Source organism: Actinocrinis sp. (genome assembly GCF_035605935.1).
Taxonomy (GTDB): Bacteria; Actinomycetota; Actinomycetes; order Streptomycetales; family Catenulisporaceae; genus Actinocrinis.
In genome coordinates, this window is record NZ_DATNGK010000050.1 from 1 (window position 1) to 42,743 (window position 42,743).

At 69.7% G+C, this 42,743-nt stretch carries 39 protein-coding genes and 1 pseudogene; 30 read left to right on the top strand and 10 right to left on the bottom strand.

What is annotated here, in order from left to right; translation table 11 throughout:
- The 10 genes from VN779_RS03650 to VN779_RS03695 all read left to right on the top strand — a co-directional run.
- Positions 1–684, top strand: a 684-nt coding sequence (locus VN779_RS03650) for a sugar phosphate isomerase/epimerase (RefSeq protein ID WP_325720122.1), incomplete at its 5' end; no start/stop codon positions are given.
- A gap of 60 nt (positions 685–744) precedes the next feature.
- Positions 745–1,578 carry a pyrroline-5-carboxylate reductase gene (gene proC / locus VN779_RS03655; RefSeq protein WP_325720124.1) on the top strand — a complete coding sequence of 278 codons (834 nt, stop codon included), beginning with the start codon at positions 745–747 and terminating at the stop codon, positions 1,576–1,578.
- 226 nt (positions 1,579–1,804) lie between these two features.
- Positions 1,805–3,205 carry an efflux RND transporter periplasmic adaptor subunit gene (locus VN779_RS03660; protein WP_325720126.1) on the top strand — a complete coding sequence of 467 codons (1,401 nt, stop codon included), beginning with the start codon at positions 1,805–1,807 and terminating at the stop codon, positions 3,203–3,205.
- The gene (locus VN779_RS03665) at positions 3,198–4,097 is read left to right on the top strand and encodes an ABC transporter ATP-binding protein (protein WP_414639568.1); all 900 of its coding nucleotides are present in this window, start codon (positions 3,198–3,200) and stop codon (positions 4,095–4,097) included. The genes VN779_RS03660 and VN779_RS03665 overlap by 8 nt, the downstream gene beginning before the upstream one ends.
- Positions 4,094–5,278, top strand: a complete 1,185-nt coding sequence (locus tag VN779_RS03670; protein ID WP_325720130.1) for an ABC transporter permease — start codon at positions 4,094–4,096, stop codon at positions 5,276–5,278. The genes VN779_RS03665 and VN779_RS03670 overlap by 4 nt, the downstream gene beginning before the upstream one ends.
- A gap of 85 nt (positions 5,279–5,363) precedes the next feature.
- On the top strand, positions 5,364–6,203 hold the full coding sequence (locus tag VN779_RS03675; RefSeq protein WP_325720132.1) for a phosphatase: 840 nt from the start codon (positions 5,364–5,366) through the stop codon (positions 6,201–6,203).
- Positions 6,204–6,482: 279 nt separating this feature from the next.
- Positions 6,483–6,746, top strand: a complete 264-nt coding sequence (locus tag VN779_RS03680) for a helix-turn-helix domain-containing protein (RefSeq protein ID WP_325720134.1) — start codon at positions 6,483–6,485, stop codon at positions 6,744–6,746.
- 216 nt (positions 6,747–6,962) lie between these two features.
- Positions 6,963–7,061, top strand: coding sequence for a 30S ribosomal protein bS22 (locus VN779_RS03685; protein ID WP_018654693.1), 99 nt, complete (start codon positions 6,963–6,965; stop codon positions 7,059–7,061).
- A gap of 209 nt (positions 7,062–7,270) precedes the next feature.
- Complete coding sequence (locus tag VN779_RS03690; RefSeq protein ID WP_325720136.1) at positions 7,271–8,434, top strand: NAD-dependent epimerase/dehydratase family protein; 1,164 nt, start codon at positions 7,271–7,273, stop codon at positions 8,432–8,434.
- Entirely contained in the window at positions 8,431–9,354 is a 924-nt protein-coding gene (locus tag VN779_RS03695) for a lysophospholipid acyltransferase family protein (protein ID WP_325720138.1), read from the top strand. The genes VN779_RS03690 and VN779_RS03695 overlap by 4 nt, the downstream gene beginning before the upstream one ends.
- Positions 9,355–9,459: 105 nt before the next feature.
- Here VN779_RS03695 and VN779_RS03700 read toward each other — a convergent pair whose 3' ends face one another.
- From VN779_RS03700 to VN779_RS03710, 3 genes are all read right to left on the bottom strand, one after another.
- A complete protein-coding gene (locus VN779_RS03700) occupies positions 9,460–10,710 on the bottom strand; it encodes a DUF5667 domain-containing protein (RefSeq protein ID WP_325720139.1) in 1,251 nt (416 codons plus the stop codon).
- A 323-nt stretch (positions 10,711–11,033) separates the two neighbouring features.
- A complete protein-coding gene (locus VN779_RS03705) occupies positions 11,034–11,864 on the bottom strand; it encodes an ECF subfamily RNA polymerase sigma factor, BldN family (RefSeq protein ID WP_414639569.1) in 831 nt (276 codons plus the stop codon).
- Between the two features lie 449 nt (positions 11,865–12,313).
- Positions 12,314–13,204 carry an HAD-IB family hydrolase gene (locus tag VN779_RS03710; RefSeq protein ID WP_325720143.1) on the bottom strand — a complete coding sequence of 297 codons (891 nt, stop codon included), beginning with the start codon at positions 13,202–13,204 and terminating at the stop codon, positions 12,314–12,316.
- Between the two features lie 87 nt (positions 13,205–13,291).
- Here VN779_RS03710 and VN779_RS03715 point away from each other — a divergent pair, with 87 nt between their 5' ends.
- From VN779_RS03715 to hemB, 6 genes are all read left to right on the top strand, one after another.
- Complete coding sequence (locus VN779_RS03715; RefSeq protein ID WP_325720144.1) at positions 13,292–13,537, top strand: glutaredoxin family protein; 246 nt, start codon at positions 13,292–13,294, stop codon at positions 13,535–13,537.
- A gap of 346 nt (positions 13,538–13,883) precedes the next feature.
- Positions 13,884–14,768 (top strand): redox-sensing transcriptional repressor Rex, encoded by an 885-nt coding sequence (locus VN779_RS03720; protein ID WP_325720146.1) that lies wholly within the window; start codon positions 13,884–13,886, stop codon positions 14,766–14,768.
- Entirely contained in the window at positions 14,765–16,117 is a 1,353-nt protein-coding gene (locus VN779_RS03725; RefSeq protein WP_325720147.1) for a glutamyl-tRNA reductase, read from the top strand. Before VN779_RS03720 ends, VN779_RS03725 begins: the two co-directional genes overlap by 4 nt.
- Entirely contained in the window at positions 16,114–17,055 is a 942-nt protein-coding gene (hemC, locus tag VN779_RS03730) for a hydroxymethylbilane synthase (protein WP_325720148.1), read from the top strand. Before VN779_RS03725 ends, hemC begins: the two co-directional genes overlap by 4 nt.
- Positions 17,056–17,216: 161 nt before the next feature.
- Positions 17,217–18,986 carry a uroporphyrinogen-III synthase gene (locus VN779_RS03735; protein ID WP_414639570.1) on the top strand — a complete coding sequence of 590 codons (1,770 nt, stop codon included), beginning with the start codon at positions 17,217–17,219 and terminating at the stop codon, positions 18,984–18,986.
- A gap of 146 nt (positions 18,987–19,132) precedes the next feature.
- Positions 19,133–20,116 (top strand): porphobilinogen synthase, encoded by a 984-nt coding sequence (hemB, locus tag VN779_RS03740; protein WP_325720151.1) that lies wholly within the window; start codon positions 19,133–19,135, stop codon positions 20,114–20,116.
- On the opposite strand, the gene VN779_RS03745 is transcribed toward hemB, so the two are convergent.
- Complete coding sequence (locus VN779_RS03745) at positions 20,070–20,768, bottom strand: ABC transporter ATP-binding protein (RefSeq protein ID WP_325720153.1); 699 nt, start codon at positions 20,766–20,768, stop codon at positions 20,070–20,072. The genes hemB and VN779_RS03745 overlap by 47 nt on opposite strands.
- 113 nt (positions 20,769–20,881) lie before the next feature.
- Here VN779_RS03745 and VN779_RS03750 point away from each other — a divergent pair, with 113 nt between their 5' ends.
- Positions 20,882–22,087, top strand: coding sequence for a type II CAAX prenyl endopeptidase Rce1 family protein (locus tag VN779_RS03750; protein WP_325720154.1), 1,206 nt, complete (start codon positions 20,882–20,884; stop codon positions 22,085–22,087).
- Positions 22,088–22,132: 45 nt separating this feature from the next.
- Here VN779_RS03750 and VN779_RS03755 read toward each other — a convergent pair whose 3' ends face one another.
- Together VN779_RS03755 and VN779_RS03760 are read right to left on the bottom strand one after the other, a co-directional pair.
- Positions 22,133–22,774, bottom strand: a complete 642-nt coding sequence (locus VN779_RS03755) for a TetR family transcriptional regulator (protein ID WP_325720155.1) — start codon at positions 22,772–22,774, stop codon at positions 22,133–22,135.
- A 102-nt stretch (positions 22,775–22,876) separates the two neighbouring features.
- Positions 22,877–25,258 (bottom strand): FdhF/YdeP family oxidoreductase, encoded by a 2,382-nt coding sequence (locus VN779_RS03760; protein WP_325720156.1) that lies wholly within the window; start codon positions 25,256–25,258, stop codon positions 22,877–22,879.
- 181 nt (positions 25,259–25,439) lie between these two features.
- Between VN779_RS03760 and VN779_RS03765 the strand changes: the two genes are divergently transcribed.
- From VN779_RS03765 to VN779_RS03815, 11 genes and pseudogenes are all read left to right on the top strand, one after another.
- A complete protein-coding gene (locus tag VN779_RS03765; RefSeq protein WP_325720157.1) occupies positions 25,440–26,150 on the top strand; it encodes a hypothetical protein in 711 nt (236 codons plus the stop codon).
- A gap of 129 nt (positions 26,151–26,279) precedes the next feature.
- Positions 26,280–26,858, top strand: coding sequence for a hypothetical protein (locus VN779_RS03770; protein ID WP_325720158.1), 579 nt, complete (start codon positions 26,280–26,282; stop codon positions 26,856–26,858).
- Positions 26,855–27,520 carry a hypothetical protein gene (locus VN779_RS03775; protein ID WP_325720160.1) on the top strand — a complete coding sequence of 222 codons (666 nt, stop codon included), beginning with the start codon at positions 26,855–26,857 and terminating at the stop codon, positions 27,518–27,520. Before VN779_RS03770 ends, VN779_RS03775 begins: the two co-directional genes overlap by 4 nt.
- A gap of 2 nt (positions 27,521–27,522) precedes the next feature.
- Complete coding sequence (locus VN779_RS03780) at positions 27,523–27,837, top strand: hypothetical protein (RefSeq protein WP_325720162.1); 315 nt, start codon at positions 27,523–27,525, stop codon at positions 27,835–27,837.
- A 151-nt stretch (positions 27,838–27,988) separates the two neighbouring features.
- Positions 27,989–29,446, top strand: coding sequence for an efflux RND transporter periplasmic adaptor subunit (locus tag VN779_RS03785; protein ID WP_325720164.1), 1,458 nt, complete (start codon positions 27,989–27,991; stop codon positions 29,444–29,446).
- Complete coding sequence (locus VN779_RS03790) at positions 29,443–30,318, top strand: ABC transporter ATP-binding protein (RefSeq protein WP_325720166.1); 876 nt, start codon at positions 29,443–29,445, stop codon at positions 30,316–30,318. Before VN779_RS03785 ends, VN779_RS03790 begins: the two co-directional genes overlap by 4 nt.
- Positions 30,318–31,547 (top strand): ABC transporter permease, encoded by a 1,230-nt coding sequence (locus VN779_RS03795; RefSeq protein ID WP_325720168.1) that lies wholly within the window; start codon positions 30,318–30,320, stop codon positions 31,545–31,547. Before VN779_RS03790 ends, VN779_RS03795 begins: the two co-directional genes overlap by 1 nt.
- A complete protein-coding gene (locus tag VN779_RS03800) occupies positions 31,540–32,277 on the top strand; it encodes a hypothetical protein (RefSeq protein WP_325720170.1) in 738 nt (245 codons plus the stop codon). Before VN779_RS03795 ends, VN779_RS03800 begins: the two co-directional genes overlap by 8 nt.
- A gap of 2 nt (positions 32,278–32,279) precedes the next feature.
- Entirely contained in the window at positions 32,280–32,927 is a 648-nt protein-coding gene (locus tag VN779_RS03805) for a hypothetical protein (RefSeq protein ID WP_325720172.1), read from the top strand.
- 225 nt (positions 32,928–33,152) lie between these two features.
- A complete protein-coding gene (locus VN779_RS03810) occupies positions 33,153–33,854 on the top strand; it encodes a response regulator transcription factor (RefSeq protein WP_325720174.1) in 702 nt (233 codons plus the stop codon).
- A pseudogene (locus tag VN779_RS03815) lies at positions 33,851–35,254 on the top strand (sensor histidine kinase); the annotation flags it as partial. The gene VN779_RS03810 and the pseudogene VN779_RS03815, both read left to right, overlap by 4 nt.
- On the opposite strand, the gene VN779_RS03820 reads toward VN779_RS03815, so the two are convergent.
- Positions 35,207–37,618 (bottom strand): MMPL family transporter, encoded by a 2,412-nt coding sequence (locus VN779_RS03820; RefSeq protein ID WP_325720176.1) that lies wholly within the window; start codon positions 37,616–37,618, stop codon positions 35,207–35,209. The pseudogene VN779_RS03815 and the gene VN779_RS03820 sit on opposite strands and share 48 nt — an antisense overlap.
- Before the next feature lie 213 nt (positions 37,619–37,831).
- Between VN779_RS03820 and VN779_RS03825 the strand changes: the two genes are divergently transcribed.
- Positions 37,832–39,160: a sensor histidine kinase gene (locus tag VN779_RS03825; RefSeq protein ID WP_325720178.1), complete on the top strand. Its 1,329-nt coding sequence runs from the start codon at positions 37,832–37,834 to the stop codon at positions 39,158–39,160.
- Positions 39,124–39,768, top strand: coding sequence for a response regulator transcription factor (locus VN779_RS03830; protein WP_325720180.1), 645 nt, complete (start codon positions 39,124–39,126; stop codon positions 39,766–39,768). Before VN779_RS03825 ends, VN779_RS03830 begins: the two co-directional genes overlap by 37 nt.
- Positions 39,769–39,850: 82 nt before the next feature.
- Here the strand turns inward: VN779_RS03830 and VN779_RS03835 are convergent, their stop codons facing one another.
- The 3 genes from VN779_RS03835 to VN779_RS03845 all read right to left on the bottom strand — a co-directional run.
- Entirely contained in the window at positions 39,851–41,146 is a 1,296-nt protein-coding gene (locus VN779_RS03835; RefSeq protein ID WP_325720182.1) for a serine hydrolase domain-containing protein, read from the bottom strand.
- A gap of 127 nt (positions 41,147–41,273) precedes the next feature.
- The gene (locus VN779_RS03840) at positions 41,274–42,455 is read right to left on the bottom strand and encodes a hypothetical protein (protein WP_325720184.1); all 1,182 of its coding nucleotides are present in this window, start codon (positions 42,453–42,455) and stop codon (positions 41,274–41,276) included.
- Positions 42,456–42,516: 61 nt separating this feature from the next.
- Positions 42,517–42,743: DUF5941 domain-containing protein (locus VN779_RS03845; protein WP_325720186.1), on the bottom strand; the 227-nt coding region annotated here is incomplete at its 5' end.

Here is a 42,743-nt window from a genome sequence, read left to right on the forward strand (position 1 = left end):
CTGCAGCGGGTGTGGGGCGCCGACCCGTGGCTGAAGCTGGTCAAGGCGCGCGAGGCCGCGGACGCGCTGGGCGCGAACACCGTGGTCGTGCACCCGCCCTTCGTCTGGCAGACCAAGTACGCGGCAGAGTTCGTCGCCGGAATCAAGCGGATGCAGGACGAGACGGACGTGCGCTTCGCCGTCGAGAACATGTATCCCTGGCGCACACCACGCAACCGGATCGTGCGCGAGCGCGGCGTCGAGGCGTACGCCCCCGGCTGGGATCCGACCGAGCAGGAGTACCCGCACTTCACCCTGGACCTCTCGCACACTGCGACTTCGCGCATTGACACGATGGCGATGCTGGAGCGGATGGGCAGTCGGCTCGCGCATCTTCACCTGGCCGACGGCAGCGGTTCGAACGCCGACGAGCACCTGGTGCCGGGTCGCGGAAACCAGCCGTGCGCGCAGATCCTCGGGCTGCTCGGCCGCAACGACTTCGACGGGAACGTGGTGCTGGAGGTCAACACCCGCCGGGCGATCGACCAGGACGGCCGGGACGTGGACCTGCACGAGGCCCTGCTGTTCGCCCGCCGGCACCTGGCCGGAGTCGCCGCGGTGCCGGCTGCCGCCGAGATGCCGCAGATCCGGGCGGCGGACGAGGACAGCGCGGCGGAAACCGCCGACCAGCCGGTGAACAAGTGACTCGCGAACAACTGACCGGTGACCAAGGAACCCGACGAGTGAAGGCGCAGGGTGAGTCAGATGGCTGAGACCGTGGAGCGTGGCGGCGGGCAGCGGCGGATCGCCGTGCTCGGCGCGGGCAAGATGGGCGAGGCGCTGGTCTCCGGCGTGCTGCGGGCCGGAAAGCCCGCCGCCGACGTGCTGGTCACCGCGCGCAGGGCCGATCGGGCCGCCGAGCTGGCCGAACGCTACGGCGTGGCCGCGGTCTCCAACGCCGAGGCGGCCAAGCGCGCCGACACGCTCATCCTCACCGTGAAGCCGCAGGACATGGCCGCGCTGCTGGCTGAGCTGGCGCCGCACGTGCCCTCCGACCGGCTGGTCATCTCGGGCGCGGCGGGCATCACCACCGCGTTCGTCGCCGATCAGATCGGCGTGCCGGGGCTGCCGGTAGTGCGCGTGATGACGAACACCCCGGTGCTCGTCGACGAGGCGATGTCGGCGATTTCAGCGGGAGCGCACGCCACCGATGAACACCTGCGTCGTGCCGAGGAGATCTTCCGGCCGGTCGGCAAGACGGTGCGGGTGCCCGAGTCGCAGCAGGACGCGGTCACCGCACTTTCCGGCTCCGGACCGGCCTACTTCTACTATCTGGTCGAGGCCATGATCGATGCCGGCATCCTGCTCGGGCTGCCTCGCGCCACCGCACACGAGCTGATCGTGCAGTCGGCGATCGGTGCCGCGGTCATGCTGCGTGATTCGGGCGAGCACCCGGTGAAGCTGCGCGAGGCGGTGACCTCGCCGGCCGGGACGACCATCTCGGCGATCCGGGAGCTGGAGCGGCACAGCGTGCGCGCGGCGCTGCTGGCCGCGCTGGAAGCGGCACGGGACCGCTCGCGGGAACTCGCCCAAGGCTGAGAACAGCCAGCTCGCTCACCCGGTAGCGCGTCCACGTTTGTACCCATTACCGGCTGATCACGGTTAGGGCACGAGGCTTCCACGTGATCGAATCGCGGCTTAGTCTGAGGCCACCACCGTCCCACCGGACGCGCTGGACGCTCCGGTGGGACGGCGAGAAATCCCCCGCTCTCCCCGAACCCCCCGCCCCCCTCGCGCAACCAACATGCTGCTTACGATGTATCGCGTGAGGAAAATATGGGCCGGGGCGGGACTGCTTCTGACGCTGGCCGTCGTCGCCACCGCCGCGCTCGCGGGTTGCAGCTCGAACACTGATTCGCAGGTCAAGACCGCCGCGGTCGGGTACGCCACGGTCGCCCAGGTGGTCCAGGCGCCCGCGAACATCGTGCCGAAAGCCCAGGTCAACCTCAGCGCGCCGGCGGACGGGACCGTCGCCGATCTGACCGTGCAGGACGGCCAGCGGGTGACGGCCGGTCAGCTGCTCGGCGTCGTCTCCTCCCCGGCCGCTCAGCAGCAGCTCGCGGAGGCGAAGAAGGCGCGGGATCAGGCCTCTTCGGCCGGCGGCTCAGGCATCCAGGCGACCGGCGCGGGCTTCACCCGCGCCGAGAACACCGCGCGCGGCAACGCGGACCGGGCCTTCAACCAGGCCAGGACGGCGGCGAAGCAGATCACCGATCCGGCGCTGCGCAAGGCGTTGCTGGATCAGATCTCCGCGACACAAAGCTCTTACGACGCCGCGATCAGCGCGGTCGGCGCGACGATCAACGAGTTCCAGCAGGGCCTCGCCTCGGCCTCTCAGGTGCTCGCGGCGCTCGGTCAAGCGCAGCAGACCCAGGCGCAGGCGGCGGTTGACGTCGCACAGCGGACCGTGGACGCGCTGAAGATCACCGCGCCGATCTCCGGCGTGGTGACCCTCGGCAACGGTCAGGCCAGCGCCGGCACCGCAGGGCTTGGCTCGCTCAGCCAGCTGCTCGCCGGCGCGGCTTCCGGTTCGGGCGGCTCTGCCGGCTCAGGGGCGGCGGCGCTCGGCTCGGTGGCTGGTAGCGGTTCGGGCTCGGGCGGTTCAGGCTCGGGCGGCTCCGTGATCAGCGCCGGCAGCCCGATCTCCTCCGGCGGGGCGCTGTTCACGATCACCGACGCGTCGAGTCTCTCGGTCACCGCGCAGGTCGACGAGACCGACGTGCTCACCGTGAAACCGGGCGTCAGCGCGCACATCCAGCTCAACGCGGTGCCCGGCGCGGATTATCCGGGCACTGTCACTGCCGTCGACCCGAACTCCACCACCTCGACGCAGGGCGGCGTCACCTACACGGTGCGGATCACCCTCGGCGTCGGCACGCTCTCGGACGGCTCAACGGCTCCGACGCCGCTGCCCGGGATGAGCGCCATCGCGGACCTCGACGTGGTGACCGTTCAGCACGCGCTCTCGGTCCCCTCCGCCGCACTGGTCACAGACGGCAACGTGACGAGCGTGTGGATCATCGACGGTGGCGTCGCGCACAAACACCCGATCCGGCTCGGCGCACAGGGCGACAAGACGGTCCAGGTGCTCAGCGGCCTGAACGCGGGCCAGCGCATCGTGATCGCGGGAGCCGACAAGGTCGCCGACGGTGACCACGTTGGCTGAGCAGGCGAGCGCCCCGGACCTGGCCGGCGGCGAGCGCGCGGGCATCGCGATCGAAGCGCGCGACGTGCGGCGGGTCTACCAGCTCGACGGCATCGAGGTGGCGGCGCTGCGCGGCGTCTCGCTGCGTATCGAAGAGGGCGAATACGTCGCGATCACCGGTCCCTCCGGCTCCGGCAAGTCCACGCTCATGCACCTGCTCGGCTGCCTGGACCGGCCGACCTCGGGCACGCTGCTGATCGGCGGCCGCGACATCGCCAAGCTCGGCGACGCGGATCTGGCGCAGGTGCGCAACGAGGAGATCGGCTTCGTCTTCCAGGCCTTTCAACTGCTGGCCCGTACCTCAGCCCTCGACAACGTGGCGCTGCCGCTGACCTACCGGGGCGTCGGGCGCGGCGAACGGCGACGCCGGGCAACGGCGGCGCTGGAAGCCGTACACCTCGGTCATCGGCTTGGGCACCGGCCGACCCAGCTTTCCGGCGGCGAGCAGCAGCGGGTGGCGATCGCGCGGGCGCTGGTCGGCGAGCCGCGGGTGCTGCTCGCGGACGAGCCGACCGGCAACCTGGACACCACCAACGGCGAGGAGGTCATGGCGATCCTGGAGCGGCTGAACCGGGAGCGCGGGGTCGCAGTCGTTTTGGTTACCCACGAGGCCGAGATCGCGGCGCGAGCCCGCAGGTTGATCCGCATCCGGGACGGCGTGGTCGTCGAGGACAGCGTCGTTGTACCGGACGGCGTGAGCGAGCCGCCGCATCGGGGCGCCAGGCCAGACGCACCGTCGCCTGAATCCTCGCCTGAACCGTCCCCTGAACCGGAGCGCGCGCCAACGCGTAAGCCAGAACTCGACGACACTCTCGTCGACGGTGCCGCGGCGACCGAGGTGAAGCAGGCGTGAATCCGCTGGAATCCCTGCGCGTCGCGGGCGAATCGCTGGCCGCCAACCGGCTGCGCTCGCTGCTGACCATGGTCGGCGTGATCATCGGGGTCGCGGCGGTGGTGGTGCTGGTGGCCATCGGCGGCGGCGCGAAGAACATGGTGGAGAACGAGGTCGAGGGCCTCGGCTCGAACATCATCCTGATCGTGCCGGGCAAGTTCGCCTTCGGGACCGCGCCCTCGGTCTCCCGGCTTCAGTTCTCAGACATCGATCTCGCCTCGCGCATCGTCGGCTCGCCCGATGACGTGACCGCCAGCATCACCTCCGGTGAGCAGATCCGCGCCGGCTCGCTGAATTACTTCGCCACGGTGCAGGGCCTCACCCAGACCGTGCCAGAGGTCTTCAATCGGCCTATCGCAGAGGGCGCATACCTGACCAAGTCCGATGTGGACACCGGCGCCCGGGTCGTCGTCCTCGGCGCCGATGTCGCCTCGGCCCTCTTCCCCGGCGAGGATCCGGTCGGGCGGCCGGTGACCATCGCCGGGGTGCGGTTCCGGGTCGTCGGCGTCGCCGTGCGTCGCGGCTCGGCATTCGGAGTGAGTCAGGACACGCAGGTGGACATCCCGATCACCGCCGCGCAGCGCCTCTTCGGCGTCTCGGCGATCCAGGGCCTCGCGGTGAAAGCCCCGACCCCGGACCGAATCGGGCCGCTGTCCGACGAGCTGATCGCCGCGCTGTCCGCCAAGTACCCCGGCGAGCAGTTCTCCGCGGTGACCCAGGATCAGATCCTCGGCACCATCGGCAAGATCCTCTCCCTGCTCACCCTGGTGCTGGCCGCGATCGCCGGGATCTCGCTGCTGGTCGGCGGGGTCGGGGTGTCGAACATCATGCTGGTCGGAGTCAGGGAGCGCACCCGCGAGATCGGGCTGCGCAAGGCGCTCGGCGCACGGCAGCGCGACGTGATCCTGCAGTTCCTGATCGAGGCGGTCCTGCTGACCGCGGTCGGCGGCACGATCGGCATCCTGTTCGGCGTCGGAGTCTCCGCGGCGATCGGCGCGTTCAGCCCGCTGCCCACGGCGATCGCCTGGTGGTCCCCGGCCGTGGCCTTCGCGGTCTCGGTCGCGGTCGGCGTGATCTTCGGCGTGGTGCCGGCCCGGCGGGCCGGCCGGCTTGACCCCGTAGTCGCGCTGCGCACGGATTGAGCGCGGGATGGACCGACGCGTGCCAAACGATCAAATTGATCCAAATCCGTGCCCTGGCGCCCGGCGGCCCGATACCCTCGGCGATATGAGCGCTCTGGTTCCGGTCGTCGCAGAACAGCTCGACCCGACCCGTGAGGTCCTGGTGGAGCACCTGACGGCGACCGGGATGGCGGGCCGGGTCGCCACGCCGCGCGAGAACAACCTGCTGCACTACCGGCTGCTGGCCGACCGTGATCCGTACTACCTGCTCGGGCTCGATCCGTCCGCGCACTGGACCCGCGATTCCGTGCTCGAGCTGATGGTCCGCAAGGTGGGTGTCAGTTCCCTGCTTAACCACAGGGCCGGCCAGGACACGATCGATCCGGAGCGCACCGCCGACGCGTTGGACCGGTACGCCGCGCGCTTCGGCGTCGCGCTGCGCGACCGGCAGCGGGTGCTGTTCGCCACCGGGCACCCGGGCAACCTCGGACCGCTTTACCAGCGCTTTGCCGCGGCATTACGGACGGCGGGCGGCACCGTCGTCGAGGCGGCGGAAGGGTGGTCCTACGACGCCGCGACGCACCGCGGCCGCAAGCACCTGGAGATCCGTTACGACCTCGGTGTCGCAGTGGTCGAAGACCCTGGTGGGCCGGTGCACAGCCACGCCGCCCGGCCGATCCGGGCCGTACTCGCCGAGTTGGCCGCGCGCCGCGAGCCGCTGCCCGATCTGGTGCTTGCGGACCACGGCTGGTGCGGCGGCGCGGCGCAGGCCGGGGTGGACGCGATCGGGTTCGCGGACTGCAACGACCCGGCCCTATTTGTCGGCGAGGACGAGGGAATCGTGCAGGTCGCGGTGCCGTTGGACGACGGCCTCGACCCGGAGCGGTACGAGTTGCTCGGCGACTACGTGCTCGCCCGAGCGCAGCTCATCGCCGGCAACCAGTAGACGCCAGGTGGGGCGAGCCGGGCGCAGGTGGGCCGCTCACCCGTTCGACAGGGCCATCCTGATCAAGGTCGTGTACCCCATGCAGCCCCCGGCGCAAACCGGCGCAACTTTCACTTTGGCAGCGTAATGACGAAGTAGGGATATCCCCATAATTCGGAATCGCTCTCCCCATTCGCACCAGCGGCAACTACTGTGGGAGACGACACGCACACGCGTATGGACTATCGGACGGAGGGGCTGCCGGTGTCAACGCGCCTGCGCGAAAGGTGGATGACCCAGATGCCCAATGCCCAGTCGTCCGGGCCGGAGTCGGCCGCTGACGCCCAAAAGGCGCCGCAGCTGTTCGGCGACGGGACGGCGTTAGAGGACGTGAGCTTCCTCACGGTGGCCGAGGTCGCCGGGGTGATGCGGGTCTCCAAGATGACCGTCTACCGGATGGTCCACTCCGGAGAGCTGAGCGCGGTACGCGTCGGGCGCTCGTTCCGCGTGCCGGCCAAGGCGGTCCGCGAGTATCTGTCCGGCGCCTACGTAGGCACCGAGTAGCCATTACCGAGTAAGGCACACCGAGCGAACCGCTGTTGAAGGCGGGCTCCGACCGGCGAGCGCGAACCCGACGTCTGACACGATTCGGCGTCGTGCCGCGAGACCGGTTCGAGTCCGCCTTCACCATGACTTTCCCGCGGCGTTATCAGGTGCTCTCCCGGGCGGGTACCCTGGATCCCTGTCATCACAATCGTGAGAAGTGAGCGAGGGTTCCAAGTGGGCTCGGTCATCAAGAAGCGCCGTAAGCGCATGGCCAAGAAGAAGCACCGCAAGCTGCTGAAGAAGACGCGCATTCAGCGTCGCAACAAGAAGTAAGCCGCGGCGGCGCGGGTCATGAGGCGAGCGGCCGCGGTCTTGGTGTCCGCCGGCGGCGGGTACGCCGCCGGTACGACCCTGTCCCGGCCTCCCGGCACGGCGCCACGATCGCGCCGGCAGCCGGATCGCGGTGACGTCCGTTCTGACGTCCGCTGCTGTGACGTCAAGCGCCGCGACAACACCCGTCGGCACACAAGGCGGTGGCGCGGTTGAGCGGTTCCGGGACCATCCTGGTGACGGGCGCGGCCCGGCGGCTCGGCGCGTCCGTGTTGCGCGACCTGTTGCGCCACGGCGTGCCCGGCGACCCGCCGGTGGACCGGATCGTCGCGGTGGACCTGCGTGAGCCGCTGCCAGAGGACCGGGTCGAGGGCGTCGAGACCGTCGCCGCCGACCTGCGCACGCCCGAAATCGCTTCGCTCATCGCCCGGGTGCGCCCGCACACCGTGCTGCACCTGGACGTGCTGGCCGCGCCGGCCCAGGCCGGTGGTCGCACGGCGATGAAGGAACGCAACGTCATCGGCACGATGCAGCTGCTGGCGGCCTGCCAGAAGGCACCGACCGTGCGTCGTGTCGTGGTCAAGTCCTCAGCCGCGGTCTATGGCTGCGCGCCGCGCGACCCCGCGCTGTTCACCGAGGAGACCCAGCCGCATCGACCGCCGCGGGCGGGCTACGGGAAGGACGTCACCGAGGTCGAGGGCTACGTGCGCGGCTTCGCCCGGCGCCGGCCCGACGTCGCGGTCACCATCCTGCGGTTCGCCAACTTCCTCGGCCCGGACGTGCAGACGGCTTTCGTCGATTATCTGTCGCTGCCGGTGCTGCCGACCGTGCTCGGCTTCGACCCGCGGCTCCAGTTCGTGCATATCGACGACGTCGTGCAGGCGATCCGCATCGCCGCCGGAGACACCCACCCGGGCACGTACAACGTCGCCGGTTCGGGTGCGCTGACGCTCTCCCAGATCGCGCGCCGCCTCGGAAAGCCGACCGTGCCGATTCCCGCGTTCGCGACCTCCACCTTCGGCGCGGTGCTCAAGCGGGCCGGCGCCGCCGACTTCACCGGCGACCAACTCAGCCTTCTGACTTATGGCCGGGTGCTCGATACCGAGCGGATGATCGCCAGGCTCGGCCTCAAACCGCAGTACTCGACCGCCGAGACGGTGGCCGCGCACGCCGAGAGCGCCGGTCTGCGCCCCCTGGTCTCCCGGCGCACCGTCGAGGCCGCGGAGCAGCGGCTCAGCGCGCTGCTCGCCGGGCGCGCCGTGCGCCGGGAGAGCCGGCTGCTGCACGAGGATGGGCTCGCGGATTCGGACGGCGGCGGCTACCAGGACGCCGCGGACCGCCGTGACGACGCAGCCGGCTGGAAGGAGGACGGGTGAGCGAGCAGCCGCCGGAGCCGCACGCCACCGGCCGTCCGCCGACCGATCTGGTCGACTCGATCGGCCGGCTGATCGGCGGTTCGGACTGGGAGCGGCGCGCGGCGCGCGGCCTGGCCTTCCTGCGCCGCCGGATCACCGGGGACTACGAGGTCGACGAGTTCGGCTTCGATCCCGACCTCACCGAGAACGTGCTGCTCAGCGCCTTCCGGCCGCTGTACGAGCGCTACTTCCGGGTGGAGACGCGCGGGCTGGATCAGGTGCCGGACAAGGGCGGGGTGCTGATCGTCGCGAACCACTCCGGCACGCTTCCGTTCGACGCGGTCATGACGCAGATCGCGCTGGCCGACCATCATCCGGCGCACCGCCATCTGCGGATGCTGGCCGCCGACGTGGTGTTCACCATGCCGTTCATGGGCGAACTGGCGCGCAAGGCCGGGCACACCCTCGCCTGCAGCCCCGATGCCGAGCGGCTGTTGTGCAGCGGCGAGGTCGTGGGCGTGTGGCCCGAGGGCTTCAAGGGCATCGGCAAGCCCTTCTCGGACCGCTACCGGCTTCAGCGCTTCGGCCGTGGTGGCTTCGTCTCGGCGGCGCTGCGCACCGGCACCCCGATCATCCCCACCGCGATCGTCGGCGCCGAGGAGATCTACCCCAAGATCGGCGATATCAAGCCCTTGGCGCGACTGATGAATCTGCCGTATATCCCGGTCACCCCGACCTTCCCGTGGCTCGGACCGCTGGGTGCGATCCCGCTGCCGTCGAAGTGGTACATCGCGTTCGGCGAGCCGATCGATACCTCGGGCTACGACCCGAGCGCGGCGGATGACCCGATGCTGGTGTTCAACCTGACTGACCAGGTGCGCGAGACGATTCAGGACACGCTGTACCGGCTGCTGCTCCAGCGTCGCTCGGTGTTCTTTTAAGAGCGGGTGTTCTTCTAAGAGCGAGCGGTTTTCTAAGCGAGAGCGGCGTTCTAGGAGAGGGCGGCCTTCTCAGGGCGCTGCTCCGCCAAGAGCAGCGCCCGTAACTCAGTCGGTCGGCGAGGCGGTGGAGCCGGAGCCGCCGAGTCCGAGGTCGATGCCGGGCAGGCCGGGTAGCAGCGGGGGCAGGTTGATGCCCGTCGACGGCAGTATCGGCAGCGGCAGCTGAACTCCTATCGTCGGCGTGGCCGAAGCAGAGGGCTGCGCGCTGGGGCTCGCGCCCGGCTCGTTCGACGCCTCACCGGACGGCAACGCGGAGGGATTTGCGTGCGCGGCGGAGGACTGGCCCGCGTGTGAAGGCGAACCGTGCGCCGCACCAGGTCCCGATCCGGTGCTACCACCAGGTTCAAGACCCGAATTCGGCGTCGGCGCCGCTCCGGCATGCGGCATCGCGGCCGCGGCCTGTTGCAGCTGCTGATAGAGGCTGTCCATCAACGCGACGATCTGCGCCGGGCGCGTCTGCAAGGTCAGCGGCAGCTGCCAGGTCAGGTCCACCACCCGCTGCCGCTCGGTGAGCAGGAAGTCGGACAGCGCGTGCACCGCCTGCTCGTCGCCGTGCTGGCGCACCTGATCCAGCAGCAGCTGCCCTCCATCGCCGATCATCGTCTGCAGATCGGTCAGCGCCTGGTCCAGGTAAGCGGCGGTCGGCGAGCCGGGCACGTCCGCGTCCCGGCGGGAGAGCAGCGCGTCGATCTCGGCCAGCCGGATGTCGGCGAGGTGCAGGTACTGGCCGCCGCGGTCGGTCGGCGAGCCGGACAGCGAAAGCTGGATGTTCTCAAACATCTTCTTCGCGCTGTACAGCGGATCGCCCGGCACCGCGCCCGCGGAGGCGATGGCGATGCCGCCGACCGAGCCGGTCGCGACAGCCACGCCGACGCCCGCGGCCAGCAGCCGCCGCCGCCAGGCCGCCGAGATGCCGGTGTGCGAGGGGCGGGCCGAGGCCGGCCTGCGCAGCCCCGCGTGCCGGCCACCGCGCTGTGTCGGCACCTGCGCCTTGACCGGTGAGGTGGCCAGTTCAGGGGTCAGCCGCACCAGTCGCTCGCGCAGCTGGGCACGGAACGCCTCGTCCATCCCGGGCAGGGCGGCATTGGTCCGCTCGACCCGGTGCGCCACCGCGACCATGGTCGCCAGTTGGGCGGCGGGCGCGGAGCCGGTGCCGTCCGAAGCGGACTGGTGCGCCGATGCCGCGGCGTTCGCGTGGGTGCGCCGCGTCGCCGTGCCGCGTGAGCCGCCAGATCGCGCGCCGCTCAGCGCGAGGTCGAACTCCTCCGCGAGTCGGCGCTCGCCGTGCTGTGCCATTCGCCTGCCACCTCCTCAAGCCTTCCAAGGCGGCCGAGCCGCCGCCGAGGGCCGGCCGCCCGAAGCCGCCGACGCAAGTTTGACTCGCCCCGACTGGGCAAGGTTGTGCCCTGATCGGCTTCCCGGACCCGATCGCGAAGCAATTTCACCCGGACGAGTGGATCGTGCAATTGCTCCTGCACATCCGGTGTTTCCGCGTGTCGGAGCGGTTACCCGGCGCAACGACGGCGAGGTGTGCCGAGTTACGCGAGTGAAGCCCTCCAGGGGGCCCCGCGCGCTGCGCGCCATCGCTCGCCCGCTGGCGGATCCGGTCCTGCTCGCGGTCACCGCAGCGAATCCACCGGTAGCAGCCGGGCCAGGGTGCGGATCGCCCGATATTGCAGGGTTTTGATCGCACCGTCGTTCTTTCCCATGATCTTCGCGGTCTCGGCGACCGACAGACCGTGCAGGAAACGCAGCGTCACGCACTCCTGCTGCTGGGAGTTGAGCTGGCAGACGGCGTCGAGCAACGCCTTGTTGGACAAGTACGCCAGCACGCTGTCCTCGGGGCTCGGCTCGGTCTGGTCCGAGTCGAGCATCTCGCCGGTCGGCACTTCGAGCCGGTAGCGGCTGGACTTGAAGTGGTCAGCCACCAGGTTGCGGGCGATGGTCACCAGCCAGGCGCCGAAGTCGCGGCCCTGCCAGGTGAAGGTGCCGATGCGGCGTAGCGCGCGCAGGAAGGTCTCGCTGGTCAGGTCCTCGGCCAGCGGCTTATTGCTGACGCGGTAATAGATGTAGCGGTAGACGGTGTCCGAGTAGGCGTCGTAAAGCTGCCCGAACGCCTCGCCGTCGCCGTCTTGAGCGAGTTCGACGAGGGCCAGCATGCGCCGCGATTCGGCGTCCTGGCTGCGCTCGTCGTAGCCGTTGTGGTCGGCGCCGCGTTGCCGCGGCGGCCGGCCGCGTGACTGACCGTACTCCCGGGGGGCGCGCTCCGGCGCCGCCGCGGCGTCGGATTCGGGCTGCGGTACGGGCAGTTCTCCGGGCGGCGAAGCAGGGGGCTCGAGCGAACGCGCGGCGGCTCCCGGCCGGTACGGGACCGCCGAGGCCGTCATCGCGGCTACGGCCAACCGCAGGCCGGACAAGCCGACGGCGTCGGCCCTGACGTCTCGATGCACGGGACTCCAGCTGTTCGGGGGCTGCATCAGTCCGGCGCGCGAGGGTGCCGCTTCGGTGCCCTTCGTGCCGGACTGCCTATCCAACGGCCACCCCGCCGCGCCGGACAAGGCAGGCGGTGCGGCGCCGCCGCAGCACCGGTCCGCGTGGGCTGCGGACCGCCGGTCGCGATCGGCTACGCCAATCATGACCGAGCGTGCGTAGGCGATCACCGCTCGTGGGCCGTCCACACATCGTAGGGAAAATCACTCCCCTCGTGTGTGGGTTTGGCACGACCGGCCCGGATCGACCGAGCGCGACACGAGAATACCGCTTCGTGTCCGTGAAGTTACTGCACGTATGCAAGGCGTCGGAAGGTGCACGTCTCAAGCTTGGATGAGCGGCTGATGGCGTGTCATCCGCCACGCAGACGAATCGTCGAAAGACCGTCAGCTGACGGCGGTTCGACGCCTTATCCGGCGATCGTGTCGGGCGCTTCGCGGCGTCGGCCGGCGCGGCGCAGCGCGGCGCCCGCCGCCACGGCGCCTGTCGTCGCACCGACCGCGGCGGAACTCGGCAGCCCGATTCGCATCAGCCGCACCCCGGTGCGGTACTCGATGACCGGCCAGCCCTGCTCCTGCGCGTAGTGCCTCAGCTTGTGATCCGGGTTGACCGCGTGCGGGTACCCGACGGAGGTCAGCATCGGCAGGTCGTTCACCGAGTCCGAATACGCGTGGCAGGACCCCAACGGGTAACCCTCGCGCTCGGCCAGCGCCCGCATCGCCTCGCCCTTCGCCGGACCGTGCAACACATCGCCGCTGATTCGCCCCGAGTAGATGCCGTCCACGGACTCTGCCACGGTCCCCAGCGCGCCGGTGAAGCCGAGCCGCTCGGCGATGATGCTCGCCAGTTCGGTGGGCGCCGCGGTCAGCAGCCACACCGGCTCGCCGCGGTTCAGGTGCGCCTGCGCAAGCGCGCGGGTACCCGGCCAGATCTTGCGCTCGAGGTAGTCGTCGAAGATCCGGTCGCAGATCCCGGTCATCTCGCAGACGGTCCGGCCCGCGGCGAAGGACAGCGCCCGCTGCCGGGTCGACTCCACCTGCCCGGCGCGCTCGCCACGGATCCGGAAGGTCAGCTGGCCCCAGCCGAACTTGGCGATGTCCCGGCCGGTGAGCATCCGGTGTGCGGCCAGACCGCGGGCCAAGTGAAAGAGTGAGGCGCCCTGGATCAGGGTGTTGTCCAGGTCGAAGAAGGCCGCGGTGCGCGGGCCGTGCCTGGTCGGGTCAGACGGATTCGCGTCACTCGCCGCGGGCCGAAGCAGGTCGAATTCGGCGAGCGGTGGTGCGTCGAGGCCGGTTGCCATGCTTGTAGACCATACTCGCAACACGGTAACTCCACGTTCGGCTTTGATGCCTGCTTGGTTACGGCCTTGCGACTACTGTGCGAGGGTATGGAGTCCCAGTCCCCCCGTATCACGTTGATCGGCAAGCCCGGCTGCCACCTGTGTGACGACGCCCGAACCGTGGTCGCCCGCGTCGCCGACGAATTGGGTGTCGGCTGGACCGAACTCGACATCACCCGGGACGAGGCGCTCGCCGAGCAGTACTGGGAGCAGATCCCGGTGACGCTTGTGGACGGCCGCCGGCACGACTTCTGGCGGGTTGACGAGGCGCGGTTGCGCGCCGCATTGCGTTGATGCATCAGCTGCTGCGTTGAAACAAGCCCTGCGATAAAGCAAACTGCGTCCTAGTGCCTGCTGCGCATCGTCCGCCAGTGAGCTGGTATTTCGCCTAGAACCGCGCTAAAGCCGCTGTGACTTCAGTCGCATCGCGCGCTCGTTCGGCGCTGGAGCGGACCCGTCCGACCTGGTCAGTGCCCAGGTCAGCGGACAAATAGAGTGATAGTAGACTTTTCAGGCAATCCGGGTTCCCACTTTGTGCGTGCGTTCACAAGGTCTTACGCTGTCGGCAGGTGCTGAGGCAGACCCACCAAGTGGCGCGCTCCGGCAACAGTCCCACCGCGACAGCGCCTTCAGGAGCACGATGGCCACCTTGCGTACCCAAGGCCCCAGGGGCGAACGCCCCGCGGGCCGCGGCGGCGAAGGTCCCGCCGGCCGCGCCTCGGCCATTCCAGAGGCGACCGTGGCCCGGCTGCCGGTGTATCTGCGCGCGCTCAGGGCGCTGGCCGAGCGCGGCACCGCGACCGCCTCCTCGGAGGAACTCGCGGCCATCGCCGGAGTCAACTCCGCCAAGCTGCGCAAGGACCTCTCCTACCTCGGCTCGTACGGCACTCGCGGCGTCGGCTACGACGTCGAGTACCTCGTCTACCAGATCTCCCGCGAACTGGGCCTCTCCCAGGACTGGCCGGTCGCGATCATCGGCATCGGTAATCTCGGGCACGCCCTGGCCAACTACGGCGGTTTCGTCAGCCGCGGCTTCCGGATCGCCGCGCTGCTCGACGCCGATCCGCGGCTGTCCGGCAACCGGGTCGCCGGCCTGGTGATCCGGCACATCGACGAACTCGACGAGGTGATCGCGGACAACGGCATCTCCATCGCGGTGATCGCGGTGCCGCCCGAGGCCGCGCAGGAAGTCGCGAACCGGCTGGTCGCCGTGGGCGTGACCTCCATCCTGAACTTCGCCCCGGCGGTGGTGACGGTGCCCGAAGGCGTGGTGCTGCGCAAGGTGGACCTGTCCATTGAGCTGCAGATCCTCGCGTTTCACGAGCAGCGCAAGACCGTCAACCAAGCCGCTCCGGGCACGCTTCGTGGCGCGCGCGTGATGCGGCGCCTGCGTGAGGATCCGGTTAATCCCGGCGAGTTCGACGACGATGCGACCGCCCCGGCGGGGTATTCGGATCCGACCGCGGACACCGAGCCGATCCCGCGCTACAGCTACGACGAACTCGACGAAGTGAGGCCGGCATGAGCCTGCTGGTGGTCGGCCTGTCCCACCGCACCGCCCCGATCCCGCTGCTGGAGAAGGCCGCGCTGCCGGCCGAGCGCGTCACGAAGCTGATCGGCGACGCCGTCGGCACGGAGCATGTGACCGAGGCGATAGCCGTCGCCACGTGCAACCGCCTGGAGATCTACGCCGATGTAACCCGCTTCCACGGCGCGCTGGCCGATCTGTCGGATCTGGTCAGCCTGCACACCGGGATCCCGGCTGAGGAACTGACCGAGCACCTCTACGTGCACTACGACAACCGCGCCGTGCAGCACCTGTTCAACGTCGCCTGCGGCCTGGACTCGATGGTGGTCGGCGAGCCGCAGATCCTCGGCCAGTTGCGCAGTGCGCTCGCGACCGGGCAAGCGGAGGGCACGGCCGGACGGGTCATCAATGATCTGACGCAGACAGCGCTGCGGGTCGGCAAGCGTGCGCACAGCGAGACCGGCCTTGACCGCGCCGGCCAGTCGCTGGTCACCGCGGCGCTCGACCTGGCAGTGCCGCTGCTGGAGACCGGCCGTCCCGCGCGGGCGGTGGTCGTCGGGGCCGGCTCGATGTCCTCGCTGGCCGCCACCACGCTCGTCCGGCTCTTCCCAGGCCTCGATCTGACCGTGGTCAACCGCACCCCGGACCGCGCCGGCCGGCTCGCCGAGACGGTGGGCGCTCGGGCGCTCGGCCTTGAGCAGCTGACCGAGAGCCTGTCCGAGGCCGACCTGGTGATCTCCTGCACCGGCGCGGTGGACACGGTGATCGCACCGGCCGATTTCGGGCCGGCTGAGCGATCACGCGTGGTCGTCGACCTCGCCCTGCCGCGCGATGTGGCCCCCGAGGTCGCCGCGCTGCCCGGCGTCACGCTGATCGATCTGGAGCGCATCGCCGATGCCGAGCGTGCGGGCGCCGCGCGGGTCGAAGAAGGCAGCGTCGAGGCGGTACGCCGGATCGTCGCCGAAGAGGTAGTCGCGTACGCCGCGGCCCAGCGCGCCGTGACTGTTGGACCGACCGTCACCGCGCTGCGCGGCATGGCAGCCGACGTCGTCGACGTCGAACTCGCCCGGTTCGACGGCCGGCTGCCCGACCTCGACGCCAAGGCGCGCGCCGAGGTGGCCAACACCGTGCGACGCGTCGTGGACAAGCTGCTGCACGAGCCGACGATCCGGGTCAAGCAGCTGGCTTCGGACCCCGGCGGCACTTCCTACGCAGTGGCGCTGCGCGAGCTGTTCAACCTTGACCCGGCCGCGCCCGCCGCGGTCAGCCGGGCTGAACCGGTACCGGCCGATGAAGCGGGCCGTCCCGGCGAAACAGACCCGGCCAGAGAAGAAGGCATCGCATGACCCGTGAGGCACTGCGGGTGGGAATGCTGCGGCTGGGAACCAGGCGCTCCAAGCTCGCCCTCGCACAATCCGGACTGGTCGCGCGCGCGGTCACCGAGAGCACCGGACGCCAGGTTGAGCTGGTGGAGATCACCACCTACGGCGACGTCTCCAAGGAGGCGCTGACCCAGATCGGCGGCACCGGCGTGTTCGTCAACGCCCTGCGTGACGCCCTCCTGGACAACCGCGTGGACTTCGCCGTGCATTCGCTCAAGGACCTGCCGACCGCCGAGCCGGCCGACCTCGTGCTGGCCGCGGTGCCGGAACGCGAGGACGTGCGCGATGTGCTGGTCGCCCGCGATCAGCTCAAGTTCGCCGACCTGCCAACCGGCGCACGGGTCGGCACCGGGGCGCCGCGCCGCGCCGCTCAGCTGCGGCTGCTGCGTCAGGACCTGGAGATCGTCGCGGTGCGCGGCAATGTGGACACGCGCATCGGCTACGTCACCAAGGGCGAACTCGACGCCGTCGTGCTCGCCTACGCAGGACTAAACCGCCTCGGCCGGATCGGCGAGGCGAGCGACTACTTCGACCCGAACGTGCTGCTGCCGGCCCCCGGACAGGGGGCCCTGGCGGTGGAGTGCCGGGCCGCGGACGGGGAGCTCGTCGGGCAGCTCGCCACGCTGAACCACGAGCCCACCCGGGCCGCGGTCAAGGCCGAGCGGGCGCTGTTGTCCTCGCTCGAAGCGGGGTGTTCCGCGCCGGTGGGTGGCTACGCCATCGCCTCGGCGAGCGAACTGCAACTGACCGGGACCGTGACCGAGGCGGGGACCTCGGGGGTACCCCGATCGATCAGGATGTCCGCCACCGGAAGCCCGCAGGAGGCTGAGCGGCTCGGGCGCGAGCTCGCCGCTCGGATGCTCGCTGAGGGCGCCGCAGGACTGATGGGGAAGCAGCGGTGACTATCACGACCGGGTCGGTAGCAACGCAGGTGTCGCACGGGACCGCGGTGAATGGCGCTGCCGTGCGCGGCAACGGTGCGGTGTTGGATGACGCTGCGCTGAATGACGCTGGCACTGCGTTGAAGCCGACCGCGCTCAATGGCGCCGCACGGGACGCCTCGATCGCGGACGACTCAGCGGCCGATCAAGAGGCTTACACCGCCGAGCCGCAGCGCGCGCGTGCCGCGGCCCGCGCCCGGGTCAGCTTCGTCGGCGCCGGGCCCGGTGACCCCGACCTGCTGACGGTCCGGGCGGCCGCGTTGCTGGCCGACGCGGACGTGCTCGTGGTCGACTCCCGGCTGCGCGCCCGGTTCGAGCCGCGCTGTCACGAGCGGACCCAGGTCATCGAGCTGATGCCCGCCACGCCGGCGGACAACGCGCTCAACGCGGACGGCTTCTCGGTGCCGGCTGCTCAGCCAGCTGACACCGCCGAGTTCGTCGGCGCGCACCCCTTGGTCTGCATCGACGAAATCATCGCCGCGGTGCGCGACGGTAAGTCGGTAGTCCGTCTCCTCGACGGCGATCCCGGCCTCTTCGGCTCCTTCGAAGCCGAGGCCGCCGCCTGTGCGAAGGCCGGCCTGCCGTTCGAGGTGGTGCCCGGGCTCGCCAGGGCGACCGCGGTCCCGGTCTTCGCGGGCATCCCGCTGAGCAAGGGCTCGATCGGCGACGTGCGGATGCTGTCCGCCCCGCACCCCAACGGAAACGCCGACTTCACCGCCTGGTCCGACTGGCACCGGCAGCTCGGCGAAGCCGGCGCGGCCACCTCCACCCTGGTGCTGCTGGGCATCGGCGACCGGATCGACGAGGTCGCCGCGGAACTGCTGGCGGCAGGCCGCCCCGGAAGCACTCCGGTCGCGGTGACCATCGACGGCTCGCTCACTTCCCAGCGCACCGTCACCGGCACGCTTGACCGGATCGCCGCGGCGCTCAAGGCCGAACCGGTCAAGCCCTCCGCGGCTGCCGCCTCCACGGATACCGTGGTGGTCGTGGGTTCGGTGGTGGAGCGTCGCTCCGAACTGTCCTGGTACGAGACCAAGCCGCTGTTCGGCTGGCGGGTGCTGGTTCCGCGCACCAAGGAGCAGGCCGGAGCGCTCAGCGAGCAGCTTCAGTCCTACGGCGCGGTACCGCACGAGGTGCCGACCATCGCCGTGGAGCCGCCGCGCACCCCGCAGCAGATGGAGCGCGCGGTCAAGGGCCTGGTCACCGGGCGGTACGAGTGGGTCGCCTTCACCTCGGCCAACGCGGTCAAGGCGGTGTCCGAGAAGTTCGAGGAGTACGGGCTCGACGCGCGCGCCTTCGCCGGGATCAAGGTCGCGGCGGTCGGCGAGCAGACGGCCAAGGCGCTAAGGGCCTTCGGCGTGGTGCCTGACCTGGTGCCTTCGGGCGACCAATCGGCGGCCGGGCTGCTTGAGGACTTCCCGGCTTACGATCCAGCTTTCGACCCGATCGAGCGGGTCTTCCTGCCGCGGGCCGACATCGCTACCGAGACGCTGGTGGCGGGTCTGGTCGAGCTGGGCTGGGAAGTGGACGACGTGACCGCGTACCGCACGGTGCGCGCCGCGCCGCCGCCCGCCGAGGTGCGCGAGGCGATCAAGGGCGGCGGCTTTGACGCGGTCCTGTTCACCTCCTCCTCCACGGTCAAGAACCTGGTCGGGATCGCGGGCAAGCCGCATGCGTCGACGGTGATCGCGTGCATCGGTCCGCAGACCGCGAAGACCGCCGAGGAGCACGGCCTGCGCGTGGACGTGCTCGCGCCCGCGCCGAGCGCCGCGGTGCTCGCCGAGGCGCTGGCCGCGTTCGGGCAGGCCCGGCGCGAGGCCGCGATCGCGGCCGGTGAGCCGGTGCTGCGGCCCTCGGAGCGGCGTTCCTCGCGGGCCCGGCGGGCGAAGTAGCAAGAGGACGGAAAGGCCGGGCGGCGCGCGGTGAACCGTAGGGCGTCGTCCCGGCGTGATGGGGTCACGTACCCCGAATCGTGCGCAGAGGCGGCGAATCCGGCGGATTTAAAGTCTGGGTTCAGCAAGGCGGATAGGCTGGTTTCATGACAGAGTCCCAGTTCCCGAACGTGCGGCCGCGGCGGCTGCGGCAGACGCCCGCGCTGCGTCGGCTGGTGGCCGAGACCCGGCTGCACCCGGCCGATTTCGTGCTGCCGCTGTTCGTGAAGGAGGGCCTTGACGAGCCGGCGGCGATCGCCTCGATGCCGGGCGTCTACCAGCACACGCTCTCCAGCCTGCGCAAAGCGGCGCATGAGGCAGTGACGGCCGGAGTCGGTGGCCTGATGCTGTTCGCCGTTCCGGAGGAACGCGACGCGATCGGCTCGGCCGCGGTCGATCCGGACGGCATCCTGCAGCGGGCGATTCGCGAGGTGGCCGACGAGGTCGGCGACTCGACCGTGATCATGAGTGACCTGTGCCTCGACGAGTTCACCGACCACGGCCACTGCGGCGTTCTGCGCGCGGACGGGGCGGTCGACAACGACGCGACCCTTGAGATTTATGGCGAGATGGCCATCGCCCAGGCAGCGGCGGGCGCACACCTGCTCGGCGCGAGCGGGATGATGGACGGCCAGGTCGGCTTCGTGCGCCGGGCACTGGATGGCGCCGGATATCAGGACACGGGCATACTGGCTTACGCCGTGAAGTACTCCTCGGCCTTCTTCGGGCCGTTCCGGGACGCGGTGGAGTCGCAGCTTCAGGGCGACCGCAAGACCTATCAGCAGAACCCGGCGAACGCGATCGAGGCCCTGCGCGAGGTGCGGCTGGATCTGGCCGAGGGCGCGGACATGGTGATGGTCAAGCCGGCCGGGTCGTATCTAGACATCGTGCGCCGGGTCGCCGACGTGGTGGATGTACCGGTGGCGGCGTATCAGATCTCCGGCGAGTACGCGACGGTCGAGGCGGCCGCGGCGAACGGCTGGATCGATCGGGACCAGGCCGTGCTGGAGACGCTTACCTCCATCAAGCGCGCCGGGGCGTCGATCATCCTGACCTACTGGGCGCTGGACGCGATCCGTCTGCTCGGCTGAGTAGCCGCAGTTCGAGTACTTCGTCGCTCACCGCGGCGATGAGTTCGGGATCGTGCTCGACGAGGACGAGCGAGAGCCCGTCGCCGCGCAATGCGCGCACGGTCTCGGCAAACTCCGCCACCTGCTGCTCGCTCATGCCGGAGGAAGGCTCGTCGAGCAGCAGGACCCGCGCCCCGGCGGCCAGCGCGCGAGCGATCTCCACGATCCGCGCCACGCCGGTGGGTACGGCGGCGAGTGGTTCATCTGCGAAGTCGACGAGCGCGAAGCGCCGCAGCAGGTCGCGCACGACAACAGTGGGGTCGGCAGAAGGCTGTCCGGCTGAGCGGGACAACTCAGCCGCGACCCGCAGGTTGTCCGCGATATTGAGCGAACTGAACGGCTCAAGCCGCTGGAAGGTGCGCCCAAGCCCGAGCCGTGCCCGTCGATGCATCGGCAGCCGGGTCACGTCCCGCCCGAACAGCCATACCCGACCCGCCGTCGGCCGCAGCGACCCGCAGACCACGTCGAGCAGCGTCGATTTGCCCGCTCCGTTCGGTCCGACGAGCCCGAGCACCCGGCCCTCGTCAACCTCGAAGCTCACGTCGCGCAGTACCGGAACGCCCCGATATCCGGCGGTAATGCCGTCGACCCGCAGCGCAGCGGATGGAACCAAATTCACATCTCCCTTAGCCTGCGTTCACAGGCGAGCGTGATACAAAGCAGACTCTCGCGTATTCGGGGTACTTGTCACCCATCAAGCGGTGACGATCGGAACTTGGAGTGCCGGTGGACCACACTCAGGAACAGGGCAGAGCGTCCGACGCTCAGGCCCAGCCGCCCGAGCTGCGGTCCGCTCTGCCTCAGCCGGTCGATTCCGTCCAGCCGCAGCCCCCGGCGCAGCCGCTCCATCCAGCCCAGCCGCAGCCTCCGCTGCCGCAGGCCGCCCCCGAATCGGCGTCGAACCAGCCTGTCCGCATCTCCGCGCTGCGTGCTTTGACCGAGATCGGCATCGTCTACTTCGTCGCGTTCGGCCTCGGCGTGATCAGCGCGGTCGGCCTGCTCACCAACCCGTCGCTCGGCTCCGACCAGCAGATCCACTCCTGGATCGAGGCCGGCAGCGAGATGATGCAGTACATCATGCAGGCCGCCACCGTGATCTTCGGCGTGGCCTATTTCAGCCTGCGCCGGGGCTTGACCCTCGGCTCGATCTTCGGACACTTCACCAAGCGGAAGCCGCCAGCGCTCTATGCGCCCTATGGGCAGTATCCGACCGCTCAATACCCGGCGCAGCAGTATCAATACCCGTATCCAACGCAGACGCAGCTGTACGCGCCGCCGTACTCCGCCCCCACACCGCCCGGATACCAGAACTACGCGCCATACCCGCAAGTCGGTTACGGACCGACTCGCCCCGCCGAGCGCGGCCGTGGCTGGCAGTTCGCTCGCGCGTTCTTCCTCTCCATGGCCGGCGTGCTCGGCTTCCTGCTGGCCGTGGTGATCTACGTCAACGTCACCGGCAGGTCTACCGGCGCACCGGACCAGGGCCACAGCCTGTGGATGGTCCCGGTCGGCATCGTGGTCGCGCTCTCCGCCGGCTTCGGCGAGGAGGTGCTGATCACCGGCATGGTGGTCACCGCCCTCGAACAAGCCGGCTTCGGCAAGCGAGCCTGGGTGATCTACCTGGTCGCCATCGCGCTGCGGATCCCGTTCCACCTGTACTACGGCTGGGCCTCGCTCGCGGTCATCTGCTTCACCGTCGTCAACATCTGGGTCTACCGGCGCTGGCGGCTGCTGTGGCCGATCGTGCTCGCGCACGCCGTCTACGACGCACTGGAGTTCGCCGGTTCACTCCAGCCCGCGCTGGCCGGACTCGGGCTGCTCGCGCTGGGCCTGGCGACCTTCGTGATGGTGATCGTGATCGCCTGCATCGAGCTGTCCGACCGCTCAGCCCGCCGCCGCTTCAACCAGTGGCGCACGGCGGTCGGCGTCTGACAGCTCTGCTTCGATCGACGGGCCCGCTTCGTTCAACGGCGTGCTTCAGGCCGGTTTGCGCCCGGTGACCCCCCAGGCCACCAGCCTGGTCAGGCCGGAACGCAGCTCGCCGTCCTTGACCGACCAGCTGTCGAAGGCCTTGGTGTGCGCGGCGCTCGCGGCCAGCATGGTGACCAGCGCGCCCGCGGTCGCGGCCGGATGCACGTCGGCGTCCAGCCGCCCGCCACGCTGCAACTCCGAGATCGCCTCGGTCAGCGCCTGCACCACCGAGTTGAGCAGCTTCATCCGTATCCGGGAGAACCTGCGGTCGCCTTCCGCGGCGGCCAGATCCACCACGCGCAGGATCGCGTCGTGCTCCCGCCAGAAGTCGAGGAAGCCGTCCACCAGCGCCCCGGCCGCCACCGTCCCGGAGCGCCCGGCCCAGCTCTGCTCCGCGGCCAGGTCCTTGAGTGTCGCGGCCTCCCGCAGCACCTCGTTGGCCAGCTCCACCACCGCGGTCTGGATGTCCGGGAAGTACTGGTAGAAGGTGGCGGGCGAGGTCCCGGCCTGCCGGGCCACGTCGATCACGGTCACGTCCCGGTACGAGGTGGACGCGATCAACTCGCCGAGGCATTCGAGAAGCCGGGTGCGGGTGGCCTGACCCCGGCGGCCGGCGATCCGCCCGTCAACGGTACGTACTTGTGTCATACCGTCAGTTTATATATGGCTCGATAGATTGCATTTGTGACGGAGCATCGGTTGCGCCATCTGGTGGAGTCTCAGCTTCCCCGGCCTCAGCTGCCTGTTCTGTCAGCCGGTTGCTGGCGCCGCGGCGGGCGCGCTGGCCGGAACCAGCCGCACCACTACCGATTTGGACGTCGGCGTGTTCGACACCTGCGCCGTCGAGTCCAGCGGCACCAGCACGTTCGTCTCCGGGAAATACGCGGCGGCGCAGCCGCGCGCCGTCGGATAGCGCACGACGCGGAAATTCGGGGCGCGTCGCTCTACTCCGTCGCGCCACACCGAGATCAGATCCACTTGGTCGCCGTCCGCGAAGCCGAGCCCGGCGAGATCGACCGGATTCACGAATACCACCCGGCGCCCTTGCTTGATACCGCGATACCGGTCATCGAGCCCGTAGATAGTCGTGTTGTACTGGTCGTGCGAGCGAACGGTCTGCAACAGCAGGTGCCCCTCCGGCACGCGCAGCACCTCAAGCTCATTGACGGTGAAGTTCGCCTTGCCGGTCGCCGTGGGGAAGGTCCGTGAGTCGCGCGGGCCGTGCGGCAACTGGAAGCCCCCGGGCTCGCGCACGCGCGCGTTGAAGTCGGCGAAACCGGGCACGACGCGCGCCACCCGATCCCTGATCCGGTCGTAATCGGCGGCTAGCCAGGCCCACTCGACCGGCTCGACCCCGTCGCTGGCTCCAGCCCCGCCCCCGGCCTCCGTCGCGGCGTCCGTCTCGGCCCCGACAACCCGGTCGCCGAACAGCTCCCTGGCCAGTCCCGCGACGATCGCCACCTCGCTCTTCAGTTGCGGCGACGCCGGCGCCAACCGGCCGTGTGAGGCGTGCACCATCGACATCGAGTCCTCGACCGTGACGAACTGCTCGCCGCCCTCCTGCGTGTCCCGTTCCGTGCGGCCGAGGGTCGGCAGGATCAGCGCGGCCCGGCCGGTGACCGCGTGCGAACGGTTGAGCTTCGTGGAGACCTGCACGGTCAGCGCGCAGTTGCGCATCGCCGCCTCGGTGACCGCGGTGTCTGGAGTCGCGTTCACGAAGTTGCCGCCGACCGCGAAGAACACCTTGACCTTGCCGTCGCGCATCGCCCGGATCGCATCCACCGTGTCGTAGCCGTGCTCGCGCGGCGGCTCGAAGCCGAACTCGGCCGCGAGCGAGTCGAGGAACTTGGCCGGCGGCTTCTCGTAGATGCCCATGGTGCGGTCGCCTTGCACGTTGGAGTGGCCGCGCACGGGGCACACTCCCGCGCCCGGCCGGCCGACGTTGCCGCGCAGCAGCAGGAAGTTGACGATCTCGCGGATGGTCGGCACCGCGTGCCGATGCTGCGTCAGACCCATCGCCCAGCACACGATGATGTTGCGCGCCGCGAGCACCCGCTTGCCCAGCGCCTCGATCTGCTCACGCGGCAGGCCGGTCGATTCGAGCACCTCGTCCCAGGACGTCTCGCGGACGTCCTTCGCGTACGCCTCGAACCCATGGGTGTGCTGCTCGATGAACGCGCGATCCAGGATCTGCCCCGGCGCGCGGTCCTCGGCCTCCAGCACCAGTCTCCCGAGCGCGCGAAACAGCGCCAGGTCGCCGCCGAGGCGGATCTGGAGGAAGGCATTGGCCAGCGGCGTGCCGCCGCCGACCAGACCTCTGACGGTCTGTGGGTTCTTGAACCGGATAAGGCCGGCCTCCGGCAGTGGGTTCACCGCGACGATCTGCGTGCCCGCGCGCTTGGCCCGCTCGAGCGCGGTAAGCATCCGGGGGTGATTCGTGCCCGGATTCTGGCCGACCACGATGATCAGATCGGCCTTGTACAGGTCTTCCAGCGAGACGGAGCCCTTGCCGACGCCGAGCGTCTCGCTGAGCGCGGAACCGCTGGACTCGTGGCACATGTTCGAGCAGTCCGGCAGGTTGTTGGTGCCGTAGCGACGGACCATCAGCTGGTAGAGGAAGGCGGCCTCGTTCGAGGTGCGGCCGGAGGTGTAGAAAACCGCCTCGTCCGGAGCGCAGGCGCGCAGCGCGTCGGCGGTGATCCGGAACGCCTCGGGCCAGCCGATCGGCTGGTAGTGATCCGCGTCGGGGGCCTTGTACATCGGTTCGGTGAGCCGGCCTTGCTGGCCTAGCCAGTAGTCGGACTTGCCGGCCAGATCGGCCATGGAGTGCTCGGCGAAGAACGCGCGGGTGACCCGGCGCAGCGTCGCCTCCTCGGCGACCGCCTTCGCGCCGTTCTCGCAGAACTCCAGGTGCCCGCGGTCCTCGCCTTCGGGCCAGGCGCAGCCGGGGCAGTCGAAGCCGCCGACCTGATTGACCCGCAGCAGAGTGAGCGCGGCGCGCTTGACGCCCATCTGCTGCTGCGCCATGCGCAGCGAGTGCGCCACCGCCGGGACCCCGGCGGCCCAGTCCTTCGCGGCGTCGACGGAAATGTTCTCGTCGGCCGGATCCTGTCGTGGTGCAGTGGTGGCCATCTTCGCCTCCTGGGGTCCTACCTGCACTGTACCGCTCCGCATGGCTCACCCCATTGAGTGAATTGTCTGTTATTCGACCTACGCCCGTTAGTGGCTCCTCATGCAATGGAGGCTCCGCGCCTTCCAAGAGGGCTGTGCGGCCGGGTGCGCAGCGCGTGCCCGGCCAGAAGGGAACATTCTGATGGGAACCCATGCCAAACCCCGGACACGGGTGCGCACCATCGCGCTGGGCACACTGGCGGTCGGCGCCACCCTCACCGGGGTGGGCTTGACCGCCGCCGCGCTCGATCCCGCCGGTGCGAACCTGGCGGGCGGGGCGCCGGGCGGCGATGCGGTCGACCTGGCGGCCAGCGGCCTCGGCGCGCCGGTGCCGGTGGCGGATGTCAGCTCGCTCGCCGGCGGCGGCCTCACTCCCGGAACGCTGTCGGTCGGCACGCTTCCGGCGCTCGGAGCCGGTTCGGTGACCCAGGGCCTGCTGCCCGGTTCCGGTTCGGCGACGGGTGTGCGACCGCGGCAGCAGGTTCAGGAGCCGACCTGGGCACATGGCGCGACCGTTGGCGGCGTGCCGGAGCACGTAAGGCCGCAGGGCGGCGCGACAAGCAACTCTCCGTCGACCGCTGCCGGGTCGTCGGCCTCCGGCGGCAACACCGGCAGCAGTAGCAACAGCGGCAATGGCAACAGCAGCATCACCGATGGCGGCAGCGGGAACCTGACCGAGCTGACCGGCCTGCTTCCGGCCAGCTCGCTTCCGCTCGATCAACTCAACGCGTCCGAGGTCGACAAGACGCTGAATCAGGTCGCGCCCGGCGTGCCGGGCAACGTGTCCACCGGCCTCGGCCAGGCCAAGTCGACGCTTTCCGGACTGCTCAACCAGGTCGCTGGCCTGCTCTGACCGCGACGGCCGTCGACCACTGACCGGGCCGTCCGATCACTGGTCACGGCACACCTGCGGGTGACGGGCTGTCACTCCCGGGAATGAAGCCTGCTGACACCGCTGCGTGCGGTTGGCAAGATTCACCCGGTGGACGCCACGGGCTTCGAGACCTTCGTGCACCGCGACTACGCGGAACTCTTCGCGTCGGTCCCCGCGATGGCGGTGGGTTCGATCGCCGCGTTCATGCTCAAGGACCGCCTCTCGGGCGAGGCGGTCCCAAAACCGCGCAGACCCGCGCAACCCGCCGAACCGGCTGGCCCGATCGAGTCGGCCCTGTTTGAATCGGCCCAGTTTGAATCGACACAGCCTGGCGGCGGCCGCGCGACCCTGGCCGGCACGCTCGACGAGGCGCTCAACTCCTGGATCGGCGCCGAATTCTCGCTGCTACGCGCCGATGAAGAACTCGCCCTTGTCGGCGTGATGCTTGCCGCGATGGCCGAGGGAATCGAGCGCGATCCGCTGGCCTATCCGCTACTCGCCTGCGCGGCGGCGCGCCTTATCCCCGAGGCGGCCGAGCCGGAAGCGGCTGAGACGGCCGGACGGCGCGGCTGGACCGGGCTGACCGAACGAGCGCGCCGGGCCGCCGTCGAGGTATTGCGTCCGCTCGCACTCTCCACGCTGGTCCGTGCGGCCACGTGGGATCTCGTCGAGCAGGCGCGCGCATGACAGCCACAACCACCGAATCGACCAGCCCCACCGCGCAGGTCGAAGAGGACACCGACTCGATGGCCGAGCCGTGCACGGCGCCCGTCGCCAGCGCCGCGCTCCCCGCGCTCGCCGCGATTCAGGCGCCAGCTCCGGTGGTCGCGCCGTACCTGGGCCTGGTCGCCTCAGTCCTGTGCGCGTTAGGCGGCGGCTGGTTGCTGCTCGCTCCCTATGCGCTCGACATTCGACGTGGGGCCACGAAGGTGCCGCGGACGGCCGCCGTCGAGCTGGAGACCGGCGCGGCAATCACCGCGGTCGCGTTGCTTTCCGCGATTTTCTTTGCCGCCGCGCTGTTCTCGCGTCTTCGCCCGCGGGTCGACCTCGCCGAATGCGAAACCGAACCCGAAATCGAAACCGATCAAGAGACCGCTGAGCATCAGGCCGCCGAACCCGACCCCGAACCCGAACCCGACCCCGAACCTGAGCTCGAGCCAGACGCTGAAGCAGAGTCCGCGCCCGAGTCCGAACCGCGAACCACTTTCGCCGCCGCGTCCAATTCCAGCCGCGCGCTGCGCGAAATGCTGACGCCGTTGGTCGCCGCACTCGCCGCCGATCTGCGCAGTCAAGAGCAGGCCGGTCACGATCAAGAGCGTGGCGATCAGCGCCGACGACAGGAGTCGTGAAGATGTCCGCGAACGTTCCGGCCCAGCGCTGCGACCGCATCGAGCCCGGCCGTGCCGAGCTGCCGTCGATCTCGGTCGCCGTACCCCGGCCCAAGGCCCCGATCACTGCGCTGACCGGACTGTTCCTTGTAGCGCTGCTCGGCGGTTGGCTGATCGCCGCGCCGTTCGTCCTCGGCGATCAGGCTCGTGGCGCGCTGTGGACTACGGCGACCCGCACCGACGTGGCGACTGGCGCGGCCATCGCCGGGATCGCGATCCTCGGCCTCTTCGGCTACCTCGCCGCGGCGATCACCTGGCTCGCCCGATACGGCCGCTAGCGCGAAAGTTACCGGACCGGCCAGCCGTCCTTCTCAGTAAGCGAGCGCTGTGTCATGGGAAAGTAACAGTTCGCTGAGCGCACTCTGAGAATCCCGTGCAAACGCTCTGTACTTCACCTTCGCTTCAGATTAGCGCCCAACACTCCGGGCCATGACGCCGCTCAAGTCCTCCCGCCGCCGACTCGTGCTCAACGGGTCGCTCGCCGCGCTCGTGCTGGCCGGCGCGGGTGTCGCCTACGCGACGGTCGGCCCGGCCACCAGCGCAGGAGCCGCCACCACGCGTACCTCGCCCGTGCAACGCGGCACGGTCATCGCCTCAGTCTCCGCCTCCGGCAACCTCGCGCTCGCCGCGACCTCCTCACTCGCCTTCGGCGCTTCGGGCAAGGTCAGCGAGATCGACGTGAAAGTCGGCCAGACGGTCACCTCCGGCCAAGTGCTCGCCAAGATCGATCCAACGCAGGCCAACCTCCAGCTGACCGAGGCGCAGCAGCAGCTGACGGTCGCTCAGGACAACCTGGCCAAGGCGCAGAACGGTCCGAGTTCCACCCAGGTGGCGCTGAACAACGCGCAGCTCACCCAGGACGAGCAGGCCGTCACCAACGCGCAGAACGCTTACTCGGCCGCGAAGTGCACCTCCTCCTCGACCTCGCAGGCCTGCACGCAGGACGCGCAGCAGCTGAGCAACGCCGAAAACTCGCTCACGCTGCTCAAGGCGCAGCAGGCGAACAGCGCCTACGTCGATCCCGGCACGATCGCCCAGGACCAGGAGGCGGTCACCCAGGCGAAGGCGGCCGTGAACACCGCCCAGAGCGCGGTCGCGGGCACCTCGATCACCGCGCCGAGCAACGGCACGATCCTCAGCATCGCAGGGCTCGTGGGCTCCTCGGTCAGCGCCGGGTCGACGACCACGGGCGCGCCGACCGGTTCCAGCTCCTCCAGCGGATCGAGCGGTAGCGGCGCGAGCACCGGAGGTTCCGCGAGCGGATCGTCCGGATCTTCGTCCGCCTCGTCCTCATCCTCTTCTTCCGCCAGCTCCGGGGCCTTCATCACGATGGCCGACCTGAGTCAGCTTCAGGTCACCGCGAACGTCTCCGAGACCGACGTCTCCTCGGTGCAGGCAGGGCAGTCCGCGACCGTCACGCTCAACGCGAGCGGCAAGTCGTATCCCGCGCAGGTGCAGGTGATCTCGCCGACCTCGACCGTCGTCTCCAACGTGGTCGAATACGCGGTCACCCTCGACCTGACCGATGCGGTGCCGTCCAGCGTGCGCCCCGGCCAGTCCGCCTCGATCTCCATCGTCACCGGTGAGGCCAGCGACACCCTCTACGTGCCGAACTCGGCCATCACCACGGCCGGCGGCCGCTCGATCGTCACCGTCGTCGGCTCGGACGGCAAGGAGACCATCACCCCGGTCACCACCGGGATCGTCGGCACCACCAACACCCAGATCACCAGCGGTCTTTCGCAGGGCCAGAACGTGCTGCTGACCCTGGCCACCACGACCGGAAGCACCAGCGGACGCGGCTTCGGCGGCCTCGGCGGCGGAACCGGCTTCGGCGGCGGACTGGGCACGGGCGGCGGCGCGGCCGTCACTGGAGGCAGGGGATGACCGAGGCGCACACCGCTAACGGCTACGCCGACGCCACGGCTGACGCGGCAGCGGCAACCGTCTACGCCCCACCGCGGCCCAGCGCGGTCTGGATCAGTGGCCTGCGAAAGGTGTACGGCGAGGGCGACGCGGCGGTGCACGCGTTGCGCGGCATCGACATCGACGTCCCGCACGGCGACTACGTGGCGGTGATGGGCGCGTCAGGCTCCGGCAAGTCCACGCTGATGAACATCGTCGGCTGCCTCGACGTGCCCAGCTCCGGGGAGTACCGGCTGGACGGCATCGCCATCGCGGACCTCGACGAGCGGCAGCTCTCACTGGTGCGCAACCGCAAGATCGGCTTCGTGTTCCAGTCCTTCAACCTGCTGGCGCGCACCACGGCCTTCGAGAATGTCGAGCTGCCGCTGGTGTACGGCGGGGTGCGCGGCCCAGAGCGGCGCCGCCGGGCACTGGCCGCGCTGAACCTGGTCGGGCTCGGCGACCGGATCGACCACCATCCCAACCAGCTCTCCGGCGGGCAGCAGCAGCGGGTCGCCGTGGCGCGCGCACTGGTGACCGCGCCCTCCCTGGTGCTGGCCGACGAACCGACCGGCAACCTGGACACCCGGTCGAGCTACGAGGTCATGAGCCTGTTCGACCAGCTCAACGCCTCGGGCCGCACCATCGTCCTGATCACCCACGAAGAGGACATCGCGGCGCACGCCAAGCGCTTCGTCCGCCTCGTCGACGGGCTGATCGTGGAAGACGTCCGACTCGCGCCCGCCGACGGCCTTCCCCCACGGCTGGCTACGGCCGACGCGGGTCGGCACGCGGCGCCACCCCCGCAGCCCGCACTCCCAGCCACCCCGACCACGATCCGGCCAGGTGTCTGATGCGGGCACGCGAAGTCTTCCGTTTCGCCCTGCGCGGCCTCAAGGCCAACAAGCTGCGCTCCGGCCTGACCACGCTCGGCATCCTCATCGGCGTCGGCGCGGTCATCCTGCTGATCGCGGTCGGCCAGGGCAGCGGCGCGGCCGTGCAGGCCCGCATCTCCAGCCTCGGCTCGAACCTGCTGACCGTCACCAGGCAGGCCGGCGGCTTCGGCCGGGCCGCCGCCACCCGCACCGGAACCCAGAGCAAGACCTCGAACCTGACCGTCGCCGACGCGCAACTGCTGGCCAGCTCGGAGCAGGACCCTGACGTGTCGGTGGTGGCGCCGGTGGCCTCCACCTCAGCCACCGCCACCTTTGAGGGCGCCACCACCTCGATCAACCAGATGGTCGGCACTTACCCGGCCTACCTGTCGATCTCCAATGACTCGATCGCGTCAGGATCCTCCTTCACCGCCGAGGATGTGAACCAGCATCGCAAGGTCGTGGTGATCGGGCAGACCGTGGTGACCAATCTGTTCGGCGGCATCGACCCGATCGGCAAGACCGTCCAGCTCGGCGGGGTGCCGTACAGCGTGGTCGGCACGCTCGCGGCCAAGGGCGGCGCGAGCACCTTCAACGACCCGGACAACATCGCGATCGCCCCGCTGACCACGGTGCAAGACAGTCTCACCGGTTTCGGCTCGCTCAGCGAGATCGCGGTGCAGGCCAAGGACTCGGGCTCGGCGAACGCCGCGCAGGCCGAGGTGACCAGCCTGCTGCTCGAGGCGCATCACGTGACCGCGGCGAGCGAGGACTTCACGGTCACCAACGAGGCCACGCTGCTGTCCACGGCCGCGAGCACGACGCAGACCTTCACCGTGCTGCTGGCCGCGGTCGCCGCGATCTCGCTGCTGGTCGGCGGGATCGGAGTCACCAACATCATGCTGGTCACCGTCACCGAGCGGACCCGCGAGATCGGCATCCGCAAGGCGCTCGGCGCGCCGCGTGGCGCGATCCTCGGCCAGTTCCTGATCGAGGCGGTGCTGCTCTCGGTCGTCGGCGGGGCGCTCGGCGTGGTGGCCGGCGTGGTCGGCTCCCGGTTCACCGTGGACGGGATCAAGCCGGTGCTGGTGCCCTCCTCGATCCTGCTCGCGTTCGGTGTGTCTGCCGTGATCGGCCTGGTCTTCGGCTCGCTGCCGGCGAACCGGGCCGCCAAACTCCACCCGATTGAGGCGCTACGTCATGAGTGAGCTCGAAACCAGGCGGGCCGCGGCGGCGGCCGGCGAACCCCATCCGGACCTGGTGCGGACGGCGGAGCTGATCCAGTACGAGGACGCGGAACTCGACGCCGCCGAACTCGAGGCCGCCGATCTCGGCACCCTCGATGCGGACGGCGCTGACGCGGCCGATGCCGACCTGCTGGCGATCCCGCCGCGCGCCGACGACCTCGGCACCGCGCTGGCCGCGCGTCCGCCGCGGCTGAAGCTGCCGAAAATCACCCTGGCGCTGGCCGGCGCGGCGCTGATCTGCGCGGGCTTCGTCGGGGGAGTGCTGGTGCAGAAGCACCTCGGCGGCTCCTCGTCGAGCGGGCGCGGCAATTTCGCGGCGGCATTCACCGGAGGCAGGACCGGAACCGGCACGACCGGACGGACCGGAACCGGCACAGGCGCTGGTACCGGCGGGTTCTTCGGCCGCGGCGGGACCGGGGCAGCGGGCGGCGGCGCGATCACCGGCACCGTGACCGTGGTCAGCGGCAACAAGCTGTATGTCACCGCCGCGGACGGCAGCGTCTACACGGTCACCACCAGCGGTTCCACCGTGATCAACGTGACCAAGTCCGGCGCGCTGTCGCAGCTCAAGCCGGGCCAGACCGTGGTCATCGCGGGCACTAACGACAACAGCGGCGACGTGACCGCCACCTCGATCACGGCGAGCAGTTCCTCATCCACCTCGGGCACCAACACCACTGGCGGGCAGTGACCATGAACAGCAGCAGGGTTCTGAGCGGTGGCGCGCGAAAGAGCGTCATCCAGGCCTCGATCGCGATAGCCGCGGCCGCGACCGCGGCCGGAGTGCTGGCGGCTTGCGGCGGTAGCACCGGGACGACTCCGGCGGCGGCCTCGACGCCGACCTCGGCGTCGTCGTCATCCGGCAACGGCAACTCGGCCTATCTCGACTGTCTACGGCAGCACGGCGCCAACATCCCCACCTCCTTCCCCTCCCGCACCAGGCCCACGAACCGGCCAACCGGCGTACGGCCCTCGGGAGGTTTCGGCGGATTCGGTGGCGGGGGTGGCGGCGGATTCTTCGGCCAGAGCCAGAGCCCGCAGATGCAGGCCGCGATGCAGGCTTGCGTCTCGGTGCGGCCGACCGGTGGCTTCGGCGGATTCGGCGGCGCCCGTGGCGGCACGCAACTGGTCGCGTTCCGCAATTGCATGACGCAGCAGGGCGTCACAATCCCGACGACGCGGCCGACCGCCTTCCCGACCGCGACCTCCAGCGCTAACCGGGTGGACCGGTATCTGGGCGGTCTCGACCCGAACGACCCGAAGGTGGCGGCCGCGCTGAAGATCTGCTCGCCGCTGCTGCCCTCGCCCGGAGCCAGGCCAAGCGGCGCCCCGACCAGCTGATCATCCAATCGCCGCGTGCCTTGGGGCCGTCTTTTTCGAACGCAGCCCTTTGTTGCTGTTCTGTCACCGTCCCTCTAAGGCAGCTTTCAGCAATTTCATCCACTCTTGCGGTACGGGCTTGCTGCCGGTCGCACTAGCGCCGGCGGCGGCTCGTCCAGGTCCTCGATTCACGAATCGGGGGCGGGCCGGGCCGCCGAGCCCGTCCAGTACTTCTAGGGGTGAACCATGGTCAACGGTGGAGCGCGGCTGCTCGTCGTCGACGACGACAGCGAGGTACGCGAGGCGCTGGGCCGGGCGCTGAAGCTGGAGGGTTTCTCGGTCACCCTCGCCGCCGACGGCGCCGCCGCCCTGGAAGCGGTGCGCGAGACCCCGCCGGACGCCCTCGTGCTCGACGTGGCCATGCCCGGCATCGACGGCCTCGCCGTGGCCCGCGCGCTGCGCGCCGCCGAGGACCGCACCCCGATCCTGATGCTCACCGCCCGCGACGCGATCGCCGACCGGGTCTTCGGCCTCAACGCCGGGGCCGACGACTACCTGGTCAAGCCGTTCGCGTTGGTCGAACTGGTGGCCCGGGTCAACGCCCTGCTGCGGCGCGCCACCCAGCACACCCCGCCCCCGCCGCCGACGCTCGAATGCGGCGACCTCGCCCTCGACCTGGCGGCCCGTCAGGTCATCCGGGCCGGGCGGCGCGCCGACCTGACCAAGACCGAGTTCGAACTGCTGGAACTGCTGCTACGCAACTGCGGCCGGGTAGTCACCCGCGAGCTGATCATCGACCGGATCTGGGGCTACGACTTCGGCCCCGGTTCCAACTCGCTCGAGGTCTTTGTCTCCACCCTGCGGCGCAAGACCGAGATCGGCGAGGCTCCGCGCGTCATCCACACGGTGCGCGGCGTCGGGTACACCATCAGGGAGTGCCGGGCATGACCGTCGCGGCGGCGGCGGCCCTGGCTCGTATCAGGGCACTGTCGCGCCGGTTCCGCCGCCTCACCCTGCGCAGCCGCATCACCCTCGCTGCTACCCTCGCTGTCGCGCTCGGGATCGGCGGCGGCGTGACCTTCGCCTACCTCGCCGTGCGCGCGGAACTCTACGGCGGCGTGGACCGGCAGCTGGACAAGCAGGTAGACGGAGCGAAGTACCTCGTCACCGACACCAAGGTGAAGACCCGCCCGAAAGGCCCGCAGCCCTTCAGGCTGCTTCCGCCCGGCTCGACCCTGGCCACGGCCACGAGTTTCACGTTCGGCCCGCGCGGGCACTTCGGCGACGCCGTGGATTACGTCCAGATCGTGCGCGCCACCGGCAAGCCGTTGGCGAATTCCGAACAGACCGCGCTGCTTCCGGTGACCTCCACGGATCTGGCCGTGGCTGCGGGGACGGCGCGTGAGCAGCGCCGCACGATCAACTTCCAGGGTGCCGACGTGCGCATAGTCGTCGCTCCGCTAGCCAAAGGCACCGCGCTCGAGGTGGCGCTACCGTTGGGGGCCGCCGAGGACCAGCTCGGCCAGCTCGGCCTGGAACTGTTCGCCGCCGGACTGGCCGGAATCCTGCTGGCCGGCGGCCTTGGCTGGTGGGTAACCCGCACCGCGCTGCGCCCGATCGGCCAGCTGACCGAGGCGGCCGAGCGGGTAGCCGCGACCCGCGACCTGGCGCACCGCATCGACCCGGGCGACCGGGCCGACCGCGACGAGCTTGGCCGGCTCGCGGTCAGCTTCAACGCCATGCTCAGCGCCGTGCAGGACTCCACCGACCGGCAGCGCCAGCTCGTCGCCGACGCCTCGCACGAGCTGCGCACCCCGCTCACCTCCCTGCGCACCAACGTCGAGGTGCTGCGCAAAATCGAACTGCTCGACCCGGACGACCGGGAACGGCTGATCTCCTCGGTCCTGCTCGGGATCGACGACCTGACCGGCCTGGTCGCCGACACCGTGGAGCTCGCGCGGGGAGAGGAACCCGCCGCGGCCTTCGAGGAGCTGGACTGGAACGCGCTGGCCGAGCACGTGGTGGACCGTGCCCGGCTGCACTGGCCGCGGGTCGAGTTCACCGCGGACATCGCCCCGACCCGGATCGTCGCCGTGCCCGACCGGCTCCAGCGCGCGATGGCCAACCTGCTGGACAACGCCGCCAAATTCAGCGGCGCGGCCGGCCGGGTGGAAATCACCCTGGCCGGCCACACGCTTACCGTTCGGGACCACGGCCCGGGCATCCCTGAGGGTGACCTGCCGCATGTCTTCGACCGTTTCTACCGGGCCGCCTCGATGCGCGACCGGCCCGGCTCCGGCCTAGGGCTGGCCATCGTCGCCCAGGTCGCCGAGTCGCACCGGGGCACCGTGTCGGCCGCCAACCATCCCGACGGCGGGGCGGTCCTCAGTCTCCGGCTGCCCGAACCGGCCGAGCCGGTTGAACGGCGCCTCGTGCCCAGCGTCGCCGTGCTGGGCGACGTACCCGGCCTGCGCCGGAACGACGGCTCCGGCCTCGGAGGACGCCGTAGCGGTGACCGGAGCGGCCCGGCGTAGCGACCGCGACCAGTTGCGCTCGCCGAGCAGGATCATCACCGCCGGGAGCAACAGCACCCTGATCACGGTGGCGTCCAGCGCCACGGCGACCGCGAGGCCGACCCCCAGCTGCTTGAAGTCCTGCATCGACAGCGTTCCGAACACCCCGAACACCGCCACCATGATGACCGCCGCGCTGGTGACCGCGCCGGCCGCGGACCGCAGCCCGTGCATCACCGCGCGCTCGGTGCTCATCCCACGCTCGCGCGCCTCCTTGATCCGGGAGACCACGAACACGTGGTAGTCCATGGACAGGCCGAACAAGACTACGAACACGAACAGCGGCAGCCAGGACTCGATCGCTCCGGGCACCTGCGAGTGCACCAGACCCGCGCCCCAGCCGTGCTGGAAGATCGCCGTCATCACGCCGTACGCCGCGCCGACCGAAAGCAGGTTGAGCAGGATCGCGGTCAGGGCGATGACCGGTGAGCGGAACGCGACCAACATCAGCAGGAAGGTGATGGCGAGTACGAACGCGAACACCGGCACGATCGAGTGGTGCAGCTGTGCGTTGAAGTCCACGCCGAAGGCCAGTTGCCCGCCGACCGCCACCTGTGCGCCCGGTAGCTTGTCCAGGGTCTGCGGCACGACCTGGTTGCGCAGGATGTCCAGCGCGTGCAGCGAGGTGGCGTCGGTTCCGTTCCCCGCCAACGGAACCTGGATCTGTGCCACGTTTCCCGACGGGTAGAGCTGCACCCTGATCGGGTTGCCGGTCCTCGGATCGCCGAGTTCACCGGTGCGCAGGGCGGCCTGCTCGAACTGGTGGATCGCGTTCTGCGTCGCAGCCCCCTGAATATCAGAGGTTTTGATCACCACGGTCGCCGGCGCCGGACCGCCGGGGAAGGTCTTGATGATCTGCTGATAGGTCTGCACGATCGCAATGTTCTGCGGCACCTGCTGATCGACCGTCAGCTTCTCGGTGTGCATGCCGAACGCCGGACCGGCCAGCAGGACCAGGAAGCCGGTGGCGCCCAGCAGCGTCGCCCGCGGATGCGCCGCGACCTTGCCCAGCGTCGCGTTCCAGACCCGGCCGCCGCCGGCTGCGTTCTTGCTGACCCGCCGCGCGGCGCGCCGCTTCGCTCCAGGCAGCCGGCCGAATTCGACCTTGTCACCGAGCATCGAGAGCAGCGCGGGCAGCACGGTCACCGAACCGAGCATCGCGATCGCGACCACCAGGATCGTCGCCACGGCGAAGCCCTCGAAGATGTGCATGCCGGACAGGAACATCCCGGCCATCGCGACCATCACGGTGAGCCCGGAGACCAGCACCGAGCGGCCTGAGGTCGCCGCCGCGATCCGCAGCGCGGTCTCCTTATCCTTCCCCGCGGCGCGCTCCTCCCGCTCCCGGCGCAGGTAGAACAGGCAGTAGTCGACACCGACGGCCAGGCCCATCAGCAGCATCACCGAGCTGGCGGACGAGTCCACCGCACTGAAGTGGCTGGCCAGGCCGAGCAGGCCGATCGCGGCCATGAACGCGGTCAACGCCAGCAGCACCGGCAGGATCGCCGCGAGCAGCGCGCCGAAGGCGACCAGCAGGATGCCGAGTGCGAGCGGTACAGCTGTCCACTCCGCGTGCTTGAAATCCTTGCCGAGCGTGTTGTTGAACCAGTGGTTCGCCGACGCGTCACCGAATTCGCTCGCGGTGATTCCCGGATTCGCCGCCCCGGCCTTGGCGACCGCGTCCATGACCGGCTGCACCCGATCCGGCGCGGTAGCGGAGTCACCGGTCATGTCGAACTCGATCAGGGCACTGTGCTTGTCTGCCGAGATCAGGCCGGCCGAGTACGGATCGCGCAGATTCTGCGTCAGCTTCGTGCCCTGCACCGCGGTGATGACGTTCTGCACGGTGGCGCGGAACTGCGCACTGTCAGCGGTCTGCGTCGCGCTGTGCACCATCACCATCTCGCTGGCGGGCTGGGCGATGTGTGCGTCCTGCAAGATCTGCAACGCCCGCGCCGAGTCGCCGGTGCCCTGCTGCGCGTCGGTCAGGTGCCGCTGTCCGGCCGCGCCGCCGATCACGGTCGCGAGCACCACGAACAGCAGCCAGCCGAAGACGGCGGTCTTGCGATGCCGAGCGCTCCAGCCGCCCAGCGCGGCGGCGAGATTGCGTCCGCCCTCTTGTCGTACCGATGTCTGCACGGGAATCTCCCTCGTGGGCTGTGCGGGTGGTGCGGTTCACCGACCCCCACCTCAAACCTAGGAAGCGAGACCATGCCTCTGACATGCGGTTGAGCCCCCAATTAGGGTGTACGTAGGTACACCCCCGAATCGGCCGCGTAGGTCCCGTGCGCGCCACCGCGAGTGCAAACAGACTGTCTGGCGACAGGGTCGAACAGCAGGAGGTACGGGAAGATGACGATCACCGATTCGGTGGACGCAGCCGCAGTGCGCAGGCCGCCGACGTCGCGGATCAAGCGCGCGATGCTCGCTCCGTGGCAAGGGCTCGTACTGACCTTCATCGCCGGCCTGAACATCGGCGTCGTTGTGCTGCAGGTGGACGTGCTCGCGTTCATCGGGCTCGGCGTCGGCCTGCTGCTGCTGCCGATCTCCACAGTCGTCTGCCGGCAGCTGGCGAACCTCTCCCGCCACCTCGCGTGGCGCTGGCAGGGCGTGAACATCCAGCGCCCGTACCGGCCGAAGCCGCGATTCCAGCGCGGAGTGATGGGTATCGCCGAACGCTGCCGGTGGATCCTGCGGGACCCGGCGACCTGGCGTGACCTGAGCTGGAGCTTCCTCGATATGGTCGTCGGCTTCGTGCTCGGTCTGTTCGCCGCCGTGCTGCTCCTCTACGGCATCGAGGGCATCGTGCTGTCCGCGCTGTGGCCGCTGCTCGTGCGGCACGGTTACAACGACTGGTACACCTTCGTACACGTCCAGCAGGGCAACGAGAAGTGGCGCTGGGTGCCGGCCGGGATGGGTGTGCTCATCACAGTCCTCGGCTTCTACGCCGCGCCGGGTCTTTTGCGGGCGCACGCGCTGTGGACCCGGGTTCTGCTCAAGCCGACCCGCTCCGCCGAGCTGGCCCTGCGCGTGCAGCGCCTTACCGAGACCCGCGCGGACGCCGTGGACGCCTCGGCGGCCGAGCTGCGCCGCATCGAGCGCGACTTGCACGACGGAGCGCAGGCCCGGCTGGTGGCGATGGGCATGAACCTGAGCGCGGCGGAGGCCCTGCTGGAAGGGCACCCGGACGAGGCGCGCGCCCTGCTGCTGGAAGCGCGTGACGCCTCCATCAAGGCCCTCACCGAACTGCGGGGCCTGGTGCGCGGCATCCACCCGCCGGTGCTGGCGGACCGCGGGCTCGCCGACGCGGTGCGCGCCCTCGCCTTGGACAGCGCGCTGAACGTCGAAGTCACCGCCGACCTGCCCGGCCGCGCCCTGCCGCCAGTGGAATCCGCGGCGTACTTCGCCGCCAGCGAACTGCTGACCAACGTCGCCAAGCACGCGGGCGCGAGCCGCGCGTGGATCGACCTTTCTTACGAGAATGGGCTGCTGCGGATGACCGTGGCCGACGACGGCCGCGGCGGGGCGGATCCGGCCGGCGGCACGGGATTGCGCGGAGTGGAGCGCCGGATCGGTACATTCGACGGGTTGCTGACCGTGACGAGCCCGCCCGGCGGGCCGACCGTAGTCGCCCTGGAGATCCCGTGCGCGTTGTCCTCGCCGAAGACCTCTTCCTCCTGAGAGAGGGTCTATCCCGGCTGCTGCAAGCCCACGGCTTCGAGATCGTCGCGGCCGTCGACGACGGCCCGAGCCTGCTCAAAGCACTGATCGACCACCGCCCGGATGTGGCGGTGGTCGATGTGCGTATGCCCCCGACATTCACCGATGAGGGCCTGCAAGCCGTCCTCGCCGCGCGCCGTCAAGTGCCGGGGTTGCCGGTGCTCGTCCTCTCCCAGTACGTCGAGCAGCTCTACGCCCGCGAACTGCTCGCGGACGGCACCGGCGCAGTCGGCTATCTGCTCAAGGACCGGGTCTTCGACGCGGCGCAGTTCGTCGACGCGGTCCAGCGGGTGGCGGCCGGCGGCACCGCGATGGACCCGGAGGTGATCGCCAAGCTGCTCGCGCGCGGCAGCAGCCGGGAGCCGCTGGGCCGGCTCACCGCCCGCGAGGTCGAGGTGCTGGCGCTGATGGCCGAGGGCCGGTCCAATGCGGCGATCGCACAGCGTCTCGTCGTCACCGAGCGCGCGGTAACGAAGCACACCTCCAACATCTTCACCAAGCTGGACTTGCCGCCGTCCGATGACGACAACCGCCGGGTGCTCGCCGTCCTCGCGTACCTCGATCGGTGAAACGCTGATGCCTGATTTCTCCGCCCCGTGTCGGAGAAATCAGGCATCAAGCCCGGTTGGCAGACGCTACGAGAGCGTCGGCTTAGCGCAGTGCTGCGTGAGCTATGGCCAGAATGAACGGGCTCGAATTCACCGACTCGCTCGTCGGGCTGAACGCGTACACGAGCACGCGCTGCAAGTCCTGCGTAGCGAAGACGCCGTCGGTGTAGCCCGGCCGCGACCCGGTCTTCCCCCATACCGTCACGCCGCCGAGCGTCGCGCTCATCAGCCCCATGCCGAAGCAGGCGTGTCCGGGATTCCCAACCTGGCACTGATCCGCGGCGACATACGGCACGTCCGGCACCGTGAACATGTCGTTCAACTCCGCGCTCGGCAGCAAGCGCCCCGTGAACAGCGCCACCATCAGGGTCCGCAGATCCCGCGCCGAGGAGATCATGCCGCCCTCCGCCCACGGATAAGGGCTCTGCTCCGAGACGTCGACGAGCGTCGTGGCGCCGCTGCCGTCGGCCGCCGGAACCGCGAGGTAGCCGTGTAGGTGCGGGCCCGGGATCCGGAACGAGGTCGCGGCCGGCGCCGACGTGTCGTGCAAGCCCAGCGGCCTGATGATCCGGGCGTTCACCTCCTCGCCGTAGCTGTGCCCGGTGACGCGCTCGATCAGCATGCCGAGCAGGAAGTAATTCACGCCGTTGTACCGCTGTGCGGTCCCCGGCGCGAAGGCCATCGGCTCGCCGGCCAGCGCCCCGACGATCTGCTGCGGCGTCGGATGCTCGAAGCGGTGCGCGACGAATCCGGCAGGATCGCCCTCGTCATCGCCGACATCCACGCCGGGCAGCCCGCTCGTGTGATTCAGCAGTTCGGCGACCGTGATTGGCGGATACGAGGCCGGTAGCTCGCCAGGCAGGTAGTGCTGGATGGTCTCGGTGAGCGAGACCTGGTGCGCCGCGACCAGTTGCAGTGTCACCGTGGCCGTGAAGACCTTCGTCACGCTGCCGATCCGGAACCGGTCGGCGGCCGACGGCACCCGCCCGGTGGCCACGTCGCCGATCCCTGACACGCCCCGCCACCCGTCACCGGTCTGAAGGTCGTTCACCTGCAAAAGCGAGCCGGTGATATCGGCATTCGGCAGGCCGCTGATGGCCGCCCGCAAAGCCGCCGGATCCAGCGGCGGCAGCTGCGGCGTCGGCGTGCCGACACCGGCGACCAACGCCGGAGCCGCGGCGCCCGGACCAGACGCGCCTGCCGGGGCCGCCGCCTGAGCGACCGGCGCCAGCGCCCCGCACACCAGCGCCACCGCACCGGCCACCCCGACCACTACGCCGACCCGCGTGTGCCCCGCGCGAGCGAAAGCCCGCATGTACTTCATGTACTTCGCGTCCACGAAAAAACTCCCCGCTGCCCTTGTCTCGCTGAACTGGACACCGAGGAGTCTTCCGAATCCTGGTCAGACCTTCACGGGTAGCAGAGTCAGTCTTCGGGGTGGTGCTGGCACCACCCCGAGGCGACGATCAGGCGTAGTACCCGAACACGTCCATGATCACGTTGGTCGACCCCGCGGACATGTTCACGATGTCGATTCCCGGGCCGGAGGTGAAGGTGCCCGCGTTCGCGACCGTCTGGTTCGGCGCGAAGTTCAGGAGAGATGTCCCCGGGTTGACTTCCTCATCCGCGGGATACACCTCCAGAACGCCTCCTGCCGTAGGATTCGTAACCGTGAAGTTCGCGACTACGGCGTGGTATCCGGCCTGATAGAAGGTAGCCGCTCCGCCGGGAGCGAACGGTTTGCCCGCCCTGCTGTCCATAACCCGGGTCGGCGTTATCGGGAAGTAGTGGGCGGGGGCGTCTGCGGTGTCGGTTGCGGCGACGAATGAGCCGGAGAAATCGACGATCAAATCGACGCTGCCGCCGCTGCCGTTCACGAAATCCACATAGCCGTCCGCGCCGACCTGCACCGTCGCACCGTTCGCGACGGTCTGGCCAGCGCTGAAGTTGACGTTGGAGGCTGTCGGCCGACTGCCGCCATCCGGGTAAGCGGTGATATAGCCGCCCTGCTGGGGGTTCGTGACAGTGATGTTGAGGTTGGCCGCCGTAGCCAGTTCTACCTGGACCTTGACGACGCCGTTAGCCGGCAACGTTCCGTTGCCGCCGCGCGTGTCGAGCAGGCGCGACGGGTATTGCGCCCAATACAGGTCGGGAGACGCGGTGCTGTAATAGCCCGCCAGATCTGCCAGCAGGTCGATCGTTCCGCCACTGCCGTTCGCGAAGTTCACGTAGCCGTTTGAGCCGACCTGGACGATCGCCGTGTTCGGAATAGTCTGACCGGGCTTGAAGTTCAGGTTCGAGACCCCGGGCTTGGTCTGCCCGCCCGGATAGGCTGTGATGTATCCGCCTTGCGTTGGGTTCACGACCGTGATGTTCACCGCGATCGCCGTGACGCCCGAGGGCACTCCGGCCGTTCCGGCGACCTTGAGGCTCACGGTGCCGAACGCCGCGACTTTCGCCGCAGGGGCACCGATTCCCTTGCGCGTGTCCAGGATGCGCACCGGACTGAGCGGCGTGAAACCGGATCCGGTGCTCGCGGCCTGTGCGGAAACCTTGGAAGTGGTCGTGACCGCGTGAGCCTGCAAGGGCGTCAGCGCTCCAGCCACTACGAGTACCGCGATCCCCGAAGATATTCGGCGCTTGTGCACCGCCCCGCCCTCCGTATTTGATTTCATGGTCGATCTAGCGAAGCGACAATACTCTCCCTCGCTATACCGCGTCGCCGGGCAGCAGGGCGGTCGCGGTCGGGCGCAACCAGAAGTGCACTGATTCGGCGAGGAAGAGCGCCCAGAGGTACACCGCGAGCGCGACGAACGCGTACGTGAGTCCGTGGTGTGCCGGCTTCGTCGGGATGAAGCTCGCGAGCACAAGGATCACGACGCGGCCCTCGAAACCGAGCCCGCCTGCGACCGTCAGCCACCGGGGCACGCTGGCCG

Coding starts and splice junctions, on each gene's coding strand:
- VN779_RS03710 (WP_325720143.1), bottom strand. CDS start 13,204: ATGGCAACCGGCCTCGACGCACCACCGCTCGCCGAATTCGACCTGCTT.
- VN779_RS03725 (WP_325720147.1), top strand. CDS start 14,765: ATGAGCCTGCTGGTGGTCGGCCTGTCCCACCGCACCGCCCCGATCCCG.
- VN779_RS03825 (WP_325720178.1), top strand. CDS start 37,832: ATGACGATCACCGATTCGGTGGACGCAGCCGCAGTGCGCAGGCCGCCG.
- VN779_RS03715 (WP_325720144.1), top strand. CDS start 13,292: ATGGAGTCCCAGTCCCCCCGTATCACGTTGATCGGCAAGCCCGGCTGC.
- VN779_RS03795 (WP_325720168.1), top strand. CDS start 30,318: ATGCGGGCACGCGAAGTCTTCCGTTTCGCCCTGCGCGGCCTCAAGGCC.
- VN779_RS03700 (WP_325720139.1), bottom strand. CDS start 10,710: ATGGCACAGCACGGCGAGCGCCGACTCGCGGAGGAGTTCGACCTCGCG.
- VN779_RS03720 (WP_325720146.1), top strand. CDS start 13,884: ATGGCCACCTTGCGTACCCAAGGCCCCAGGGGCGAACGCCCCGCGGGC.
- VN779_RS03780 (WP_325720162.1), top strand. CDS start 27,523: ATGTCCGCGAACGTTCCGGCCCAGCGCTGCGACCGCATCGAGCCCGGC.
- VN779_RS03675 (WP_325720132.1), top strand. CDS start 5,364: ATGAGCGCTCTGGTTCCGGTCGTCGCAGAACAGCTCGACCCGACCCGT.
- hemC (WP_325720148.1), top strand. CDS start 16,114: ATGACCCGTGAGGCACTGCGGGTGGGAATGCTGCGGCTGGGAACCAGG.
- VN779_RS03765 (WP_325720157.1), top strand. CDS start 25,440: ATGGGAACCCATGCCAAACCCCGGACACGGGTGCGCACCATCGCGCTG.
- VN779_RS03810 (WP_325720174.1), top strand. CDS start 33,153: ATGGTCAACGGTGGAGCGCGGCTGCTCGTCGTCGACGACGACAGCGAG.
- VN779_RS03790 (WP_325720166.1), top strand. CDS start 29,443: ATGACCGAGGCGCACACCGCTAACGGCTACGCCGACGCCACGGCTGAC.
- VN779_RS03785 (WP_325720164.1), top strand. CDS start 27,989: ATGACGCCGCTCAAGTCCTCCCGCCGCCGACTCGTGCTCAACGGGTCG.
- proC (WP_325720124.1), top strand. CDS start 745: ATGGCTGAGACCGTGGAGCGTGGCGGCGGGCAGCGGCGGATCGCCGTG.
- VN779_RS03680 (WP_325720134.1), top strand. CDS start 6,483: ATGCCCAATGCCCAGTCGTCCGGGCCGGAGTCGGCCGCTGACGCCCAA.
- VN779_RS03775 (WP_325720160.1), top strand. CDS start 26,855: ATGACAGCCACAACCACCGAATCGACCAGCCCCACCGCGCAGGTCGAA.
- hemB (WP_325720151.1), top strand. CDS start 19,133: ATGACAGAGTCCCAGTTCCCGAACGTGCGGCCGCGGCGGCTGCGGCAG.
- VN779_RS03760 (WP_325720156.1), bottom strand. CDS start 25,258: ATGGCCACCACTGCACCACGACAGGATCCGGCCGACGAGAACATTTCC.
- VN779_RS03755 (WP_325720155.1), bottom strand. CDS start 22,774: ATGACACAAGTACGTACCGTTGACGGGCGGATCGCCGGCCGCCGGGGT.
- VN779_RS03805 (WP_325720172.1), top strand. CDS start 32,280: ATGAACAGCAGCAGGGTTCTGAGCGGTGGCGCGCGAAAGAGCGTCATC.
- VN779_RS03800 (WP_325720170.1), top strand. CDS start 31,540: ATGAGTGAGCTCGAAACCAGGCGGGCCGCGGCGGCGGCCGGCGAACCC.